General features: G+C 70.0%; 50 protein-coding genes and 1 tRNA gene (1 of these 51 only partly in view). 13 read left to right on the top strand and 38 right to left on the bottom strand.

The genetic code is table 11. From position 1 onward, the window contains the following. The 3 genes from O2L52_RS00365 to O2L52_RS00355 all read left to right on the top strand — a co-directional run. A protein-coding gene (locus O2L52_RS00365) for an RICIN domain-containing protein (protein ID WP_270113294.1) crosses the window boundary here: on the top strand, positions 1-703 show its 3' portion. The gene continues 539 nt to the left of window position 1, outside the view; only the last 703 of its 1242 coding nucleotides appear in the window; the start codon falls outside the window, past its left edge; the stop codon is at positions 701-703. An 80-nt stretch (positions 704-783) separates the two neighbouring features. Then, positions 784-2289 (top strand): RICIN domain-containing protein, encoded by a 1506-nt coding sequence (locus O2L52_RS00360; RefSeq protein ID WP_270113293.1) that lies wholly within the window; start codon positions 784-786, stop codon positions 2287-2289. 18 nt (positions 2290-2307) lie between these two features. Next, positions 2308-4680 (top strand): glycosyl hydrolase 53 family protein, encoded by a 2373-nt coding sequence (locus tag O2L52_RS00355; protein WP_270113292.1) that lies wholly within the window; start codon positions 2308-2310, stop codon positions 4678-4680. Between the two features lie 54 nt (positions 4681-4734). On the opposite strand, the gene O2L52_RS00350 is transcribed toward O2L52_RS00355, so the two are convergent. The 3 genes from O2L52_RS00350 to O2L52_RS00340 all read right to left on the bottom strand — a co-directional run bounded on the left by O2L52_RS00350 (position 4735) and on the right by O2L52_RS00340 (position 8926). Then, positions 4735-5745: a LacI family DNA-binding transcriptional regulator gene (locus O2L52_RS00350; RefSeq protein ID WP_270113291.1), complete on the bottom strand. Its 1011-nt coding sequence runs from the start codon at positions 5743-5745 to the stop codon at positions 4735-4737. A gap of 212 nt (positions 5746-5957) precedes the next feature. Beyond that, positions 5958-7436, bottom strand: a complete 1479-nt coding sequence (locus O2L52_RS00345; protein WP_270113290.1) for a family 43 glycosylhydrolase — start codon at positions 7434-7436, stop codon at positions 5958-5960. 2 nt (positions 7437-7438) lie between these two features. Continuing rightward, positions 7439-8926 (bottom strand): family 43 glycosylhydrolase, encoded by a 1488-nt coding sequence (locus O2L52_RS00340; RefSeq protein ID WP_270113289.1) that lies wholly within the window; start codon positions 8924-8926, stop codon positions 7439-7441. Between the two features lie 227 nt (positions 8927-9153). Here O2L52_RS00340 and O2L52_RS00335 point away from each other — a divergent pair, with 227 nt between their 5' ends. Further along, positions 9154-10428: a glycoside hydrolase family protein gene (locus O2L52_RS00335; RefSeq protein ID WP_270113288.1), complete on the top strand. Its 1275-nt coding sequence runs from the start codon at positions 9154-9156 to the stop codon at positions 10426-10428. 111 nt (positions 10429-10539) lie between these two features. On the opposite strand, the gene O2L52_RS00330 is transcribed toward O2L52_RS00335, so the two are convergent. The 12 genes from O2L52_RS00330 to O2L52_RS00275 form a co-directional block, all read right to left on the bottom strand. After that, positions 10540-11334 carry a thioesterase family protein gene (locus tag O2L52_RS00330; protein WP_270113287.1) on the bottom strand — a complete coding sequence of 265 codons (795 nt, stop codon included), beginning with the start codon at positions 11332-11334 and terminating at the stop codon, positions 10540-10542. Between the two features lie 396 nt (positions 11335-11730). Continuing rightward, positions 11731-11804: transfer RNA gene (locus tag O2L52_RS00325), tRNA-Pro, on the bottom strand. An 85-nt stretch (positions 11805-11889) separates the two neighbouring features. Continuing rightward, positions 11890-13281, bottom strand: coding sequence for a ribosome biogenesis GTPase Der (der, locus tag O2L52_RS00320; protein WP_270113286.1), 1392 nt, complete (start codon positions 13279-13281; stop codon positions 11890-11892). Beyond that, the gene (gene cmk / locus O2L52_RS00315) at positions 13274-13951 is read right to left on the bottom strand and encodes a (d)CMP kinase (protein WP_270113285.1); all 678 of its coding nucleotides are present in this window, start codon (positions 13949-13951) and stop codon (positions 13274-13276) included. The genes der and cmk overlap by 8 nt, the downstream gene beginning before the upstream one ends. 101 nt (positions 13952-14052) lie before the next feature. Beyond that, entirely contained in the window at positions 14053-14427 is a 375-nt protein-coding gene (locus O2L52_RS00310; protein WP_270113284.1) for a YccF domain-containing protein, read from the bottom strand. Between the two features lie 44 nt (positions 14428-14471). Beyond that, positions 14472-15209 carry a pseudouridine synthase gene (locus O2L52_RS00305; RefSeq protein ID WP_270113283.1) on the bottom strand — a complete coding sequence of 246 codons (738 nt, stop codon included), beginning with the start codon at positions 15207-15209 and terminating at the stop codon, positions 14472-14474. Then, positions 15196-15954 carry an SMC-Scp complex subunit ScpB gene (gene scpB, locus O2L52_RS00300; RefSeq protein ID WP_270113282.1) on the bottom strand — a complete coding sequence of 253 codons (759 nt, stop codon included), beginning with the start codon at positions 15952-15954 and terminating at the stop codon, positions 15196-15198. The genes O2L52_RS00305 and scpB overlap by 14 nt, the downstream gene beginning before the upstream one ends. Next, positions 15951-16826, bottom strand: a complete 876-nt coding sequence (locus O2L52_RS00295; protein ID WP_270113281.1) for a segregation and condensation protein A — start codon at positions 16824-16826, stop codon at positions 15951-15953. The genes scpB and O2L52_RS00295 overlap by 4 nt, the downstream gene beginning before the upstream one ends. A gap of 133 nt (positions 16827-16959) precedes the next feature. Beyond that, on the bottom strand, positions 16960-17832 hold the full coding sequence (locus O2L52_RS00290; RefSeq protein ID WP_344474488.1) for a ParA family protein: 873 nt from the start codon (positions 17830-17832) through the stop codon (positions 16960-16962). Positions 17833-18057: 225 nt separating this feature from the next. Continuing rightward, positions 18058-19179 carry an alanine dehydrogenase gene (ald, locus tag O2L52_RS00285; protein ID WP_270113280.1) on the bottom strand — a complete coding sequence of 374 codons (1122 nt, stop codon included), beginning with the start codon at positions 19177-19179 and terminating at the stop codon, positions 18058-18060. A gap of 199 nt (positions 19180-19378) precedes the next feature. Beyond that, positions 19379-19933: an NUDIX domain-containing protein gene (locus O2L52_RS00280; RefSeq protein ID WP_270113279.1), complete on the bottom strand. Its 555-nt coding sequence runs from the start codon at positions 19931-19933 to the stop codon at positions 19379-19381. 32 nt (positions 19934-19965) lie between these two features. Then, a complete protein-coding gene (locus tag O2L52_RS00275) occupies positions 19966-20505 on the bottom strand; it encodes a TetR/AcrR family transcriptional regulator (protein WP_270113278.1) in 540 nt (179 codons plus the stop codon). Between the two features lie 131 nt (positions 20506-20636). On the opposite strand from O2L52_RS00275, the gene O2L52_RS00270 reads away from it, so the two are divergent. Continuing rightward, positions 20637-22145, top strand: coding sequence for an MFS transporter (locus O2L52_RS00270; RefSeq protein ID WP_270113277.1), 1509 nt, complete (start codon positions 20637-20639; stop codon positions 22143-22145). Between the two features lie 105 nt (positions 22146-22250). Next, positions 22251-22637, top strand: a complete 387-nt coding sequence (locus tag O2L52_RS00265) for a DUF805 domain-containing protein (RefSeq protein WP_270113276.1) — start codon at positions 22251-22253, stop codon at positions 22635-22637. 51 nt (positions 22638-22688) lie between these two features. On the opposite strand, the gene O2L52_RS00260 is transcribed toward O2L52_RS00265, so the two are convergent. From O2L52_RS00260 to O2L52_RS00220, 9 genes are all read right to left on the bottom strand, one after another. After that, positions 22689-24383, bottom strand: a complete 1695-nt coding sequence (locus O2L52_RS00260; RefSeq protein ID WP_270113275.1) for a CTP synthase — start codon at positions 24381-24383, stop codon at positions 22689-22691. 94 nt (positions 24384-24477) lie between these two features. Next, a complete protein-coding gene (locus O2L52_RS00255) occupies positions 24478-26718 on the bottom strand; it encodes an alkaline phosphatase family protein (RefSeq protein WP_270113274.1) in 2241 nt (746 codons plus the stop codon). Positions 26719-26725: 7 nt separating this feature from the next. Next, complete coding sequence (locus tag O2L52_RS00250; protein ID WP_270113273.1) at positions 26726-27823, bottom strand: glycosyltransferase family 4 protein; 1098 nt, start codon at positions 27821-27823, stop codon at positions 26726-26728. Continuing rightward, the gene (gene murJ, locus O2L52_RS00245) at positions 27820-29529 is read right to left on the bottom strand and encodes a murein biosynthesis integral membrane protein MurJ (RefSeq protein WP_270113272.1); all 1710 of its coding nucleotides are present in this window, start codon (positions 29527-29529) and stop codon (positions 27820-27822) included. Before murJ ends, O2L52_RS00250 begins: the two co-directional genes overlap by 4 nt. Next, positions 29526-30422 (bottom strand): hypothetical protein, encoded by an 897-nt coding sequence (locus O2L52_RS00240; protein WP_270113270.1) that lies wholly within the window; start codon positions 30420-30422, stop codon positions 29526-29528. The genes murJ and O2L52_RS00240 overlap by 4 nt, the downstream gene beginning before the upstream one ends. A 10-nt stretch (positions 30423-30432) precedes the next feature. Beyond that, positions 30433-31362, bottom strand: a complete 930-nt coding sequence (locus O2L52_RS00235; protein WP_270113269.1) for a copper transporter — start codon at positions 31360-31362, stop codon at positions 30433-30435. Further along, on the bottom strand, positions 31359-32561 hold the full coding sequence (gene steA / locus O2L52_RS00230) for a putative cytokinetic ring protein SteA (RefSeq protein WP_270113268.1): 1203 nt from the start codon (positions 32559-32561) through the stop codon (positions 31359-31361). The genes O2L52_RS00235 and steA overlap by 4 nt, the downstream gene beginning before the upstream one ends. Before the next feature lie 76 nt (positions 32562-32637). Then, entirely contained in the window at positions 32638-34389 is a 1752-nt protein-coding gene (gene recN, locus O2L52_RS00225) for a DNA repair protein RecN (RefSeq protein WP_270113267.1), read from the bottom strand. A gap of 47 nt (positions 34390-34436) precedes the next feature. Then, the gene (locus O2L52_RS00220; RefSeq protein ID WP_270113266.1) at positions 34437-35336 is read right to left on the bottom strand and encodes an NAD kinase; all 900 of its coding nucleotides are present in this window, start codon (positions 35334-35336) and stop codon (positions 34437-34439) included. Between the two features lie 397 nt (positions 35337-35733). Between O2L52_RS00220 and O2L52_RS00215 the strand changes: the two genes are divergently transcribed. Then, the gene (locus O2L52_RS00215; RefSeq protein WP_270113265.1) at positions 35734-36891 is read left to right on the top strand and encodes an RNA-guided endonuclease InsQ/TnpB family protein; all 1158 of its coding nucleotides are present in this window, start codon (positions 35734-35736) and stop codon (positions 36889-36891) included. Between the two features lie 314 nt (positions 36892-37205). On the opposite strand, the gene O2L52_RS00210 is transcribed toward O2L52_RS00215, so the two are convergent. From O2L52_RS00210 to O2L52_RS00200, 3 genes are read right to left on the bottom strand one after another with little or no spacing between them, the layout of a single operon-like run. After that, positions 37206-37994, bottom strand: a complete 789-nt coding sequence (locus tag O2L52_RS00210) for a TlyA family RNA methyltransferase (RefSeq protein WP_270113264.1) — start codon at positions 37992-37994, stop codon at positions 37206-37208. Positions 37995-38027: 33 nt separating this feature from the next. Next, positions 38028-38228, bottom strand: a complete 201-nt coding sequence (locus O2L52_RS00205) for a hypothetical protein (protein ID WP_270113263.1) — start codon at positions 38226-38228, stop codon at positions 38028-38030. Then, positions 38225-38629 carry a phasin family protein gene (locus O2L52_RS00200; RefSeq protein WP_270113262.1) on the bottom strand — a complete coding sequence of 135 codons (405 nt, stop codon included), beginning with the start codon at positions 38627-38629 and terminating at the stop codon, positions 38225-38227. Before O2L52_RS00200 ends, O2L52_RS00205 begins: the two co-directional genes overlap by 4 nt. Before the next feature lie 202 nt (positions 38630-38831). On the opposite strand from O2L52_RS00200, the gene O2L52_RS00195 reads away from it, so the two are divergent. Continuing rightward, positions 38832-39170, top strand: a complete 339-nt coding sequence (locus O2L52_RS00195; RefSeq protein ID WP_270113261.1) for an SCP2 sterol-binding domain-containing protein — start codon at positions 38832-38834, stop codon at positions 39168-39170. 224 nt (positions 39171-39394) lie between these two features. Then, positions 39395-39742: an SCP2 sterol-binding domain-containing protein gene (locus tag O2L52_RS00190; RefSeq protein ID WP_270113260.1), complete on the top strand. Its 348-nt coding sequence runs from the start codon at positions 39395-39397 to the stop codon at positions 39740-39742. 99 nt (positions 39743-39841) lie between these two features. On the opposite strand, the gene O2L52_RS00185 is transcribed toward O2L52_RS00190, so the two are convergent. Together O2L52_RS00185 and O2L52_RS00180 are read right to left on the bottom strand one after the other, a co-directional pair. Further along, on the bottom strand, positions 39842-40876 hold the full coding sequence (locus O2L52_RS00185; protein ID WP_270113259.1) for an HAD-IIA family hydrolase: 1035 nt from the start codon (positions 40874-40876) through the stop codon (positions 39842-39844). Further along, on the bottom strand, positions 40851-41888 hold the full coding sequence (locus O2L52_RS00180; protein ID WP_270113258.1) for a hypothetical protein: 1038 nt from the start codon (positions 41886-41888) through the stop codon (positions 40851-40853). The genes O2L52_RS00185 and O2L52_RS00180 overlap by 26 nt, the downstream gene beginning before the upstream one ends. 15 nt (positions 41889-41903) lie before the next feature. On the opposite strand from O2L52_RS00180, the gene O2L52_RS00175 reads away from it, so the two are divergent. Then, on the top strand, positions 41904-43301 hold the full coding sequence (locus tag O2L52_RS00175) for a hypothetical protein (protein ID WP_270113257.1): 1398 nt from the start codon (positions 41904-41906) through the stop codon (positions 43299-43301). A 136-nt stretch (positions 43302-43437) separates the two neighbouring features. Here O2L52_RS00175 and tyrS read toward each other — a convergent pair whose 3' ends face one another. From tyrS to O2L52_RS00145, 6 genes are all read right to left on the bottom strand, one after another. Further along, positions 43438-44694: a tyrosine--tRNA ligase gene (tyrS, locus tag O2L52_RS00170; RefSeq protein ID WP_270113256.1), complete on the bottom strand. Its 1257-nt coding sequence runs from the start codon at positions 44692-44694 to the stop codon at positions 43438-43440. A gap of 65 nt (positions 44695-44759) precedes the next feature. After that, positions 44760-46607, bottom strand: coding sequence for an RNB domain-containing ribonuclease (locus tag O2L52_RS00165; protein WP_270113255.1), 1848 nt, complete (start codon positions 46605-46607; stop codon positions 44760-44762). Positions 46608-46765: 158 nt separating this feature from the next. Next, complete coding sequence (locus O2L52_RS00160) at positions 46766-47485, bottom strand: cupin domain-containing protein (protein ID WP_270113254.1); 720 nt, start codon at positions 47483-47485, stop codon at positions 46766-46768. 2 nt (positions 47486-47487) lie between these two features. Further along, positions 47488-48399, bottom strand: a complete 912-nt coding sequence (locus O2L52_RS00155; RefSeq protein ID WP_270113253.1) for a DUF6807 domain-containing protein — start codon at positions 48397-48399, stop codon at positions 47488-47490. A gap of 47 nt (positions 48400-48446) precedes the next feature. After that, on the bottom strand, positions 48447-49544 hold the full coding sequence (locus tag O2L52_RS00150) for a Gfo/Idh/MocA family protein (RefSeq protein ID WP_270113252.1): 1098 nt from the start codon (positions 49542-49544) through the stop codon (positions 48447-48449). A gap of 55 nt (positions 49545-49599) precedes the next feature. After that, on the bottom strand, positions 49600-51924 hold the full coding sequence (locus O2L52_RS00145; RefSeq protein ID WP_270113251.1) for a beta-glucosidase: 2325 nt from the start codon (positions 51922-51924) through the stop codon (positions 49600-49602). A gap of 267 nt (positions 51925-52191) precedes the next feature. Here O2L52_RS00145 and O2L52_RS00140 point away from each other — a divergent pair, with 267 nt between their 5' ends. Continuing rightward, positions 52192-53211 carry a LacI family DNA-binding transcriptional regulator gene (locus tag O2L52_RS00140; RefSeq protein ID WP_270113250.1) on the top strand — a complete coding sequence of 340 codons (1020 nt, stop codon included), beginning with the start codon at positions 52192-52194 and terminating at the stop codon, positions 53209-53211. 7 nt (positions 53212-53218) lie between these two features. Here O2L52_RS00140 and O2L52_RS00135 read toward each other — a convergent pair whose 3' ends face one another. Both O2L52_RS00135 and bioB read right to left on the bottom strand, forming a co-directional pair. Further along, positions 53219-53557, bottom strand: a complete 339-nt coding sequence (locus tag O2L52_RS00135; protein ID WP_270113249.1) for a YciI family protein — start codon at positions 53555-53557, stop codon at positions 53219-53221. A gap of 83 nt (positions 53558-53640) precedes the next feature. Further along, complete coding sequence (gene bioB / locus O2L52_RS00130) at positions 53641-54708, bottom strand: biotin synthase BioB (RefSeq protein ID WP_270113248.1); 1068 nt, start codon at positions 54706-54708, stop codon at positions 53641-53643. Between the two features lie 224 nt (positions 54709-54932). On the opposite strand from bioB, the gene O2L52_RS00125 reads away from it, so the two are divergent. Beyond that, entirely contained in the window at positions 54933-55862 is a 930-nt protein-coding gene (locus O2L52_RS00125; protein ID WP_270113247.1) for a C40 family peptidase, read from the top strand. A gap of 78 nt (positions 55863-55940) precedes the next feature. On the opposite strand, the gene O2L52_RS00120 is transcribed toward O2L52_RS00125, so the two are convergent. Next, complete coding sequence (locus O2L52_RS00120; protein ID WP_270113246.1) at positions 55941-57002, bottom strand: TerC/Alx family metal homeostasis membrane protein; 1062 nt, start codon at positions 57000-57002, stop codon at positions 55941-55943. A 268-nt stretch (positions 57003-57270) separates the two neighbouring features. Between O2L52_RS00120 and O2L52_RS00115 the strand changes: the two genes are divergently transcribed. Next, on the top strand, positions 57271-57561 hold the full coding sequence (locus O2L52_RS00115; RefSeq protein ID WP_270113245.1) for an antibiotic biosynthesis monooxygenase family protein: 291 nt from the start codon (positions 57271-57273) through the stop codon (positions 57559-57561). Positions 57562-57671 lie beyond the last annotated feature (110 nt).

Here is a 57671-nt window from a genome sequence, read left to right as displayed (position 1 = left end):
CCCAGTCGGGGCCCCGCCGGGCGACGGGACGCCGACGATCTTCATCGCCTCGGACTCGACCGCGCAGACCTACAACTCCGGCTACTACCCCCAGATGGGCTGGGGCCAGAAGCTCGCGGGCTACTTCGACGCGAACACGACGGTGGCCAACCACGCCATCGGCGGGCGCTCCTCGCGCTCGTTCATCAACGAAGGCCGCCTGACAACGATCCTCAACGCGATCCGGCCCGGCGACTACCTCTTCGTCCAGTTCGGACATAACGACGCCACGGTCTCGCGACCCGAGCGGTACACCTCCCCCGCGGACTACAAGATGTACCTGCGGGACCACTACATGGCCGGTGCGACCGCGCGCGGCGCCATCCCAGTCCTGCTCACCCCCGTCTCGCGGCGCGACTACGACTCCAGCGGCAACTTCCGGGTCTCGTTCCCCGATTACGTGAACAGGGTCTACGAACTCGCCAACGAGACCGGTGTGGCGATGATCGACCTCTCGGCCCGCTCGCGCGCCTACCTCAACGGCATCGGGCCCGAAGCGGCCAAACGCGTCTTCCTGCACTTGACCGCGGGCCAGTACCCGGCCTTCCCCAACGGCGTCGCCGACAACACCCACTTCCAGGAGCACGGCGCGAACCAGATGGCGCGCATCGTCTCCGAAGGCGCCAAGGCACTGCCACTCCCGATCGCAGCGCACGTCAAGTAGACCGCCGGGAGCGCCGGGCCTCCGGCTCGGCGCTCCCTAACTGCCACAACCCATTCGACTCTCCAGAGATTGGAGCGCTCATGCGCTTCTCCCCCGCGCGATGGCTGCGGCGGTCGGCGACCTTCCTGGCCGCCGCCGCAGTAGTCCTCGCCTTCCTCGTCATCGCCCCCACTGGGGCCTCGGCCGCGCCTGACGCCTCGGCCTGGTACGTCATCCAGTCGAGGTCCTCGGGACTCGTCTTCGAGATCCAGGGCGGCTCCACCGCGACCGGTGCCGGTCTAGTGCAGGCGAACCGGACCGACGCCCAGCACCAGCAGTTCCGCTTCATCGACGCCGGCGGCGGGTACTACCGGATCCAGGCCCGCCACTCGGGCCAGGTGCTCGACGTCTGGGGAAAGAGCCTGGCCGACGGCGCGACCATCGCCCAGTACACCGACCAGAACTCCACCAACCAGCAGTGGCAGGTCCAGGAGAGCGGCGGCTACGCCACGATCATCAACCGGCTCTCCGGGAAGGCCCTCGACGTCTGGGAACGCTCGACGACCCCGGGCACCCGCATCAGTCAGTACACCGCCAACGGCGGCACCAACCAGCAGTTCCAGCTCATCCCCGTCGACGACGAGGGCGGACCGGGCGGCAGCCTCGAAGGCTGCACCGGCACCGCGTCGATCACCTGCCGCTACAACGTCGCACCGGGCACCTACGACGTCACCGTGGTCCTCGGCGGCGCACAGGCCGGCTCGACCTCGGTCACCGCGGAAGCGCGCCGCACCATGCTCGGCACCACTACCACTGCGGCCGGCCAGCAGGTCACCAAGAGCTTCACCGTCAACGTACGCAACCCCGAAGGCCAACCCACCGGCTCCACCGGCAGCCAGGGCCTCGACCTGTACTTCAGCGGATCCGCGCCGCGCCTGAGCAGCGTCACCGTCACGCCCGCACGCCAACCGCAGCTGTTCCTCGCCGGGGACTCCACCGTCTGCGACCAATCCACCCGGCCGTACACCGGCTGGGGGCAGCAGCTCCCGCAGTACTTCAACCAGGGCCTCTCCGTAGCGAACTACGCCGACTCGGGCGACAGCTCCGGCTCGTTCCTCTCCGATTCTCGGCTCTTCCCGACGATGCGCCCGCTCATCCGACCCGGCGACGTGGTGCTCATCCAGTTCGGGCACAACGACAAGCAGACGAACGCCGCGACCTTCAGGAGCAACCTCACCCGCCTGATCGACGGTGTGGAAGCCCAAGGCGGCGTGCCGGTCCTCGTCACGCCGATCGTCCGCCGCTGGTTCAACAGCGACGGCACCCTCAACAACGGCACCGCCCTCCACGTCAACGGTGTCGGCGTCGACCTCCCCCGCGAGATGCGGACCCTCGCGCAGCAGCAGGGCGTGGACCTCATCGACCTGACCGCACTCACCAAGCAGCTGGTCGAGCAGCTCGGCCCGGAGCGCTCCAAGGCCCTGTTCCTCACCAACGAGGCGAGCGACAACACCCACACCTCGGAGTACGGCGCCGACCAGTTCGCGCAGCTCGTCCGCAACGAGATGCGCACCCAGGGGATCGTCCCCGCCGGCTTGTTCCGCTGACACCGAAAGGAACCATTCATGAGACCCCCGCAACGCAGTGCCGCCGGTGCATCGGCGGCACTGGTACTCGCCGGGGCGCTGGTAGGCGCCCTCGGACCGGCCGCGCCAGCCGCGGCCCTCTACGGAGAGGCGGACCTCCAGCCGATCGAGAGCAATCTCGCCGCGAAGCCCTGGGTGGTGGCGACCGCCGCCAGCGGCGCCGAGACCGCCGCGCTGGCCGTCGACCAGGACGCCGACACCGCTTGGCTGGCCACTGAATCCGGCCCGGGTCAGTGGCTGCAGCTCGATTTGGGCGGCGCCTACGACAACCTCCGGAAGGTCCACGTTGTCTTTCCTGATCCCGGCGCCGTCTACCAGTACGTCGTCGAGGCCTCTCCGGACGGCGAGTCGTGGGATCGCATTGCGGACCGGTCGGCCGGCGCCGCACCGGGCTCGGGCGGCGTGGATCTGTTCACGCAGCCCGGAACGCGGTTCGTGCGCGTCGCCCTCACCGCGGCATCTCCCGGTGCGGCGATCGGCATCAGCGAGCTGGAGGTCTTCAACTACCTGCGGGACGATGTCGTCCTCGGCGCGGACCTGTCCTGGATGGACGATCCCAGTGGCCGTCAGTACTGGGTGCACCCGCAGTCCGAGGACCGCGGCGCGGGCCCTCACCTGCTGGACGTCATGCAGGACCGCGGCATGGAGTACACGCGACTGCGCGTGTTCAACGAGCCCCGGAACGAGTCCACCGGCAGCCTGAACGCGGTGCCCTACCAAGGGCCCGAGCGGACCTTGACCTCGGCGCAGTGGGTCGAGGAGCGCGGTCTCGGACTCGGGATCGACTTCCACTACGCCGACTCGTGGGCCGACCCGGGCAAGCAGCCCAAACCGCGAGCCTGGGCCGAACTGGAATTCGACGAGCTCACCGACGCGGTCTACGACTACACCCACGACTACGTGTCGCAGCTCGTCGCGCAAGGGACCGTGCCGGACAAGGTCGCGGTCGGCAACGAGATCGCCAACGGGTTCATGTGGGGCAGCGAAGCCGTCGGGGCGCCCTCCACTGAGGCGGTGCACGCGGGCGCGAACCCGGCGTACTTCCGCAACCAGGCGTCGGTCTACCAGTCCCAGCCCGGCGGCGGCATCCTGTGGCAGTACCGGTACTCCGAGAACCCGGCCGAACGCCAGCTGTACCTCGACTCCTGGGACCGATTCACGACACTCCTGGCCGCCGGCATCGCGGCGGTCCGCGACGCCTCCCCCGAATCCGAAGTAGAACTCCACTCGGTGGTCGGTCGCATCAGCGGCATGGGCAAGGCCGGCGAGTACTGGCAGCAGCTGACCACCCGCCTGAATGCCAAGGGCCAGGACTTCGACGTGCTCGGCCTCTCGTACTACCCCGAGCACCACGGCAGCCTAGCCCAGATGGAGGCGAACCTCCACACGCTCGCGACCACGTACCCGCAGTACAAGCTGGAGATCGCCGAGACTTCGTACCCGGCCACGGGCGGTGGCACGCAGCCCAACTCGACGTTCCCGCGCACGGTCCAAGGCCAGGCCGACGCGATCCAGCACGTGTTCCAGATGGTCAACGACGTCGTCGACAACCAGGGCGCCGGGGCTCTCCTGTGGGAGCCGGCGAGCTGGCAGTCGATGTTCCGCTCGGTGCCCGGCATAGCGAACACCTCCGAGCCGAATGCCTCGATCGACGTCTACAACCGCAGCCGCGCAACGCATGTCGTCGAGGACACGGTCTACACGGCGGTCGAGGCTGGCGGCGCTCTCGCCCTGCCCGAGACGGTGCAGGTGCTGACCACCGCAGACGGCACCGAAGCGGCGGTCCCGGTGGCATGGGACGACCCGCCCTCAGGGGCGACCGGCACCGCCGGCCGGGTCGAGGTCGCCGGCACGACCGAGTACGGCGAAGTGACCGCGGTGATCGATGTCGTGGACGAGTTCGCCGCCGTCGCATGCGATGCAGAGGTGAGCGGCACGCATTACGGTCCGCTCGCGGTCGCCTCGGGCACCACCTGCCTAAGCGAAGGGTCGCGCGTGTATGGGCCGGTGAACGTCGCAGAAGGGGCCGCACTGGTCACGGACGGCGCCCGGATCACCGGCCCGCTCTCCGCGAACGGAGCGGCACTGATCATGCTGTGCGGCACGAACGTCAGCGGACCGGTGAGCCTCGCCGGAAGCGCCTCGGTCACCCTGGGCAATCCCGCCCACGGCTGCGATCCGAACCAGGTATCCGGTCCGGTGACCGTGGTCGGGACGAACGGGTGGAACGTGATCGCGGGCAACGAGATCAGCGGTCCGCTGTCGTGCACTGGCAGTGCACCGGCCCCCGTGAACAACGGTGCGGCCAACGAAGTGAAGGGACCCAGGACCGGGCAGTGCGCCGGCCTCTGACCCGACGGACCTGCGGCCGCCCGCGCCAGGGCGGCCGCAGCGCCATATCGGAGCTCAGGAAGTGGATTCCCGCCGGATGACGGTGAACGGGGCGGTGAACTCACGCGGAGGCGTATCGGGGTCGGCGATCCGCGCGACGACGAGTTCGACCGCCTTGGCGGCCTTCCACCGGTGATCGGGGCTGACCGTGGACAGCGAGGGAATGTAGACCGCGGATTCGGGGACGTCGTCGAACCCGATGACGCGCATGTCGCCCGGGACGCTGACACCCCGGTCCTGCAGGCCGCGCATGACCCCCATCGCAGTGGTGTCGTTGAAGGCCACCACGCCGTCGATGCCCAGATCCGCGTCGGCGATCCGGTGTCCGGTGGCCCGGGCGCCTTCCCGCGTGAGCGCATCGACCGTGAACCGCAGTTGCGGATCGGGCTTGATCCCGCGGTTCTCCAGCGCGGAGCGGTAGCCGTTGTAGCGGCGGGTGAACATGGTGAGGCGGTGCAGATCGCCCCCGGTCACGACCGCGATGCGCTGGCATCCCTGATCGATCAGGTGCTCGGTGGCCGCGGCGGTGCCGGCTTCGTTCGGCACTGTGACGTGGTCGAAGCGGCCTGCCAGGTCCTGCTGGCCGAGCAGCACGATCGGATTGCCGTTGTCGGGCACCAGCGACTCGATCTCCACTGCCGACAGGATGAGCCCGTCGAACTGAAGCCTGCGCGACTGGTCGATCGCCGCGGCCTCGCCGGTGGCGAGGGCCCCGGTCTGCTCGATCGCGACGTGGTAGCCGTGGCCCCGCGCCTCCTCGATGACCAGTTCGGCAAGCATCCCGAAGTAGGCGTTGCCGATCTGGGGGACGGCGAGCCCGATGACCCCGCTGCGCCCTGACCGGAGGTGCCGCGCCGCGGCGTTGACCTGGTAGCCGGATTCGCGAATCGCCGCCAGGACCCGTTCACGGGCTCTGTCGCTGACGGGGACCCGGTCGTTGACGACGTTGGAGACGGTCATCGGGGATACGCCCGCGAGCCGCGCGACGTCGCTCATGGTGACCTTGCCGCGATTCACCGCACCCACCGCCCGTTTCCTGCCCGAATGCTTTGGCACCTCCACCGCAGCGAACGCGAGGACTCGCATCGCGGCGGGCGCCATCGCATCGAATCCTATCGAACACCACTGGACGCATCGGCGGCCATCGATTGCCGCTGGCGTAACGGCGACATCAGGGGCAGAACGGCCGGCGCCCGGCCGGTGGATCCGGCCGGGCGCTGGTCATGCGGTCGTGGCGGTCACTCTCCTGAGGGTGCGGGGAACTGGACGCCGCTGGCGACCGGCGTACCGAAGTTCGGTGTGCCGTCCGCGTTCCAGGTGATCTTCTGGACGCGCGTCTGGCGGGTGTCGCCGCAGCCTTGGCTGGTCGAGGTATTGCCGTGGTAGACCAGCCACTGCTCGGTGCCGTCCGGCGAGGTGAAGAACCCGTTGTGGCCCGGCCCGTAGACGCCGTTGCCGCGCTGGAGCACCGGCGTCGACTTCTTGGTCCACGACGAGGCCGAAAGTGGGTTCGAGCCGGTGAGCTCGAGCAGCCCCAGCTTGTAGTCCGGCGTGTTGCACGAGGAGGCCGAGAACGTCACGAACGTCCTCCCGTCGTGCTGGAGCACGGCCGGGGCCTCGTTGACGCGCCCACCAATGGTCTCCCAGCTGTGGCTGGGCCGCGAGATCGTGGCGTGCGCGCCGGTGACGGTCCAGGGGTTCGACATGGCCGCGATGCGGATCGACTGGTCCGCGCCGACCCATTCGCTCCACATCAGGTAGAGGCTGCCGTTCAACTCCAGGTACGAGCCGTCGATGTTCCACTGGTTCGGCAGCGGCGTGCCCATGAACTCGTACGGCCCCATGGGGGTCGAGCTCGTCGAGCGCAGCACGTGGAGCTTCTGTCCGTCGAGGTTCGTCTGCGAGTTCCCGGAGGTGTACATCAGGTACCAGACGCCGTTGATGCGGTGGAACTCCGGCGCCCAGTGCGAGCAGCAGCGGCTCGGGGTGTTCGCGTCGTTCCAGACCACGGTGTCGCTCGCGGTCTTCAGACCGGCCAGGGTGGTGGCGCGGCGCATGATGACCGTTGAGCTCCAGGTGGTGGTGGACATGTAGTAGTAGCCGTCCCAGTACTCGATCCAGGGGTCGGCGCCGTTGCTGCGGATCGGGTTGGCGAGGGTGGTCTGGCTGCCGCCGCCGACCTGGTTCAGCCGCCACTTCTGGGCGTTCGAGCCCTCGTACGTGTACTGCGAGATGCGGCTGCCCGGAGTGGTCGACCATTCCCACAGGTCGAGGGCCTTGCCCGAGAGCCGGTTGATGAAGCTGTACGAGCCGTCCGAGTGCTCGCGCACGGACCACTGCTGGTTCGTGCCGCCGAGGTCGTTCCACTGCGCGATGGTCGCGCCGTCCGCGGTGTTCTTCTGGTAGAGGTCAAGCACCATATTCGTGTGCCTGACCTGGATCTTGTAGTAGCCGCCGCCGGCGTCCACGAACCGGAACTGCTGGTTCGTGCCGTCGGTGCGGTTCCATTGGGTGAGTTCGGCTCCGGCCGCAGTCGACGCGTTCTTGACGTCGAGGGCGAGACCGGAGTGGGCGCTGGTGATGACGTACCAGGTGCCGGGTGTGACGGCGGCCTGAGCCGGGGCGTTGGAGGCCGCGACGAGGCCGAGGGCCGTGAGTGCGGTGGTGAGCGCGAGCGCGAGGAAAGTGCGCCAGCGCCGGCGAGTGTGCAGTGGCATGGTCAGCTCCCGTTCAGGACGGGCCAGCCCGCCGAGTTCCATTCGATCTTCTCGATGTCGAGCGCGAAGCCGCCGCCCGAGCCGTACGCGTGGTACGCCATGAATCCTCTGTGGATCGATTGCCCGCCGGAGGCGACGTTGCCGCCGTACGCCCCGAGGACCACGGTGCCGCCGCCGTTGCGCATGTCGACGCCGGCGGCGTCGACGAACGGTCCGGTCGGCGAGGTCGAGCGGCCCACGGTGATCTTGTAGGTCGAGTTCGCCCCGGCGCAGCAGGTGCCGATCGAGGTGAACAGGTAGTAGTAGCCGTTGTGGTAGGTCATGGACGGGCCTTCGATGCCGCCGCTCTTGGTGGCGAGGCGGATCGGGGTGGCGCCGGCCTTGGGCTTGCCTGAGGGCCAGTCGAGCTCGATGGTGTGGATGCCCTGTTGCCAGGAGCCGAAGACCATCCAGTGCTTGCCCGCGGCGTCCACGACGATGTTCGCGTCGATCGCGTTGTAGGCGTTGCCGTTGTAGGACTGGAAGACCACGCCCTTGTCGGTCCAGCCGAAGTTGGACGCGGACGGGTCGAGGCTGGGGCTGGTGGCGAGGCCGATGGCCGAGCGCTGGGAGCCGAAGGTCGAGACCGAGTAGTAGAGGTAGTAGAGGCCTTGGGCGGCGTCGTAGTGGATCTCGGGCGCCCAGATGTTCTCGGAGCCGGGGATCTGCTGGGAGGTCCAGGCGGGCTTGGTGTTCCACATGTATCCGGCGTGCTGCCAGGTCTGGCCGCCGTTGGTGGAGCGGAAGATCGGGGGCGTGCCGCCGCCGAAGCGGCCGTCACCGGTGGCGTAGACGAACCAGGGCTGCCCGGTGCACCCGGCCCACAGGGCGGGGTCGTGGGCGCCGAGGGTGCCGCCGATACTCGGCGGCTGCGTCGGGCCGCTCGCGCAGTCGGTCTGGCCGGGGTTGCCGGTGCCGAGGGCGGTGAGGGACCACTGCTGGTTGGTGCCGCCGGTGGCGGTGTACTGGGAGATGCGCCCGCCCGCGGCGGTCGACCACTCCCACACGTCGAGCGCCTTGCCCGACAGGCGGTTCACGAAGGACGCGTAGCCGCCGGACTCGGTGACCGTCCACTGCTGGTCGGTGGCGTTCGCGTCAGTCTCTTGGACGACGTTCGCGCCGTCGGCGGTGGACTGGTTCTGCAGGCCGAGGACTTTGCCGCTGTGCCGGGATTGAATGCGGTAGTAGCCCCCTCCCGCGTCGACGAACTTGAACTGCTGGTTGGTCGCGTCGGTGCGGGTCCACTGGATGAGGCCGGCATTCTCGGCGGTGGAGCGGCCATCGATGTCGAAGACCAGGCCGGAGTGGCGGCTGGTGAGGACGTAGTCCGCGCTGGTGTCGATGGCCGCGTTCGCGGTCGTGGGCGCGAGGAAGGCCAGGCCTGCCGCCGCGATGATCGCGGCGGCGAGCCCGGCGTACCAGGATCTGCGCCGCCCGTGCTGCTTGCTCATGTGCGTACCGATCTCTTGTGAGGAATAGAGATTCGTCGATGTTATCGGACACATGGATCGTTACACAAGAGTTCGAGCAATGGCAATCGAACCGGTTGCCATCCCCGCGCCAAGAGGTTGGGGGCGGAGCTGTCCCTGAGGCCGTTGTCAAGATGCAGCTGAACACCATACAATCGGCAAGCGCATTCCGCGCTTCCCCGTCTCGATTCCGGAGGCACGGTCCCGCCATGACGGACAACTCGATCATCAACGGTGTTCCCTGGTTCGACGACCGGGGCGCCCCGGTCAACGCCCACGGCGGCTGCATCGTCGAAGAGGCCGGGCGCTATTACCTGTTCGGCGAGTACAAGACCGACGACGAGAACACGTTCATCGGCTTCTCCTGCTATTCCTCCCCCGATTTGGTGCACTGGACGTTCGAGCGGATCGTGCTGCCGCGCCAAGATGACGGGCTGCTCGGGCCGGGCCGGATCGGCGAGCGCGTCAAGGTGATGCGATGCCCCAGTACCGGCAAGTACATGATGTACATGCACTGCGACGACCTCGGATACGCCGATCCGCACATCGGGATGGCCGTCAGTGACGGGATCGCCGGCGAATACCAGTTCCAGGGCGCGCTGCACTACCGCGGCGAACCGATCCGGCGCTGGGACATGGGCACCTTCCAAGATCGCGACGGCACGGGGTACCTCCTCGTGCACGACGGCGACATCTACCGGCTCAGCGCGGACTACGCGACTGCAGACCACCTGGTCGCTTCCGGCCTGGCACCGGGAGGCGAGTCGCCGGCGATGCTCGAGAAGGAGGGCCGGTACTACCTGCTGTTCTCGAACAAGACGAGCTGGGAACGCAACGACAATTACTACCTGTCGGCGCCGTCAGTGGACGGCCCATGGACCCATCGGGGCCTCATCGCGCCCGAAGGCGCTCTGACTCACAACTCGCAATGCACCTTCGTACTTTCGCTGCGGCGGGACGGCGAAACAGTCCACATGTACATGGGCGACCGGTGGTCATTCCCGCACCAGGCCTCAGCGGCAACCTACGTGTGGCTGCCACTGCACATCGAATCGGACGCGATCACCTTGCCGCGCTTTCTCCCCAGCTGGAGTCCCGAGTCTGCGGCGGAGACGGATCTCCAGGGCGCGGAGCTGGAGATCGGCTTTTCGTCCCGGGAACGCGGTGCGTTCGTCGAAGTGCCATTCTCCGGAAATCAAGTCGCGGTGCACGGCTCAGCTGATCAGAGCAGCGGCTACGCCCTGGTCGAGATCTTCGACGCTGCAGGCGATGATCGCGTCCACGAGCTGCTGGTCGACTTCTACAGCCTGCAAGCAGAACATGGCCTGCGGTACGTGAGCCCCCGCCTGCCGACGAGCGAATATCGACTGCGCATCACCGTCACCGGTGAAGCACCAGTCTGGAAAGACAAGGCCGGCAACCGCTTCGGCGCGGTCGACCACCGAGTGACCGTTGACCGCCTGGTCGTGCCGCAGTCGCGTTGAAGACGCACCTGGTAATCATCCCCGCCCAAATACGGGCCGGCCCTCCAATCCCGCCCCACTGACCACGCTGTTAGAAACGGTTTTGGGAACGGCCAAGCGGGTTGACCACGGCTACTTGCCGCGGGCTCGGATGGTCAGGGACTGCTGTGCGTAGCCGAAGTGGCCAGCGTCGTCATGAAGAGCCGTGGTGGTGACACCGAGCCCGCTCGGTCCGAACACGACGGTCGTGTCGAGACCGAGCCGAACTCCGGTCGGTTGACGAAACAGTTGGATCGCCAAGTCGACGTTGGGGAACAACCAAGAGTCCATGGACTCACGCATGCAAAAGCCGTTGGCCGTGTCCGCCAAACCGACGAGTCGTGCAAGGTCGCTCGAGGGCTCGTCTGCGACGAGGGAAGTGCCCGTCGAGACCCAAGCTGTGCCGCGGCCCGGCTCCGGAGTCCCGACCGACCGCAATTTGATCGAGTCGATGTAGCCGCCGGGCCAGTCGTCGCTCAGCACTAGGAGTTCGCAATCGTTGGGGTCAGGGAGCCGGTCGGCTTCGCCGCCCGCGACCTGGGTGGTGTCGGTGCCGATGGTGCGCCAGATCCGGGCACGGACGGCTGGGCGTCCACCTGAGGTGACTACCGCCTCGAGCAGTTCAATGGTACGACCTGGCCGGATCACCTCGACAACGACGCTGAACGGTTCCATGGGAAGCGCGCCGAGAATGTCGATGCTGATCCGGCTGAGAGCCATCGGGTCGGGCCCACGCTCACTGCAGAATCGTTCCACGGCCTGGACGATCAACCCGTTCATGGGGCTGATGTGCTGCTCGGCGGTGTTCCAGGCGCCGCTGGTCGCATCCGTAGGCCGGTAGCGGTGCTGATCGAGACGGATGAAGTAGCTTTCAGCGGTTGCGGTCACGGCGGCTTCTCGTGAGCAGGACGATTTCACCGCTGCATCTGGCGGCGTTGAAGCTCATCGGGCGAATGTATGCGAACGTCCCTGCATCTCGATGCCCAGGAGGGGCGTACCGCTTCACCCTGACTACGCCCGATCTCCCCGACGCCGATCGGCGCTTGCTGGGCCGGACCAGGATAGCCGCTTCGTCCCGGCGCAAGTCTGGTTCTGCAGCAACGCATGCAGTCATGGGCCTTCAAGTTGGATCGCTCGCGAGTGACCCGGATCATAGAGCCAGGGAGTTCCGTGCCGAGGCGATCCGAGGCATCCTGGTTCATCGAGACAAGCGAATGACAAGCGAGAGCTGCATACGACAATGCCCCAGGCCTGGGACATTGTCCCCGGCCTGGGGCTTCACTGTCGGGCTGACAGGACTTGAACCTGCGACCCCTTGACCCCCAGTCAAGTGCGCTACCAAGCTGCGCCACAGCCCGTTTTCCGCCGCGTTGTCCGCGGCGGACCCAACTTTAGCCTATGGTCCTGGGGGCCTCTGCGGCGAGGTCCCCGGTGTGAGAATGGCTATTTCCGCTTGTCCTTCTTGCGGGATTCGCGGGGTTTGACCACCAGGTCGATGGGCGTCCCGACGAAACCGAAGTCCTCGCGGAGCTTGCGCTGGATGAACTTCAAGTACTGCTTGTCGAACGGCGCGTTCGTGAAGAGCAGGAAGCGCGGCGGCTCGGCGGCGGCCTGGGTCGCGTAGATGACCTTCGGGGCCTTGTTCGCGCGCACCGGGTGCGGCGTGGCGGCCTGGAGGTCGCTGATCCACTTGTTCAGCTCACCGGTGCTGACGCGCTGGCCCCAGCCTTCCAGGGCCTCACGCAGGGCGCGGGCGATCTTCTCCACGGCGCGGCCGGTCATGGCCGAGACGTTGACGCGCGGGGCCCAGGAGACCTGGCCGAGTTCGCGGTCGATCTCCTTCTCCAGGTAGTAGCGCCGGTCCTCGTCCACGAGGTCCCACTTGTTGAACGCCAGGACCATCGCGCGCCCGGACTCGGTCACCTGCGTCAGGACCCGCTGGTCCTGCTCGCTGATGGGCTCGGAGGCGTCCAGGAGGACCAGAGCGACCTCGGCGGCCTCCACGGCCGCCTCAGTGCGCAGCGAGGCGTAGTACTCGGTGCCCGAGGCGAACTTGACGCGCTTGCGCAGGCCGGCCGTGTCGACCAGGACCCAGTCCTCGCCGTCGATCGCCACGAGCGAGTCGACCGGGTCGACCGTGGTGCCCGCGACGTTGTCGACGACCGCGCGCTCCTCGCCGGCGATCCGGTTGAGCAGGCTCGACTTGCCGACGTTCGGGCGGCCGACGAGGGCCACCTTGCGGGGGCCGCGCTCCTTGAGCTGGCCCGTGGGCTCCTCGGGGAACGCCCAGATGATCTTGTCGAGCAGGTCGCCCGAGTTGCGGCCGTGCAGCGCCGAGATCGGGAACGGCTCGCCCAGGCCCAGGCTCCACAGCTCATGGACCTCGGCCTCCTGGCGCTCCGAGTCGGCCTTGTTGGCCACGAGGATCACCGGCTTGCGGGTCGAGCGCAGAATGCGCACGGCCGCCTCGTCGGCGTCCGTGGGGCCCACGCGGGAGTCGACCACGAACACGATCACGTCCGCGGTGCGCATCGCCAGCTCGGCCTGCAGGGCGATGGACTTCGCCATGCCCTCGGCGTCAGGGTCCCAGCCGCCGGTGTCGACCAGGCTGAATTCGCGCCCGGCCCATTCGGCGTCGTACGCCACGCGGTCGCGGGTCACGCCCGGCTCGTCCTGCACCACCGCGGCGCGGCGGCCCAGGATGCGGTTCACCAGTGTCGACTTGCCCACGTTGGGGCGGCCGACAACGGCCACCGTCGGGACCGGACCGCGTTCGTCGACGTCGTCGCTCTCGCTCCAACCGTCGTCGCCGGTCCAGGTCACTTCGTCAGTCATCAATTTCCCTGTTGCTCAGCAAGGCCAGAATCTTGGCCACTACCTCCACGATCGGCAGCGTCGTGGAGTCGATCACCACGGCCCCCTCCGGAGCCTCCAGGGGTTTGGTGGTCTTCGAGTCGGCGGTGTCCCGCCGTTCGATGTCCTTCGCGGTGGCGTTCGCGTCGGCGCCGTTCTCGGCGGCGCGCCGCTTGGCGCGCTCCACCGGGTCGGCGGTCAGGTAGACCTTCACGTCGGCGTCGGGAGCGACGACCGAGACGATGTCGCGGCCTTCGACCACGATGCCCGCCTTGGCATCGGCGATGATCCGCCGCTGCTCGTCGATGAGGAACTTCCGCACCGACTTGTTCCCGGCCACCGCCGAGACCGCCTTCGTCACGTCGTCGCCGCGGATCGCCAGGTCGGCGTCCTCGCCGTCGACGCGGGTGAACGGGTCCTCGGGGGTGGTCCCGAACTCGAGCTTCGCGTTCTTCACGGCCTTGGTGACCTGCGCGGTCTGCGAGGGGTCGACGCCGGCGTTGAGGACCGCCAGCGTCGCGGCGCGGTACATGGCGCCGGTGTCGAGGTACGCGGCGTCGATCGCCGTCGCCAAGGTCTTGGCCACGGTCGACTTCCCGGCCCCGGACGGGCCGTCGATCGCGACGACCGGTCCGCTCTTCTGCTCAGGCACTGTCGCGCTCCGTTCTTCAACTGCAAACCAAGCAAACCTACATCATGCCCGGTTATACCTGGTGAGGTGTGGAATGACCTCACTATTGGGGACTCGCCCGATCAGCGCTTCTCCACCACTCGCGCGCCCATCGGCCACAGCGCCATCGGGATCATCTTCCAGTTCGCCACCGCCAGCGGGATGCCGATGATCGTGATCGCCTGGAGGAACCCGGTGACGAGGTGCGCCAGCGCGAGCTCCCAGCCGAACAGGATCAGCCACAGCACGTTGCCCAGCAGCGAGAAGCAGCCGGCGTTCCGGTCGTAGACGACGGTCCGCCCGAACGGCCACAGGACGTACCCGGCCAGGCGCATGTTGGCGATGCCGAACGGGATGGTCACGATGAAGATGCAGAAGAGCAGACCCGTGAGGAAGTAGCCGATCGCGAGCCAGAGCCCGGCCAGCACGAACCAGATCACGTTCAGAATCGTTGACATGCCCGAACATTAACCGGGCCATGCCCTTCCGTCAGTACAGCCAGCTAGAGTCCGACCTCGCGGTACAGCTCCCCCACCTCGTTCGGAGTGAGCCTGCGGAGCGTCCCCGGCTTGAGGTTGCGCAGCTTGACCGGGCCCATCTCGGTGCGCACGAGGCGCGAGACGTGGTGGTCGACCTCGTCCATGAGCCGCCTCACAATGTGCTTGCGGCCCTCGTGGATGGTGATCTCGATCAACGACTGGCCGGCGTGCTCGTCGATGATCTTGAGCTTGTCGGCCTTCGCGATGCCGTCGTCGAGCTCGACGCCCTTGAGCAGCTTGTTCCAGGTGGCGCGGTCCATGATCCCGGCGACCTGCGCCCGGTAGACCTTCGGCAGCCCGTGCGAGGGGTGCATGATGCGGTTGGCCAGCTCCCCGTCGTTGGTGAGCAGCAGCAGGCCCTCGGAGTCGGTGTCGAGCCGGCCCACGTGGAAGACGCGCTGGTCGATGCCCTTGGCGAACTCGGCGAGGCAGCGGCGGCCCTCGTCGTCCTCCATGGTCGAGACGATGCCGCGCGGCTTGTTGATCGCGAAGTACACCTTGTCGACGTCGGTCATGACCCGCTTGCCGGAGACGTGGATGACGTCCTTCGACGTGTCCACGCGCTGGCCCAGGTGGGCGCGCTCGCCGTTGACCTTCACCTTGCCGCGGGTGATCAGGTCCTCTGCGGCACGGCGGGAGGCGATCCCGGCCTGCGACAGGACTTTCTGCAGGCGGATGCCCTCTTCGTCAGCGTTGTTCATCTTCCTCGATATCCGTCACGTCGTCCGGTAGGAACGGTGCCAGCTCTGGCAGCTGGGCGACCGTGTCCAGTCCGATCTTCTCCAAGAACAGGGTGGTGGTGCGGTAGAGCGTCGCCGTCGAGTCCGGGTCGGTCCCGCACTCCTCGACCAGGCCGCGCGCGACGAGCGTGCGCATGACGCCGTCGCAGTTCACGCCCCGGATGGCCGAGATGCGGCCGCGGGTGACCGGCTGCCTGTAGGCCACCACGGCGAGCGTCTCCAACGCCGCCTTGGTGAGGCGGGCGGAGGCGCCGTCGGTGACGAAACGCTCCACGTACGGGGCGTAGTCGGCCCGGGTGTAGAAGCGCCAGCCGCCGGCTTGGCGACGCAGATCGAATCCGCGTCCGTCACCAGTGTATTCGGCGCTGAGTCGGCCCAGTTGCTCGCGCACCTGTGAACGTGGCCGCTCCAATACCGAGGAGAGGAACTCCTCGCTCAGCGGCTCTTCGGCGATCATGAGGATCGCCTCCAGGACGGCGCCGAGGTCGACGTCGTCGGGGACGGGCCTCGTGCCCGTGACCTCGGGTTCCGCGTCCTCCGCGGCTTGGGCGGGGACGGCGGCCAGCGCGGCCGCGTACTCGTCGCCTTCGGCGAGCGGTTCGTCGGCGGGCGTGTCGGGGCGCAGCGGCGCGGCCTCCTGGCGCGCGCCGGGCATCTTCCACGTCGCCAGGTCCTGCTCGAGGGACTCCCCCAGGTGCTCGGTCATGTGCTCGGTTCCTCCCCCGGTGGTGCCTGCAGTTCCGCGGGTGCTCCCGCGTACTCGTCGACGTCGATCTCGGTGACGTTCCCGCCGAGCCAGCGGACGGTGAGCTCGCCGAGGGCCTGCATCTGCTCGAAGCCGACGAGGGCCTCGCGGTAGAGCTCCAGGAGGGCGAGGAACCGGGCGACGACTTCGAGGTGGGACTCGCAGTCGGAGGTGAGGGCCCGGAAGGTCGCGGTCTGGACGCGCTGGAGGCGGCGGGAGATGATGACGGCGTGCTCGCGCACGGAGACGCGCTGCATGTGGATGTGGCCGGTGCCGACGGTGGGCGGCGGTTTGGGTTTCATCGCCTTGCCCGCCAGCGCGGCGAACTCCTCGGGGGTGAGGTCGAGGATGAGTTCGGGGAGCAGGCCCTTGTAGCGGTCTTCGAGGCCGACGTTGCGGGGGATGCGGGTCGAGGCGGACTCGACGAAGGTCGCGATGGCGCCGGCGGCCTCTTTGTAGGCCTTGTACTGCAGGAGCCGGGCGAAGAGGAGGTCGCGGGCTTCGAGGAGGGCGAGGTCCTCTTCGTCGTCGACGACGGTGCCGGGCAGGAGCCGGGCGGTCTTGAGGTCGAGGAGGGTGGCGGCGATGAGGAGGAACTCGGAGGTCTCCTCGAGGTTCCAGGCGTCGTCGAGGCCGGTGACGTAGGTGATGAACTCGGAGGCGACCTGGTGGAGGGCGAGTTCGGTGACGTCGAGCTTGTGCTTGCCGATGAGCTGGAGCAGCAGGTCGAACGGGCCCTCGAAATTGGCGAGCCGGACGTGGAAGCCGCTCTCGGCCTCCTCCGGTTCGCCCTCCCGCTGGGTCGGGAGCTGGGGCGGCTGCTGGTCGGTCACGGACGCAAGCTTAGTCGGGCGCCCGGACCACTACGGGGTGAACTCCGGGTTTCATGGGGCGTAAGGACTTCGGGGCCCTATTTGTCGGTGCCCACTTCTCGGTGCTCACTTCTCGGTGCCCACCTGTCGGTGATCACTTGTCGGTCGCCGCGATGAGTTCGCGGGCGAGCTGGCGGTAGGCCCGCGCGCCGGAGGAGGCGGGGGCCCAGGTGGTGATGGGCTCGCCGGCGACGGTGGTCTCGGGGAAGCGCACGGTGCGGGTGATGACGGTGGAGAACACCTTGTCGCCGAAGGCTTCCACGACGCGCTGGAGGACCTGGCGCGAGTGCGTGGTGCGCGAGTCGTACATGGTCGCGAGGATGCCGTCGAGCTCGAGGTCGTAGTTGAGGCGCTCGCGGACCTTGTCGACGGTGTCGAGGAGGAGGGCGACGCCGCGCAGCGAGAAGAACTCGCACTCGAGCGGGACGAGCACGGAGTGCGCGGCGGTGAGCGCGTTGATCGTCAAGAGCCCCAGGGAGGGCTGGCAGTCGATGAGGATGTAGTCGAAGTCGGGGATGACCGGCCGCAGGACGCGGGCGAGGGTCTGCTCGCGGGCGACCTCGTTGACGAGCTGGATCTCCGCGGCCGAGAGGTCGATGTTGGCCGGGAGGAGGCGCAGGCCCGCGACGTTCGTCTTGACCATGACGTCGTCGATGTCGACGTCGTCCTGCATGAGGAGGTTGTAGACGGTGAGGTCGAGGGTGTGGGGGTTGGTGCCGAAGCCGACCGAGAGCGCGCCCTGCGGGTCGAAGTCGACCATGAGCACCTTGCGGCCGTATTCGGCAAGGGCCGCACCAAGGTTGATGGTCGTGGTGGTCTTGCCCACCCCGCCCTTCTGGTTGGCCATGGCGATGACGCGGGCCGGGCCGTGGCGTTCCAGCGGCTGGGGCTGCGGGATCTCGCGCTTGTTCGTGTAGGCCTCGGGATCGGGCGAGGAGAGATCACTGTCGGGGTCAGCGGGAGGCATCTGCGCGGCGCCCCGCAAGGCCGCCCATTTGTCGTTGCTGTCCACACTGCTCATTTCTTCGCGCCTCCGGGTGCGAGGTCGACACCGGGTGCCGGGCGTCTCACCATTGCCTGTCTTAGCGACTGTACGTCAGTGTATCGAGGCTGTCGACGGCTTGGGAGACTCCGAGGCACCCGGCGTGAGTTCGCCCGCTGTGCGGCGTGGGGCCCGAGTCCTGTTGGGACGTCAGTTCTCCGCGAGCACCTGCGCGATCGGCTTGAGCGGCAGGTGATGCGTGATCGCGACCGGTTCGTTGACGACCTGCCCGGCGTACGTGTTGAGGCCGCGCGCGAGGGCCGGGTCGGCCTTGAGCGCCGCGGCCCAGCCGAGGTTGGCGAGCTTCATGACGTACGGGAGGGTGGCGTTCGTCAGCGCGTACGTCGACGTGTTCGGCACGGCCCCGGGCATGTTCGCGACGCAGTAGAAGAGTTTGCCCGCGTGGGTGAACGTGGGGTCGTCGTGGGTGGTGGGCTTGGAGTACGCGAAGCAGCCGCCCTGGTCGATCGCGATGTCGACGAGGACCGCGCCGTCCTTCATCTCGGCGAGCACTTCGTCGTCGACCACGGTGGGGGCCTTGGCTCCCGGGACGAGGACGGCGCCGATGACGAGGTCGGCCTCGCTGCAGGCGCGCTTGACCTCGAAGCGGTTGGAGACGATGGTGCGCAGGCGGCCCTGGTACAGGTCGTCGGCGATGTGGAGCTTGTCGACGTTGAGGTCGAGGAGCTCGACGTCGGCGCGCATCCCGACGGCGATGGCGGCGGCGTTCATGCCGGAGACGCCCGCGCCGATGATGACCACGCGCGCGGGTGCGGTCCCGGGGACGCCGCCCATGAGGGTGCCGCGGCCGCCTTCGGGGCGCTGCAGGTGGTAGGCGCCGGCCTGGACGGCGAGGCGTCCGGCCACCTCGCTCATGGGCGCCAGGAGCGGCAGGCGGCCGTCGGCGGTCTGCACGGTCTCGTAGGCGATGCCGGTGACGTGGTGCTCGAGGAGCGCTTCGGTGCAGTCGGCGCCCGCGGCGAGGTGGAGGTAGGTGAAGAGGGTCTGACCGGGCTGCATCCGGTGGAACTCGGCCTGGATCGGCTCCTTGACCTTGAGGACGAGATCGCCTGCGGCCCAAGTGGAGTCGGCGTCGGGGTAGATGAGCGCCCCGGCCTCGCGGTAGTCGTTGTCGCTGATCGCGGAGCCGGTGCCGGCGCCGGTCTCGATCGCGACGTCGTGGCCGGCGGCGACGAGCTCGTGGACCCCGGCGGGGGTGAGGGCGACGCGGTACTCGTTGTTCTTGATCTCGCGGGGGACGGCGACTTTCACGTGCGGGTTCCTTCCGAAGCGTTGTGCCAGTTCGGGGCCGGTCGGCATCCCGCACGGGCAGTCTAGGACGCCGGATGTCCTGGAGCCCGCATTCCTTGTGGGTTCAGCGGTTCGGACGGCGTCGTCGCCGTGATCGTAAAGCGGCCCGCCGCACCATGATGCGACGGGCCATGTGAGCGTGCGCCTTCGTTGTTAAGGGCTAGTTGCGGTCCAGGTGCAGTTTCGTAAGGGTCAGCGCCAGCGCGCAGACGCCGTTGCGGATCTCCCCGTCGGCGACGGCGGCGAGCGCCTTGTCGAGGTCCCACCACGCGAGTTCGATGTGGGTCTCCTCGTCCGTGCGCTCGTGCAGCTCGGCCTCGGGCACCGGGCTCAGGCCGGTGGCGAGGTAGTAGTGGATCATCTCGCTCGAGATCCCCGGGGTGGAGTAGAACTCCCCGAGTTTCACGAGGTCGGCGGCGCGGAGGTCGGCCTCCTCGGCGAGCTCACGGCGGGCGGCCAGGGCCGGGTCCTCCCCTTCGACGTCGCGCAGGCCCGCCGGGAGCTCCCATAGGAGCTCCTTCGCCGGGACCCGGAACTGGCGGATCAGGCCGACCCGGCCCTGCTCGTCGAGCGGGACGGTGACGACCGCGCCGACGTGCTGGAGGTACTCGCGCTTGGCGGTGCCGCCTCCGGGCATCGCGATGGTCTCGGCGGTCAGGTCGTAGGCCCAGCCGCGGTGGATGATTTCGCTGTCGAGGACTCGGTACTCATGCACGAGGGCCACACTAGTCGGCTCAGGTTTCGGGATCAGGACTCCGCGGCCTCACCGCTCAGGCGCCGGATGATCCGCTCGACGACGTCGCGCTCCGGCAGCGGGGCGCCGGAGAGCGCCGAGAGGAACAGGCCGTCGCCGACCAGGCGCACGATCTCGGCGGTCACCGGGTCGGCGACCTGCTCGTGGATGAGGTCGCGCCAGCCGTTGAAGATGAACAGCACGTCGGCGCGGGCCTGGTCGGAGAGCTCGCCCTTGCCGCGCAGCGCGGTGAGCAGCGCCCAGAGCCCTGCCGCCGACTCCTCGGACTCAACCCAGGAGACCTCCAGGAACTTCTCGACGACGCCGCGCTCGCGGGCCTGCGCGATGTTGGCCTCCTCCACGGCGCGGTGGCGGCGGGCCAGGCCGTCGTACAGCTCGGACTTGCTCTTGAAGTGGTACAGCAGTCCGCCCTTGGAGACGCCGGCCTCGGCGGCGACCTTCTCCAAGGTCACGCCCGAGGAGCCCTCGTCCATGAGGATGCGCTGCAGCGCGTTGAGGATGCGGTCCCGGGTGGTGATCTCCGGCTCTTTCATGTTTCCTCCAGGTGCCAACTGTACCGTCCGGACGGTACAGTCGAGGGGCGTGTCGGCCTCCGGCACGCCCGGCGTCCGGGATGCCGCCTCGCGAGCCGTGCCGCGGCTCACGTCAAGAAAGAGTGAAACCCATGGCCGCCACGCTTCACGCACCGCAGGAGCCCCGCGCCCGCATCAGTGCCAAGCAGGGCTGGGCACTGGCCACGCTGGTGCTGCCGGTGCTGCTCATCTCCATCGACATGACCGTGCTCGGCTTCGCCGTGCCGTTCCTGTCCGAGGACCTCGCCCCGACCAGCTCGCAGCTGCTGTGGATCGTCGACGTCTACGGCTTCGTGCTCGCCGGGCTCCTCGTCACCATGGGCACCCTCGGCGACCGCGTGGGCCGCCGCAAACTGCTCGTCATCGGCTCTGCCGCGTTCGCCGTCGCGAGCGTGCTCGCCGCCTACGCGCCGAGCGCCGAAGCGCTCATCGCCGCGCGGGCGCTGCTCGGCCTCGCCGGAGCGACCCTCATGCCGACCACGTTGGCGCTCATGCGGAACCTGTTCCACGACGACCGCCAGCGCAAGTTCGCGATCGCGATCTGGGCCTCGGGATTCTCCGCGGGGGCGGCCCTCGGGCCGATCCTCGGCGGCTGGCTGCTCGAGCACTTCTGGTGGGGCTCGGTGTTCCTCATGGCCGCGCCCGTCTCCATCGCGGTCGTGCTGGCCGCGCCGTTCCTGCTGCCCGAGTCGAAGGACCCGAACCCCGGCCGGATCGACGTGCCGAGCGTCGCGCTGTCGTTCCTGGCGATGTTCCCGTTCGTCTACGGGGTCAAGACCATCGCCGAGCACGGCGTGACCGTGGCGACGGTCGCCGCCATCGCCGCGGGCGCCGTCGCGGGCATGTGGTTCGTGCGGCGCCAGAAGCGCCTGGAGCACCCGCTGATCGACGTGGGCCTGTTCCGGCTGCGGCGCTTCAGCGCCTCGCTGGCCACGAACTTCACCATCGTGTTCGCGATGATCTCGGCGCTGTTCCTGCTCACGCAGTACCTCCAGCTGGTGCTGGGCTTCTCACCCATGCAGGCGGGGCTGCTGCTCCTGCCGGGCATGGTCGTCTCGGTGGTGTCCGGGCTGTTCGCGGTCCGCATGTCCGAGCGGACCGGGATGGTGCGCACCATCATCGCCGGACTGGTGCTCGTGATCGCCGGCTTCGCCGCGATGACGTTCATCGGCATCGACTCCGGTGCGGCCGTGGTCGCTTCGGCGTTCGCGCTCATCGGCGCCGGTTCCGGTCTGGCCCAGACGGTCACGAACGACGCGATCCTCGCGGCGGCCCCGGCCGACCGGGCGGGCGCGGCGTCGGCGATCTCCGAGACCGCGTACGAGCTCGGCGGCGCCATGGGCGTCGCGCTCCTGGGCTCGCTCGCGACCGGGATCTACCGCACCGAGATGGCGGACGCGCCGGTCGAGGCCGAGACCCTCGGCGAGGCCGCCCACGTGGCCGCGACACTGCCCGCCGAAACGGGCGACGCGCTCATGGAGGCCGCCAGGACCGCGTTCACCGACGGGCTGCGGACCGTGGCGCTCGTCGCCGCGGCACTGGTCCTCATCGCCACGGTCGCGGTCGGCCGGGCCCTGCGCACGCGGTCCTCGGAACGCTGAAGTCCGCTCTACTGTCGACGGTTCCGTCCTACGATGGCCTGATCCGGCGCGTCCTGCGCCGGCCAGGCATCGCTCCGCCGCGCGGAGCAGGGAAGGGGCACGGCAATGAGCTGGTACATGACCGCCCTCAAGAAGTACGCGGTCTTCAGCGGCCGCTCTCGACGCCGCGAGTTCTGGTGGTTCGTGCTGATCAACTTCATCATCAGCTCGATCATCGGGTGCCTGAGCAACCGGCCCGACGACGCGAACTACTGGGATTACCTCGGGGACGACCCGAACTTCTGGAACTACCTCGGACTGGTCTACGGCCTCGCCGTCCTCATCCCGACCATCGCCGTGCAGGTGCGGCGCCTCCACGACACCGGCCGCACCGGCTGGTGGTGGTTCATCGGCCTGGTCCCGTGCGTCGGCTGGATCGTCCTGCTCGTCTTCAACCTCTTCGACAGCGAGCCGGGCCCTAACAAGTACGGGCCCAATCCCAAGGGCGCGTAAGCGGACACGACGAAGGCGGGGCTCATCGAGCCCCGCCTTTCGCGTGTTCGCTTACGCCGCTTCGATGTCGAGGCGCTCGGCGGCCTGGCGCTTCATGGCCGCCTCGACCAGCCCCGCGAAGAGCGGGTGCGGGCGGGTCGGACGCGACTTCAGCTCCGGGTGGGCCTGAGTCGCGATGTAGTACGGGTGCACGTCCCGGTCGAGCTCGATGAACTCGACGAGGCGCCCGTCGGGCGAGAGGCCCGAGATCACGAAGCCGGACTTCAGCAACTGGTCCCGGTAGGCGTTGTTGACCTCGTAGCGGTGGCGGTGGCGCTCGTTGACCTCCGTCGCGCCGTAGACCTCGGCGGCGATGGAGCCCTCGGCGAGCTGCGCCGGGTAGGTGCCCAGGCGCATCGTGCCGCCCATGTCGCCGCGCCCGGCGACGATGTCGGTCTGGTCGGCCATCGTGGAGATGACCAGGTGCTCGGCCTCGCGGTCGAACTCCTCGGAGTTCGCGCCCACGAGCCCCCCGACCTCGCGCAGCCCCTCGATCGCCATGCACTGCATGCCAAGGCACAGGCCCAGGGTCGGCACGAGCCGGGTCCGCGACCACGTGAGGGCCTGCAGCTTCCCGGGCACGCCCCGGTCGCCGAAGCCGCCCGGGATCACCACGGCGTCGACCCCGGCGAGGGCCTTCGCGGTCCCCTCGGCGGTCGCGCACTCGTCCGAGACGACCCAGCGGACCTTAACCTTCGCGCGGTTGGCAAAGCCCGCCGCGCTCAGCGCCTCGACCACGGACTTGTAGGCGTCCGGCAGTTCGACGTACTTGCCGACGATCGCGACCTCGACGGTGGCGACCGGGTTGTGGACGCGGTCGAGCAGGTCGTCCCAGCGGGTCCAGTCGACGTCGCGGAACGGCAGGTCGAGCTTGCGCACCACGTACGCGTCCAGGCCCTCCGAGTGGAGGGTCTTCGGGATCTCGTAGATCGACTTCGAGTCGGGCGCGGAGACGACGGCCGCGTCGTCCACGTCGCAGAACCCGGCGATCTTGCCCTTCAGCCCGTCCGGCAGCGGCCGGTCCGAGCGGCACACGATCGCGTCGGGCTGGATGCCGATGCTGCGCAGCTGCGCCACCGAGTGCTGCGTGGGCTTGGTCTTCATCTCCGAGGACGCGGCCAGGTACGGCACGAGCGAGACGTGGAGGAAGAAGCAGTTGTCGCGGCCGATGTCGTGCCGGTACTGGCGGATCGCCTCGAGGAACGGCAGCGACTCGATGTCGCCGACGGTGCCGCCGACCTCGGTGATCACCACGTCCGGCACGCGGCCGGTCTCGGGATCCGGGTCGGCCATCGCGGCCAGGCGGGACTTGATCTCGTTGGTGATGTGCGGGATGACCTGCACGGTCGCACCGAGGTAGTCGCCGCGGCGCTCCTTGGCGATGACGTCGGAGTACACCTGGCCGGTGGTCACGTTGGCGTGCTTCGACAGGTTCCGGTCGAGGAACCGCTCGTAGTTGCCGATGTCGAGGTCGGTCTCGCCGCCGTCGTCGGTGACGAAGACCTCGCCGTGCTCGTACGGGTTCATCGTGCCGGGATCGACGTTGAGGTACGGGTCGATCTTCTGCATCACGACGTACAGGCCGCGCGCGGTCAGCAGATTGCCGAGACTGGCGGCGGTCATGCCCTTGCCCAGGGCGGAGGTGACCCCACCGGTGACGAAGAGGTGCTTCGTGGATCGGATCTGACCATTAGCGGCGCTGGCCAAGGCGGACTCCCGTGATGTTCGTGGCGAACGAGCTGCTAAGGCTGTGCCCATTGTTCGACTTGCAAGCTTCGTCGAACGCAGCCGGTGGATCGCATCATCCACGGGATTCCACACTAACACTTTCGCCGTCGTTTTCCTCATCGACCCACGACGGTGCGTCGACGATCATGTCCGAGTACTGGCCGTCCTTGACGTGCGCGCGGGCCAGCACGCGGTGACTCATGATGACCGCCAAGGGAACCATGACGGCCAGGGCCGCGCCGAGGCTCATGAGGCCCTTGCCGAGGAGGAGGCCCGCGACGGCCGACCCGGCCACGGCGGCCGAGAACGCGGCCCGCAGCGGCGGGTACAGGCCCCAGGCGCGGCGCAGGCCGCCGCCCGGACGCAGGAGGATCAGCCAGCAGTAAGCGCCGGCCATGACCGTGAGCACGCTCAGCGGCGACGTGAAGACCGCCACGATGTTCGAGCCGACGCCGGAGGCGATGACGCCGTTGGTGTCGCCCATCATGTCGCCGAGGAACGAGCCGAGCTCGCCGCGCTCGGCCTCGGGCCGCTGGTAGTCGATCCAGGAGAGGCCGAACAGCACCGCGACGCCGGCGAGCCCCGACCACACGAAGCGCGGGAACGTGACCCAGCCGCCGGTGGCCAGCGCCGCCGCGAGGCAGGTGCCGACGATGATGGCGACGGCCGCCGGGACCGAGTCGCCGAGCGCCCCGGCCGAGACGATGAGCACGCCCACGCAGCCGATCCCGGCCATCGCCGGGGACTGGAAGCGGCGCGGGAGCCGCCAGGAGACGGTGGCGGCGAGCAGCCACAGCGAGGCGATGAACATGCCGGTGGCGACCGGTCCGAGCTCGTTCGAGGCGGAGTCGGCCACCGTGTAGTCGCCGAGGAGCGTCCCCAGCGGGTCCTCGGTGTGGAGGAGCATCGCGAGGACGGTGACGATGATGCCGAAGGCGGAGACCGAGACCATGAGGCTCGCGGGCCCGTGGCGGCCGGGCAGGACGATCGCGAGGAACGCGCACACGACGGCGATGCCGAGGGCGGTGAGCGGCCCGACGATACCGGGGTGCGCGGCCGACCACCAGCCGAAGAAGTCGGCGAGGATCGCGGCGGCCACGAACAGTGCGCACACGAGCGCCGAGACGATGTTGAGCCGCATGAGCCACAGCGGCGGCGGCTTCACCCCGGGCTGCCCGGCGCGGCGCAGCAGCTGCAGCAGCGGCCACGCCACGAACGTAAGAGCGAGGAATAGGATCACCTGGAGCCACTGGGTGGCCGGGGCGGCGACCGCGGCGGCCATGAGCCGTGCGTCGGTGTCGTCGAACACCGCCTGCCGGTCCGCATAGGTCTTCGAGTCGGCGGCGGCGCCCGCGGCCGTGCCGGTCACGTTCTCCGGCGGGGGCGAGTCCAGGAGCGTCAGGATGGTCGCGGTCAGGTCGGTGAGCCGGAGGTAACCAGGCCTCTCGGCGGGCAGGTCGAGGAGGTTGTGGCCGTCCTCGGTGCCGAAGTTCGCGATCGTGGCGAGCAGCCGGTCCGGTTCGGTCACCTGGCTCAGGCCCGAGATGATGAGCGCCGAGTCTTCGCCGCGGGCGGCCCGCAGCTCCCCGACCGTGGCGTCGAGCCGCGCGAGCGCCGCGGTCCGCGAGATGGTCTCGGCCGGCAGGACGCCGCCGTCCACGACGGTGAGCGGGCACTCGGTCAGCGCGTCAGCGAGGTCGTCGCCGCTGGGGAGGCTCGGCCGGTAGTCGCCGACGCGCCCGATCGAGTTCGCCGTCGCGTACGCCGCGCCGGGGCCGATCGCGGTCGCGCAGGTGGTGCCGGCGGCGAGCGTCCCGAGCTGGGTGCCCTGGTCGAGGTCGTGGTTGAGGGTGACGAGGTCGATCATGTCCCCCACGGTCGCCGTGCCGTCGTCGACGCTGATCTGCTCGTCCGTGACCGGGTCGCACTCCGCGCCCTGCCCGTACGGGTCGCTCACGGCGGGGGCGCCGGCCGAGAGGGTGAGCCAGCCGTCGAGGGCGCAGGTGAAGTTGCGGCCCGAGTTCGTGTTGAGCTCGGCGAGCGAGCCGTCCTCGGCCAGTTCGGCGAGGTTCGGGGTCGTCTCGGTGTCGATGTCGGTCCAGGTGAGGCCGCTGACACCGAGGAGCACGACCGAGTCGACGGTGGTGGGCAGCGCTTCGTCGCCGTCCTCGGGGAGCAGCTGGAAGATCGCCACGCAGGCGAGGACCGCGACGGCGAACCAGGCGCCGATCGGGCCCAGGTTCTCGGCGATGCCGCGGACGACCGTCTTGCGGGCTTTGCGGGTCAGGCGCCCGGCATCGAGTTTTCGCGACACGGCGGCGCTATCTTCCCGTCAGTTCCAGGTACAGCGCGTCGAGCGAGTCGAGCATCTGGGCCTCGTCGGGCCACGTGGCCGCGCGGGCGAGGCTCTTCTCGCCGTGGGCGGCGAGGCGGGCGGGGTCGTCGAGGAGGGCGCGCACGGTCCGGTCGAGGCCGTCCACGTCGCCGACCTCGAAGTACAGGGCGGCGTCGCCCACGAGCTCGGGGATGCCGCCGGTGCGGGTGGTCACGAGCGGGACGCCGGCCTGCATGACCTCCTGCGCGAAGAGCTGGCGGGCCTCCCACTGGCTGGAGATGACGGCGAGGTCGGCGTCGGCGAGGAGCTCGGCGACATCGGTGCGGTGGCCGAGCAGGCGCACATCGGCCCCGGCGGCGTCGATGAGTCCTTGCAGGCGCGGCCGTTCGGGGCCGTCACCGGCGACCACGACGACCGGCTGGCGGTCGAGCGCGGTCCAGCGCTTGGCGGCGCTGATGAGGGTGTCGTAGTCCTTCTGCGGGTGCAGGCGGCCGACGGAGAGCAGCAGCGGGCGGTCGCCGATGCCGAGCTCGGCGCGGACCGCTCCGGCGTCGCTCACGGCGACGCGCGGCGGGGCGGCGACGGGCGCGAGGCGGGCGTCGCGGGCGCCGAGGTCGACCAGGTGCTCGTGGAGGTCCGAGGAGGCCGCGAGGGCCACGTCGACGCCGCGGGCGAGGCGCTTCTCGATCTGGTCGGAGACACGCCGCTTGACTCCGGTGGTGATGAGCTGGTTGTGCCAGGTGGTGACGAGAGCGGCGCCGTGGGGGCGGGCCGCGAGCGCGGTGAGCCCGGCGGTGAGGCCGTGGGCGTGCACGAGGTCGACGCCGCGGCCGGTGATGCCGCGCAGGGCGTTCCGGGCCGCCCACCAGGCGAGCGGGAGTTCGGGCGAGGGCTTGGCGGTGATCGGCGCGGACGCGAAGCGGGCGCCCTTGGCGCGGAAGCCGAAGCGCTCCTCGGTCTCGGGCGGGCCGACGACGAGGACGGCGTCGCCGCGTTCGACGAGGCCCGCCGCGAGCGACGCGACGTGCGTCCCGATGCCGCCCGTCGAGGGGCCCAGCACCAAGGCGATTCGGCGATGGCTCACTTGTCTGCTCCACTGGTCTCGTCGGGCACTTGGTCATCGGGTGTGTTGTCGTCGAGTGCGCTGTCGTCGGGTTCTTCAGACGCTCGGATTATGCCAGCGCGTCGCAAGACCGGGCGCACCACACCGGAACCGCCGATGAGCGCGGCCACCCCGAGGTAGACGACGGCCACGGCACCGCCGACGACGACGCCTTGGAGGAGGGCCGAGTAGAAGGTTTCGGCGTGGCCCCACAGCGCGATGACCTCGCGGGCGGCGAGGACGGCCGCGACCGCGGCGACGACGGTGGCCAGCGCGGCCCGTGGAATGCCCCTGAGGCTCGCGGCGCCGGTGTGTCGGGCGATCGCGGCGGTGAGGGCGAGACCGATGACGGTCATGCCGATCGACCAGGCGATCGCGAGGGCGAGGGTGCGGTCGGCGAGGGGCATGTTCTCGGAGAGGACGACGGCGGCCACGGCGGCCGCGGCCCAGCCGATCGAGGTGGCTCCGGCGGCGTACTTGTTGCGGCCGATGGCATACAGGCCGCGGGAGTAGATCGCGAAGACCGAGTAGCCGAAGAGACCGAAGGCCAGGCCGGTGAGGGTGACCTGGATCTGCATCTGGGTGTTGTCGCTCTTGTCGGCCGACAGCGAGGAGAGCACGGTCGCGATGGGCTCGGCGAGTCCGGCGAGTGCGGCGACGCCGAGGCCGGAGAGGAGGAGGATCGCGCGGCCGGTCTGGGAGAGGCGGCGCTGGTAGCGGTCGTGCTCGCCGAGTGAGAACGCTTCGGCCAGTACGGGGTAGGCGGCTGTGGCGAGCGGGACGGCGAGGATCGCCCACGGCAGGAGGAAGAAGGTCTGCGAGACGGTGAAGACCGCTACGGCGCCGGGGTCGGAGCCGCCGTTGGCGAGGCGGATGAGCAGGGCCTGGCACAGCTGCTGGGCGCCGACGGTGATGGCCCCGGCGATGGCGAGGGATTTCAGGCCGGCGGCGACGTGGGTGTCGAGGCGCCAGGCGGGCCGCAGGCGCAGGCCGAGTCCGCGCAGCGGGAAGATGAGGCTGCCCGCGAGGACGGCGACGCCGCAGGTGGTGCCGAGGGCGAGGAACACGATCCCTTGCTGGCCGACGTCCTCGACCTGGAACTCGCGTCCGGACATGGCGCCGTAGATCACGTAGACCAGGGCCATCACGATGCTGGAGAGGAGCGGCGCGAGGGCGGGCCAGGCGAAGCGGCGGTGCGATTGCAGGATGCCGGTGAGGACGACCGCGACCCCGTAGAGCGGGATCTGGGGGGCGAAGAGCACCAGCATCTCGGTGGCGGCGTCGATCGTCGCTTCTCTGGCGGTCGGGTCGTCGAGTGTGTTGTTGTCCGGCATGAGCAGGACGATGATCGGGCGCGCGAACGCCGCCACCAGTAGGCCGGCGGGGATGAGGATGGTCAGCGCCCAGGTCATCAGCGCCGAGGCGATGTGGCCGACCTGCTTGGGATCATGCCGGGCGAGAGGGGCGGCCAGCAGCGGGATCACCAGGGCGGCGAGGGCGCCGCCGGCGACGAGCTCGAAGATGATGTTCGGGATGGAGTTGGCGGTCTGGTAGGCCGTGCCGAGGGTGCCGAGGCCGATGGCCCACGTGAACACCATCGTCCGACCGAATCCGGCCAGGCGGGAGGCGACGGTGATCGCACCGATGACCGAGGCGGCACGACCGACTTCGCGTCGGGTCTCGGTCAAGACTTCGTCCGACCCAGCTCGTCCAACTCCCGCAGCACGGGCGTCTCGGCTATCACTTTCGTGAAGCTCACTTTTTCGGAGGCGGCGATGAGGGCGGCGACGCCCGCGAGGGCGACGTGGCGGCCGATCATGCCGGTGCGGGCGATGTAGGCGAGGCCGAGAAGCGCGCCCAGGGCGTTCGCGCCGCCGTCGCCGAGCATGGTCTTGCCGTCGAGGTCGTCGGCCATCGCGGCCCCCGCGGCCGCGGAGACCGCGAGCGCGGTGTTGGCGCCGCCCGCGGCGGTGCGTCGGCGGGACTTGTCCCCGGCCGGGCGCGACAGCGGCGCGGAGACGAGGGTGACGACCTTGAGGGCGCGGCCGGGCCGCAGGTCGAAGAGGTTGACGACGTTGGCGGCACCGGCGATGACGCCGCCGCCGACGCCGACGTTCCACAGGCGGCGCACCAGCGGGCGGCGCTCGTCGGTGAGTTCGCCGTTCTGCAGGTCGATCAGGGCCGCGGAGGCGATACCGGCGGTGGAGATGCCGAGGATCTTGATGAACCCGGCGCTCAAGCGGCCCTTGAGGAGTGCGCCGACGTGGCCTTTGAAGCCCTTGGCCTTCTCGCCTTTGGCGTCGGCGATGTCGTCGTAGAGGCCCACCGCTCCGGCGGTGAGCCCGGCGGCGGCCGCGGCGGCGGCGTACGCCGGGGAGTTCGCCCCGAGCACCGCGCCTGCGGTGGCGCCCACGGTGATCCCCGGGCCTTCGGCCAGGGACACGGTGTCGCCCTTGTGGTTGACGCGTTCCAGTTCGGCCGCCCACTTGGAGCGGCGTACGGCGCTGATCGCGGCGATCGTGCCGCCCGCGGCGAGGCCTCCGATGAACGCCCGCCCTACCGTGCGCGTTAGCTGGCTCATGGGCGCGATACTAGGCCGCGCCGGGAAGCAGGTCTGAAGCGCCCTCCCCGGTGCCGAGGTGGTTGACCGTGCCGGTGTTGATGAAATCGGCGAGCGCGGCGACCGCGGCGATCTGACCCTGGGTGATGGCGACGTTGTCGACGGTGGCGACCGTGTCGGCGTTCTCGGCGAGGAGCGTCTTGATCGGGTTGCCGTCGCCGGTGTCGGTCGTGGCCGCGTAGACCGTGGGGTCGTCGGCGGCGAACTCGTTGGTGAGGGCGACCATGCCGGCGTTGCGCTCGGCGGCGTCGGAGTCGGTGGAACCGGGCCCGGCGAGGATGATGACGCCGTCGGCGACGCCCGTGGGCGGGGTCTCGACGGTGAGCATCTCCATGTCGGTCAGGCCGGTGATGACCGTGGTGATGTCGGCGGGGGTGATCGTCGCGGTCGCACCGGCGGCCTCGCCGGTGGTGACGGCGGCGAGCACGTAGCTCATCGCGGTCACGCCGTCGTAGGTGACGGGCGTGGTCATCGTCTCGGGGGTGGTGCGCTCGGCGAGGTCGCCGAGGGCGCCGGTGTTGGCCGGGTCGAAGAAGTCGTCGAGGATCGAGATCCGGCCGGAGACGGTGGCCCCGGCGTAGCCGAGCATCTCGACGGCGCCGTCGACCTGGGCGGTGTCCGCGCCGGGGAGGGCGACGACGAGGACGTTCTTCGCGGTCAGCTGGCCGGCGAGGTAGGACGGGGCGACCGCGTTCGCGAACGCCTGGTCGTCCTCGAGGTCCTTCTCCATCTGCTCGGCCTGGTCCCGCAGCTGCTCGTTGCTGTCGCGCAGGCTCTGGATGTTGCTCTCGAAGGCCTCGATGGCGGGGCCGTTGAGGGCGGCCGTGCCGAGGATGAGGCCCACGGTGAGGGCGAGGAAGACCGCGGTGAGGCTCACCAGGTGGTAGCGGAAGTTGATCACGAGAACAGCCTTTGGATTTGGAAGAGCAGTCCGTCCCACCAGTCGGCGATGACGTCGACGAAGGAGCGCCCGACGGTGGAGATGGCCACGGCGGTGGCCATCGCGGCGAGCCCGGAGACGATGAGGAGGAGCAGGGCGGAGATCGACATGTCCTGGCGGTAGAGGCGCGAGACGCCCTTGGCGTCGACGAGCTTGCCGCCCACCCGCAGGCGGGTGAGGAACGTGGAGGCCATGCCGCCGCGTCCCTTGTCGAGGAACTCGACCATGGTGACGTGGGTGCCGACGGCGCAGATGAGCTCGGCGCCCTTCTCGTCGGCCATGAGCATCGCGATGTCCTCGGAGGTGGCCGCGGCCGGGAACGGGATCGCGGGGACCCCGAGCTTGTCCATCCGCTCCATGCCGGGGGCGCGCCCGTCGGCGTAGGCGTGGACGACGATCTCGGCGCCGCAGCGCAGGGCGTCGTCCGAGACCGAGTCCATGTCGCCGACGATCATGTCGGGCGTGTAGCCGGCCTCGAGGAGCGCGTCCGCGCCGCCGTCGACACCTACGAGCACGGGCTTGAACTCGCGGATGTACGGGCGCAGGACGTCGATGTCCTCTTTGTAGTTGTAGCCGCGGATCACGATGAGCGCGTGGCGGCCGTTGAAGGAAGTCTTCACGTCCGGAACGCCCACGCCGTCGAGCAGGAGGTCCCGCTCGCGCTTGAGGTACTCCATGGTGTTCGCCGCGAAGGCCTCGAGCTGGATCGAGAGCCCTTCCTTGGCGGCCTCCATGTCGGCGCCGACCGTGGCCTCGGTCTGGACCGCGCCTTCGGCGATGAGGTCGCCGCCGGAGAAGATCTGGCCGGCCTCGACGTCCACCGAGACCGACCGGCCCTCGCGGACGCGGTCGAAGATCTCGTCGCCGACGCCGTCGATGAGGACGATCCCGGCTTTGACGAGCACTTCGGGGCCGAGGTTCGGGTAGCGGCCGGAGATCGACTTCGAGGCGTTGACGACCACCGGGACGCCGGTGCCGACGAGAGTGTCGGCGGCGACCCGGTCGAGGTCGACGTGGTCGATGATGGCGATGTCGCCGGCTTCGAGCCGGCCGCACAGCCGCTTCGTACGGCGGTCGAGGCGGGCGGTGCCGACCAGCCGATCATCGGAGGGGTCGCCCTCCGGGCTCCGCCCGGGCAAACGCAAGCTAGGTACACGCATCGTGCATCATCATGCCATCCGATCGCACGCGCCGCGGCGACGGCTCGCCGGGGCGGCCGCCGCGAATCGGGCGCAGCTAGGACTTCATCTTCGCCGCTTCTGCCAGCAGTTCCTCGGCGTGGGCCACGCCGAGGTGCGAATCGGGCATCCCGGCGAGCATGCGAGCAAGCTCACGTGCCCGCGCGGCGTCGTCGACCACGCGCACGCCCGAGACCGTGACGGCCCCGGACGTGTCCTTCGAGACCACCAAGTGGCGGTCCGCGAAGGCCGCGACCTGCGGCAGGTGGGTGACGACGAGCACTTGGTGGCGGCGGGCGAGCTTGGCGAGGCAGCGGCCGATCTCGATGGCCGCGCCGCCGCCGACGCCGGCGTCGACCTCGTCGAACACGAGGACGGGCGGGCCGCCGATCTCGGCGAACACCACTTCGATCGCAAGCATGACGCGGGAGAGCTCGCCGCCCGAGGCGCCCTTGTGCAGGGCGGCGGGGACTGAGCCCGGGTGCGGGCGCAGCAGGAGCTCGACCTCGTCGGCGCCGTCCTCGGTGGCGCCGGAGACCGCCGGCTCGCCGGTGCCTCCCAGAACCGTGAGGTCGATGCCGCCCCGTCCGGCCGGGCGCGGCTCTACCGCGGCCGTGACCTCGGCGTGCGGCATCGCGAGGCCCTTGAGCTCAGCCGAGACCGAGGCGGAGAAGCGCTCTGCGGCGGCGCGGCGGGAGGCGCGCAGCTGCCCGGCGAGCTCGGCGGCCCGCGCGGTGAGCTCCGCGTGCTGGGACTCGAGTTCGGCGACGCGCTCGTCGGAGACGTCGAGCTCCCCGAGTCGCTTGCGGGCGTTCTCGGCCCAGGCCAGCACACCGGGGAGGTCCTCGGCGTACTTGCGGTAGAGGGTCTTCATGGCGGCCTGGCGCTGGTAGATCTCCTCCAGCCGCTGCGGGTCGGCCGAGAGGTCGTCGAGGTACGCGGAGAGGTCCACCGCGGCCTCGGCGAGGAGCGCGCCGGCCTCGGCCAGGCGCTCGGCGAACTCGGCCAGTTTGGGGTCGGAGTGGGCGTCGTGCTCCAGGGCGCGCGCGGCCGCGCCGACGGTGTCGGTCGCACCGCCTTCGCCGGTGGCCGGGTCGCCGCTGATCGCGCCGTGCGCGGTGGCGGCGGCGAGGCGCAGGGCCTCGGCGTTCTCGAGGCGGCGGGCCTCTTCGGCGAGTTCGGCGTCCTCGCCTTCCTGCGGGTCGACGGCGGTGATCTCTTCGAGGCCCAGGCGCAGCATGTCGGCCTCGCGGGCCATCTCGCGCGCGCTGGTGCGCAGGCGGGAGAGCTCGGCGGCGCAGGTGCCGAGTTCGTGGAACACGGCGCGGTAGGCGTCGAGGACCTTGCCGTGGTCGGCCCCGGCGAAGCGGTCGAGCGCGGCCCGCTGCTCCGCGGGCTGCAGCAGCCGCATCTGGTCCGACTGGCCGTGCACCGAGATCGCGAGCTCGCCGAGTTCGGCCAGCACGCCGACGGGCGCGGAGCGGCCGCCGACCCAGGCCTTCGAGCGGCCCTCAGAGGACACCGAGCGGGCCAGCAGCAGCTCGCCGTCCTCGAGATCGGCTCCGGCCTCGATGGCGCGCTCCCGCAGTTCGAGGGCGTTCTCGCCTACGGCGAAGCGACCCTCCACAAGGGCTCGGTCTGCGCCTAGGGGGGCACGGGAGGCACGACCGCCGAACAGCAGACCAAGACCGGCGACGACCATGGTCTTACCGGCGCCGGTTTCACCGGTGATGCAGGTCAGGCCGGAATCGAGCGGCAAGGTGGCGTCAGCGATCACGCCCAGATTCTGGATGCGAAGCTCCTCCAACACGCTTCGAAGCCTAGCCGGTCCGTCTGACAATCGGCGGCCGAGCGGCGTCAGACGCGACCGTGACGCCAACCGTCAACGGGCAGAGAGAGTTTCGACACCAGGCGGGAGGCGAAGGGCTGGCCGGACATGCGCACCAGGCGCACCGGGCGGGCCGAGCGGCGGATCGTGACGGTGGAGCCGCTCGTGAGACGGGTGAGCTCCTTGCCGTCCGCGATGAGCGAGCCCTCGGTGCCGACCGACTCCACGCCGATGCGGATCACCGAGGAGGAGTGCACCACCATCGGCTTGGCGAACAGGGCGTGCGCGTTCATGGGGACCACGACGAGGGCGTCCACATCGGGCCAGACCACCGGGCCGCCCGCGGACATCGCGTGCGCGGTCGAGCCGGTCGGGGAGGCGACCACGACGCCGTCGGAGCCGTAGCGGGAGATGCGGGTGCCGTCGATCTCGATGTACAGCTCGAGCATCCGCGCGGGCTCGGCCTTCTCCACCGCGATGTCGTTGAACGCCCAGGAGCGGTGCTCCTCGCCGTCCGTGCCCATGGCCTCGACCGCCAGCGCGGTCCGCTCCTCGACGGTGTACTCGCCGTCGAGCAGGCGCGAGACGACGGTCTCGAGTTCGCCGGTCTCGGCCTCGGCGAGGAAGCCGACCTTGCCGAAGTTGACGCCGAGCAGGGGCACGTCGGCCTCGGCCGCGACTTTCGCGGCGCGCAGCACGGTGCCGTCGCCGCCGAGGGCGAGCACGAGGTCGGCGTTCTCGCCGGTGACGTCGTCGCCGACCACGAGCGCGTCGGGGCGCAGGAGGGAGTTGGTCGCGCCGGAGCAGATCTTCACCGCGACGCCTTCGGCCTCCAGCGCGGCCGCGAGCTTCCCGGCGAGCTCGGCCACGTCCTGGCGGAGCGGGTGCGTGACCACGAGGACACGACTCGGCTTCTGCTGCGGCTCCACTCGCGCTCCTACTCAGACGGTTACAGGGCCTCGAACTGTACTCCAGGCGGGTTCACCAGGAGTACCGGAGAGCATACCCATGATAACGCTTGCACCGGCTGGTTCGGAGCGAAAGCCCGGCACCCGGCTTCCCTTGGGAGGCAACCCGCTCTGCACCCTGGCCAAGCGTGATCCCTTGCGGTACAACCTGTCCCCAACACCACCCGAAACCAAGGGAGACCCGCTGGCGACACGCAGACAACTCTTCGGCTCCGGTGTCCGGGAGAGCGCGGTTCGGCCTTCGGCCCGGAGGAGAACCCGGGTCATCGGAGCACTATGTGCCTGTACCCAGGATCACTGCCACGATTGGGTGATAAGGCAGGACGGATTGTCGTACCTGGTCGATAGGGTTTTCGGTGTGCACCTTCGCTACCGGTTCCGGCTCTACCCGACACGCCCCCAGCGGGGCGCGCTCGCTCGGGTGTTCGGGTCGTGCCGGGTGGTGTTCAACGACGCGGTTGCCGCTCGCAAGCTCGCACACTCCGAGGGATTGCCGTACCCGACCAAGGCCCTGTTGTCGAGGGCGTTGATCACCGAGGCAAAGCGCAGCCCTAAGCGGGCGTGGCTGGCTGAGGTATCCGCGGTCCCGCTCCAGCAGGCCCTCGCCGACGCAGACCGAGCGCATCGAAACTTCTTCGACTCCTTGGCAGGGAAGCGGGCGGGTGGTCGAGTCGGGCCACCGCGATTCAAACGCCGGTCGAACACGCAGACAGCGCGGTTCACCAGGAACGCTCGATTTGCATTGCTCCCCTGCGGGCGACTGCGGCTGCCAAAGATCGGCGACCTCAAGGTCGCTTGGTCTAGGGAGCTGCCGGCCGAGCCATCATCGGTGACGATCATCAAGACGACAACCGGCAAGTACTACGCAAGCTTCGTCGTGGCGGTCGAAGACGATTCCGACATGATGGAGCCGCTGGCCGACTCAGACACCGAGACCGGGATCGACCTGGGCCTCGCCGACTTCGCGGTGCTGCGGGGTGGGAAGGTGATCCAAAACCCGCGATTCTTCAAGCGACTGGAGCGCAGGCTGAAGAAGGCGCAGCGGGCCCTGTCGCGAAGGGTGATGGGCTCAGCGAACCGGGCGAAGTCTCGGATCAAGGTCGCACTTGTCTACGAGAAGATCAAAAACAGCCGATCGGACTGGATCAACAAGCAGGTTGCGACGATCGTTGCCGAAAACCAAGGCATCTACGTCGAAGACCTTCATGTCAAGGCCCTGATCCGCGGACACGCCGCGAAGTCGTGGCACGACGCGGCCGCCGGCATGTTCCTGACCCGGCTCGAATCAAAGGCCGCACGAGCCGGGCGAACATTCGCGCGGGTGGACCGGTTCTTCCCGTCTACGCGACTGTGCTCGGCCTGCGGGGACCTGACTGGCCCGAAAGGCGTCGCCGAGCTCGGCGTCCGGAAATGGACCTGCGGATGCGGCGCAGTCCACGACCGTGACCAGAACGCTGAAATCAACATTAGGCGCGAAGGCAAGCGTCTCGTGGCCGCCGGACAGGCGGATACGTAAAACGCCTGTGGAGCTTGTGTCAGACCTGGGAGACCGGGCAGCGGGCGCCGAAGCAGGAACCCGACCGTAGACGGACCGCCTCGGCGGACCGCAAGCCGGAGATCCTTTTCCACTGGGAAGGGAGGATGTCAACACCCGCTCGGCGGTTCTGCATCTGCGCGGCCGCCGATGAGTATGGTCGTGTCAACGGCTACGAGCGGCTGTACTCCACCGACTCGACGTTGGTTCCCCGGTTCGATCGGCGTGAACCCGCTCGTGACGATCACGGCGCTGGCGGAGCGGAACCTGGAGGCGATCCTCGCCGCCGACTTCGCTTAAGCCGGAACGCCGCAGGCCGCGTCGACGCCGGCGCGGTCGATCGGTTCGCCGCTCTGGACCATGCGGCAGAAGAACTCCACGTTCCCCTTCGGGCCGGGCAGCGGGCTGGCGGCCACCGCGGTGGTGGTCCAGCCGAGCTGTCCGGCCTTCTCGATGACGCCCCAGACGGCGGCCGCGCGCTGCGCGGGGTCGCCGACGACCCCGCCCGCGCCGACCTGGCCCTTGCCGACCTCGAACTGCGGCTTGACCATCGGCAGCATCATGCCGTCGGGCCTGGTGCACGCGGCGAGCGCGGGCAGGACGAGTTCGAGCGAGATGAAGGACAGGTCCCCCACCGTCAGGTCGACCGGCCCGCCGAGCTGGTCGGGGGTGAGGTGGCGGACGTTGGTGCGGTCGTGGACGACCACGCGCTCGTCGGTCTGGAGCTTCCAGGCGAGCTGGCCGTAGCCGACGTCAACGGCGAGCACCTCGGCCGCGCCGCGGCGCAGCAGGACGTCGGTGAAGCCGCCGGTGGAGGCCCCGGCGTCGAGGACGCGCAGGCCCTTCGGGTCCGCCCCGAACGCGTCGAGGGCGCCGATGAGCTTGTGGGCGCCGCGGGAGACGTAGTCGTCCACGTCGCCGACGAGTCGGATGGAATCGTCGCCGGTGACGCTCGTGGCGGGTTTCGTGGCGGGGATGCCGCGCAGGTGGATGCGGCCGGCCGCGATGAGTTCGCGGGCGTGCTCGCGGGAGCGGGCGATCTTGCGGCGCACGAGTTCGGCGTCGAGTCGGTAGCGCGTCGGCATGGCGCGGGATCGGTGCTTTCTAGTGGGTGGACGCTAGGCGTCGTCGACGTTGCTGAGGATCTCGGAGAGGCGCTGCTGGACGCCTTCGAAGACCTGGACGTGCTCGGTGACGGGCAGGTCCGGCAGGGCCTCGAGGCGGCCCAGGGCCTCCTCGACCTCCATCTCGACATCGTCGGAGTCGGCGGAGGGCTTCAGGCGGCCGGCCAGGGCCCCCGGGCTCGGCGTGTCGGTCATGCGTCCTCTTCCTCGTCGTCGATCGGCTCCATGGTCGCGGCGGCGGGGGTCTCGGCGGGATCCGCGCGGTCGGCGCCCTTCTCGGCGGCATTCGCGCGGGCCTCGGCTTCGGCGAGGCGGATGCGGAGGTCGCGGATCTGCTCTTCGGAGTGCTCGAGGCGCAGGTTGAGGTCGTCGAGGTCGGCCTGGGTGGCGACGCCGAGCCGGGTGAGGCCCGCGTCGACCTCGGTGCGGAGGAGGCGGCCGAAATCGGAGGCGGTGCGGGTGCCGTGCTCGCGCACCTGCTCGGAACCCGAGCGCAGGTCCTCGCGCATCTTGCCGGCGAATTCGCGGGCGCGGCGGGCGGGTTCGCCGGCCATGCCGAGGAATGAGTCGAAGTAGGCGCGGGCGGAGTCCGTCATGGCGGTCCCACTCCCTTCAGGGTCTGCCGAGTCCGCGGGTTGGCGTCCCCGCCTCGGTGAGGCTCGCGAGCCGTAGTCTGGCTCTGGCGTCAACGGTACTGCCAAGCTACCGGGACACGGCCGTGCCCGCACGGCCGTACTGGCCGGTAACATTCTGACGGGGCGCACCGCCGCGCCCGCGCCGATCGAAACAGGAGGGCCCATGGCCACCATCGACGAATGCCGGACCGCACTCGAGCAGTTCGCGGAGAACCTCTCCTCGAACCCGAAGTCGGTGCGCAAGCTCCAGGGCTTCCAGCGCTCGCTCGCCGCCGACATCACCGACCTCTCGGTGTCGTTCAACGGCAAGTTCGACCAGGGCAAGCTGACCGGCATCACCGACGGCGACAACCCCGACGCGGAGATCCGCATGATCGTCGCCTCGGACAACCTGCTCAAGCTCGTCGCCGGCGAACTCGACTTCATGAAGGCCTTCACCGGGGGCCAGGTCAAGATCAAGGCGAACATGATGGACCTCATGAAGCTTCGCGGCGTGCTGTAGGCGAACGATTCCGGTTCACTCTGGGCCGCTTGCGCGTAGCGTGCGCGGGCGCGGGCCGTGAGGCCCGCCCCGCGCGGTCATGCGCAGGGCTGCGAGCCGTAAGGGAGCGCGGCGGAGTCCGGATGGTCCAATGCGTCCCGGTCGGACGCAACGGCATTCGAGCCACGTTGTAATCTCTCGGCAGTCGAGCGCTTCGAGCTCAAGAACTATTCCGGGAGGACCGTATGGCCACTGTTGACGAATGCCGCAATGTGCTGGAGAAGATGGCGGGCAAGGTCGCCAGGAAGTCCGACGAGCTCGAGCTCGAAGAGGGCTTCGAGCGCACGCTGGCCGTTGAGATCACCGACCTGGGCCAGACCTTCAGCGCCAAGCTCGCCGGCAACAAGCTCACCGACCTGCTCGACGGCGACGCCGCCGACGCCGAGGTGCGCATCCTGATCGGCTCCGACGACCTGATCGCCCTGTCGAAGAAGGAACTCAAGCCCGCCAAGGCGATCCTGACCGGCAAGATCAAGATCAAGGCCTCCGTGAAGGACCTCGCCAAGCTGCGCAAGGCCCTCAAGGTCGACTAAGCACCCGTCACCGTCGCAAAGCGCTGCGCCCCACCGGCACAGCGCTGAAGAGAAAACGAAGCCCGGACTGCGGCAGTCCGGGCTTCATGCTTGTCTCCGTTACAGCGACAGGAGCTTCTCCGCCGCCGCGCCCTCCGGGACCGGCGCCGTGGCGGGGTCGTAGCCGGCCATATCGGCTGCGGCCCAGCTCAACTCGCAGAGCGCCCGCCACGCGTCGAGGTCGGCGCCCTCGCCGCGGAGACGGATCTCCTTGCCCTCCAAGGTCGCCGACCAACCGCCGCACTCGATGCGGTCCACCGCATCGTTCCAGTCGGGCTCCGGGTGCGGCTCGGTCAGCGCCGCGAGGCTCCAGCCGAGGTACGTCGGCCGCTGCTCGGGCGGCAGCGCCAGCGCCAGTCGCGGCGTGGCGACACCGGTGAACACCAGCAGCGAGTCGATCCCCGCCCGGTTGGCGCCCTCGATGTCCGAGTCCGGCCGGTCGCCGACCATGACCGCGCGGGCGCCGGGCTTGCGCGCCAGCGCGGACCGGTAGATCCCCGGCTCGGGCTTCCCGGCCACGACGTCGGGGCCGCGGCCCAGCGCCGTGGAGATCGCGCCCGCCAGAGCGCCCGTGCCGGGCAGCGGACCGTCCGGTGTGGGCAGGGTGGCGTCGAGGTTCGTCGCGACCCAGAGGGCCCCGTTGCGGGCGGCGATGGTCAGGTCCGCGAGGTCCCGCCACGTCATCGACGGGATCATGCCGTAGCCGATGCCTTGGGCCGCTTTGGGATCGGTCGTCGCGACCAGGCCCTGGGACTCCACGGCGGCGCGCAGCGCCTCCGAACCGGCCACGAGGACCAGGCCGCCCTCGCCGAGGCGCTCGCGCAGGATCTCGGCCACCACCTGGGCCGAGGTGAGCACCTGGGACTCCTCGGCCGGGATGTCCATGACGCGCAGGGCCTCGGCTACGACTTCCGGGCTCCGGGAGGCGTTGTTGGTGACGAACACCGGGTCGCAGTCGAGCCCCGGAAGGGCCGCGAGGGTCGCGGCCGCTTCCGGGATCGGCTGACTGAGCAGGTAGACGACACCGTCGAGGTCGAGCAGCGCTTGGTCGTAAGCGCCGGCGAGAGCCTCAGGCGCGCCTTTCAGTCGGGTCATTTGACTCCTCAGCGTCAGGGGCCGACCCGGCGCTCGGGGACGCCGGCGTCGCGAACGGAGTGGTCGAAGGCGGCGCGGGCGTCGTCTCGGTCCTCACGTCGTCCTCGACGTCGGACTCGGACTCCTCGTCGTCCTCGAAGTCTTCATCTTCGTCGTCGTCGAAGTCGTCGTCTTCGTCGTCGTAGTCGTCGCCCTCGTCCTCGAGGTCGTCGTCCTCGTCGTCTTCGAGGTCATCGTCTTCGTCGTCCTCGTCGAGGTCGTCTTCGTCGTCGAATTCCTCGTCGTCTTCGAACTCGTCGTCCTCGTCGTACTCCTCGACGACGATGCCCTCGAGCTCGAGCAGGCGCTCGGCGGCGCCGGTCTCGCCGGTCTCGTCGGCGGCGACCGCCTTCGAGAGCCATTCGCGGGCTTCGTCTTCGCGGCCGTCGGCCAGCAGGCCCTCGGCGTAGGCGTAGCGGAGGCGGGCGACCCACGGCTCGGTCTTCGGCGAGTTGAGCCCGCCGACCTTCAGCATCGCGGTCGCGGCCTCGCCCATGCCCATGTCGCGGCGGGCGCCGGAGGCGACGATGAGCAGCTCGACCCGGACTTCGGGGTCGACGCTCTCGTCACTGCCGAACTCGCGGTAGAGGTCGATCGCACGCTCCGGGTGCCCAAGGGCGCGTTCGCAGTCGGCGATGAGCGCCACGTGGTCGTGCGTGCCGCCCAGGCGCTGCGCGGCGCGCAGCTCGTTGACGGCCAGCTGCCACTCCTCGGCGCCGTACGCGGCCACACCGGTGACCTCGCGGACCACGGCCACGCGGGACGCCTTGCGGCGGGCGTAGCGGGCCTGCTCGAGCGCGCCTTCGATGTCGTCCTCGGCGAGGAGCGCGGCAGCGGCGAGGAGCCGGTTGCCGACGGCCTCGGCGAGCTGCTTGTTCAAGCTGCGCAGCCCGGCCTTGGTCTCCTTGTCGAGCTGGTCGAAGCCGTACTCGACGCCTTCGGGGAGGTCGGGCGCCTCGTCGGACTCGCCCATGCGGATCGGGCCCTCGTGGCCGGCCTCGCGCTCCTCGAGCGGACGCAGGTTGTCCTTGCCGCGGCGCTCCTTGCCGTCGCGGCCGAAGCGGTCGTCGCCCCGGTCGTCACGGCGCGGACGGTCGTCGCGGTCGAACCGGCGCTGGCCTTGGCCTTCGCGGTTCTCGAACTTGCGCGGACGGTCGTCGTCCCGGCGGGGACGGTCGTCCCGGTTGCCTTCGAAACGGCGGGGACCGTCGTCGCCGTCGCGGCGCGGCCGGTCGTCGCGGTTGCCCTCGAACCGGCGCGGCCCCTGGCCCTCGCGGTTCTCGAAACTGCGCGGGCGGTCGTCATCGCGGCGGGGACGGTCGTCCCGGTCCTCGAAGCGGCGCGGGCGGTCGTCGTCCCGGCGGGGACGGTCGTCGCGGTTGCCCTCGAAACGACGGGGACCGCGGTCGTCGCGGTTGAAGCCGCCACTGCGGTTGTCGCCGTCGCGGCGCGGGCGGTCGTCGCGGTTGCCTTCGAAGCGACGCGGTCCGCGGTCGTCGCCGTCACGGCGCGGGCCGCGGTCATCGCGGTTGTAGCCACCACTGCGCGGACGGTCGTCACGGTTGTAGCCGCCACTGCGCCCACCGCGGTCGTCACGGTTGTAACCGCCACTGCGGCCGCCCCGGTCGTCACGGTTGTAGCCACCACTGCGGCTGTCTCGGTTGAAGCCGCCGCCACGGCTGTCGCCATCGCGGCGCGGGCCGCGGTCATCGCGGTTGTACCCGCCACTGCGCGGACGGTCGTCACGGCTGTAGCCGCCACTACGCCCACCGCGGTCGTCACGGCTGTAGCCGCCACTACGCCCACCGCGGTCGTCACGGCTGTAGCCGCCACTGCGGCCGCCGTCGCCGTCACGGCGGGGACGGTCGTCGCGGTTGCCTTCGAAGCGGCGCGGGCCGCCCCGGTCATCGCGGTTGTAGCCGCCACTGCGGCCACCACGGTCGTCACGGTTGTAACCGCCACTGCGCGGCCGGTCGTCGCGGTTATAGCCACCGCTGCGGCCACCACGGTCGTCACGGTTGTAACCGCCGCTGCGGCCACCGTCGCCGTCACGGCGCGGGCCGCGGTCATCGCGGTTGTAACCGCCACTGCGGTTGTCGCGGTTAAAGCCGCCACCCCGGCTGTCGCCATCGCGGCGCGGCCGGTCGTCACGGTTGCCCTCGAAGCGGCGCGGGCCGCCCCGGTCATCGCGGTTGTAGCCGCCACTGCGGCCACCGCGGTCGTCACGGTTGTAACCGCCACTGCGGCCACCGTCGCCTTCGCGGCGCGGACGGTCGTCCCGGTCCTCATAGCGCCGCGGGCGGTCGTCGCGGCCTTCACTGCGGCCGTAGCCGCCCCGGCTGTCTCCGCGGCCATCCTGGCGGTTGTACCCGCCGCTGCGGCCTGAACGGTCGCCGTAGCCGCCGCCCTCGCGACGGCCGTAGCCGCCTCGTCGGTCATCTTCACCCTTGCGGGCGCGGCCGTCTTCAGCCACTCGATTCTCCCCCTCTATTCACCGCGACAAAACCAGCCAAGTGTATGCCTCAGCCGACTACCTCGAACCCGGCGACGGTCTTCTTGCCGCGCCGGATCACTCCGTACCGTCCGTGAAGCAGGTCAGAGGGGTCGATAACGGCCGCAGGATCACTCACACGGACGTTGTTCAGGTAGGCCCCGCCCTCCTTCGCGGCGCGGCGGGCCTCGCCCAGGCTCGCGACCACGCCGGACTCCTTCATGGCTTCCGCCACCGTGACGTCCGGCTTGGTGAACTCGGCCAGGCCGGCCTCGACGAGCGCGGCGCGCAGCGTCGACTCGGGCAGCTCGGCGAGCTCGCCGCGGCCGAACAGCGCCTGCGAGGCGGCCACGACGTGCGCGGTCTCCTCGGCGCCGTGCAGCAGCGTGGTCAGCTCCTCCGCGAGCGCCTTCTGCGCGAGGCGCGCGGCGGGCTTCTCGGCGGTCGCCCGCTCCAGTTCCTCGATCTCCTCGTGGGACTTGAGCGAGAAGCACTTCAGGTAGCGCACCACGTCGGCGTCGCCGGAGTTGACCCAGAACTGGTAGAACGCGTACGGGCTGGTCAGCTCGGCGTCGAGCCAGACCGCGCCGCCTTCGCTCTTGCCGAACTTCGTGCCGTCGGCCTTGGTCACGAGCGGGCTCACGAACGCGTGGACGTGCGCGCCCGAGCGGCGGCGGATGAAGTCGACGCCGGCGGTGATGTTGCCCCACTGGTCCGACCCTCCGAACTGGAGGGTGCAGCCGTGGCGGCGGTTGAGCTCGTAGAAGTCGTTCGACTGCAGCAGCTGGTAGGAGAACTCCGTGAAGGAGATGCCCGACTCGAGGCGGCTCTTCACCACGTCGCGGGCGAGCATCTTCGAGACCGGGAAGTGCTTGCCCACGTCGCGCAGGAACTCCACGACGCCCATCTCGCTGGTCCAGTCGAGGTTGTTGACCGGCACCGCGCCGTTCTCGCCGTCGTAGGTGACAAACGGCGCCACCTGCGCGCGGAGCTTCTCGACCCAGCCGGCGACGACCTCGGGCGGGTTCATGATGCGCTCGCCGACCTCGCGCGGGTCGCCGATCTGGCCCGTCGCGCCGCCGACGAGCAGCAGGGGCCGCAGCCCGGCCTGCTGGAGGCGGCGGGCGGTGATCAGCTGCATGAGGTGGCCGACGTGCAGGCTCGGGGCCGTCGGGTCGAAACCGATATAGAACGTCACCTGGCCCGCGTCGATGTGCTCGCGGAGAGCGTCGATGCCGGTGGAGTCCTGGATGAGGCCGCGCCAAGCGAGATCGTCGAGAATATGCACGCCCCCATTGTGCCCTAGCGGGAGAAGCGCTTTTCGCGCTCCGAGGCCGGTGGTGACCCGTGCCGTCAGGCCTCCGCGCGCCGCCCCGCGACGCCGAGCGCGAGGGCGACCTCGATGTGGACGCGCAGTTCAAGGGCCGCATTGGTCTTCGCGACCTGCTTGGTCGGGCCCTTCCCCTCGGCCGCGACGCGCTCGCCGGAGGCGGGAAGCCAGCCCTCGGCGCGGCACGTGAAGGTCCGCTCGTGCGAGGGACCGTCGACCGAGAACTCCCAGTTGAGCGGCTTGACGAGGCCGCGCGCGGCGTAGATCTGGACCGCTTCGGCCGGGTTGACCGCGGCGTCCACGAGGAGCTTCTTCGGGCCCTCGATGCGGGGCTTGGCGACCGCGTCCGAGGACGGGTCGGGCAGGCCCGCCAGCGCGGCGACGAGCGCCAGAGCGGCCTGGTTGCGGGCTTCCTTCTTGTTGCGCTGCAAGCGTTTCGGTGAGTCGACCTGCTTGTCGCCGTAGCGGATGGAGACCTGCGCGGAGAACAGCGGGCCTTCGAAGCCGGGGGCGTCCTCGACGGTCCAGAGGACGTTCGTCTCGTTGCTGACGGGGCCGCCGAGGCGGTCCTGGAGGTAGACGTTGACGATCGACTGGGCCTGCTGGGGCTCGTCGGCGAGCATCCGGTTCATGCGCTCGCGCAGCGGCTCGAAATCGCCGCGGCCGTACAGGTAGACGGAGGCGAACTCGCGGAGCTGGAGTTCGCGGGCGTCGAGGCGGCGGGCGGTGTCCGCGGCGAGCCCGGCGGGGGTCTCGCCGCGTTCGACGGCGAACTGGAGGACGCGGGCGTACTGCTTGTAGGGCAGGGCGGTGAAGTCGGCGGCCTCGGCGTGCCTCGCGGTCTGCGCGTGGGCCTTCTGCTTGAAGTACTCGGCCTTGGCGCGGCGCTCCTCCTCGACGCGTTCGTTCACGTGCGCGGCGACGTCGTTGAGCGCTTCGAGGGGGTAGGGGCTCGGGCGGCCGAGGGCGGCGGCGAGCAGGATGCGCTGGACGACGAGGTCGGGGTAGCGGCGGATCGGGCTGGTCGCGTGCGTGTAGGCGGGCAGTTGGAGGCCGTGGTGGCCGTGCACGGTGGGGCCGTAGGTGGCGGCGCGGGCGACCATGCGCATGCGGGTGCGGAGCATCTCGAAGGCGGCGCCGTCGCCGCTGGCGGCGATGGAGTCGAGTTCGGCGCGCAGTTCGGCGGGGTCGCCGGCGACGGCGGCGAGGCGGTGGTTGCGGAAGAGGATCGGGAGGTCCTCGCGCACGGCCCAGGCCGCGATCTGCGCGTTCGCGGCGATCATGAACTCCTGCACGATGATGTAGCCGGAGTTGCGCTCGGCGCTGTCGAGGCGGACGAGCTGGCCCTCCTCGTTGGTGGCGAAGCCGGAGAGGAGGTCGTAGAACGCGAGGGCGCCGGCGTTGCGGCGGGCGGCGAGCATGGTCTGGGCGAAGCGCAGGGCGAGCGCGAGCGTGGCGTGGAGCGGGTGGGCGGGGTCGTTCGCGGCGGTCGCGGCCTCGCCGTGGGTCATGATCCACGACTGCACGAGGCGGCCGGGGCCGAGTTCGGTGGAGAGCACGTGGCCGGCGGCGTCGAGTCTGAGGTGGACGGCGAAGGTGTCGTTCTCGCGGCCCGGTTCGAGGGAGGCGGCTTCGACGACGGGCGCGGGGAGCATGTGCCTGGTGTGCTCGGGGCGGTAGCGGGTGTGGACGCGGCGGTGGGCCTCGGTGTCGGCGCTGCCGCCGTTCGCGACGTGGTCGGCGACCCGGGCGATGTGGATCCAGACGTCGAAGCCGTCGCCGTCGGGCTCGATCCAGATGGCGTCGTCGCGGTCGACCGTGGTCGCGGCGTCGATCATGATCCCGGTCTCGGCTGGGTTGTGCTCGACCAACTGCGCTCCTTCGAAGTCCAGCCGCAATGGTAACCGCAGCCACACCCTCAGGCATCGGTCGGCGCGGGGCGCCCGGGGACTTCTGCGGCGCCGACGGACCTGGGACGCGAGCGGGCCGGGCGCTCCTGTCGGAATGCCCGGCCCTGGTCGCAGTGGCGTCAGGGGCGCAGGTCCCAGGTCTCCAGGCGTCCGCACATGCCCCACTTGGCAACGGCGTCACCGGCACTGCCGGCGTGGGCGTCGCACAGGTGGGTCGCGTCGGCCCGCTCGAGGGCGTCCAGGTGGGCGCCCGTCGCGTCGGCCTGGGCCCTGGGCCCGGCGGCCCAGATCCGCCGCCAGGTCTCCGCGCGGGACGAGACGAGCTGGGCCGCCTTGTCCCACAAGGGCTTCATGGCCGCGGGGCCTTCGGCCCCGACGCGTTCGCGCAGGGCGAGGTAGCCCTCGATCGCGAGGTCCCGGCGGGCCCGGGTGGCCTCGCCGCGCTCGCTCTCGGTGAGCCCTTCGGCGGCCGGTGCCGTCGCGGCGGCCCGGTAGGCCTCCGGGTCGGCAAGGGTCGCTTCGGGAAAGGTGAACACGGCGTCCCCGGCCTCGGGGATGCCGGCGTTCTGCATGACCACGACGATCTGGAGGTCGCCGGAGCCGTTGACCGCGCGGTGGACCGTCCCGGGGGTGAACCACAGGACGGTCCCGCGCTTGAGCTCGTGGCGCTCGTAGCCGTTCCCCGAGAGGGTCTCGACCGCCCCGGTGCCGCCGACGACGACGTAGCCCTCGGTGGACGCGGTGTGCAGGTGGGGGCTGCCGCCCGCCTGGCCGTCGACCGTCGGCCAGTCGTAGACCGAGACGAGGGAGACGGCCGTGCCGCCCGGGAAGCCGCTCATCGCTACCCCAGCCGGTCCAGTTCGGCGGCGGCGAGCGCGGCGGTCTTGGCGGCGCCGTCGATCCCGGTGTCGCCGTTGCAGACGGCGACGGCGTGGCGCAGGGTCACGGTGTCGCCGGGCTCCATCGGCAGCTCGGTGTCGAAGAACGGCGCCGGGCAGACCGCGGCGAACGGGGTCGTGCGGACGAACCACTTGACCGGCGCGGTCGGGTTCTCGGGGTGGTCGGTGAAGACCAGCGTCGAGACGGCGTCGGTGGAGTCGTGCTTGCCGCGGTAGGCGAGCCAGTCGCCGCGCTCGCCCATCTTCTCGTCGCCGCCTTCGCCTTCGGCGGTGTAGACGGTGCCTTCGGTGAAGGAGCGGGGGCCGCGCCAGAAGAAGCCGCCGTAGCCGGCGTTCTCGCGGCCCTCGGTGGTGGGGCTGCCCATGACGACCGTGTTCTCGGTGTCGTTGGTGAACGCGGTCGAGAACGACAGCACCCAGGTGTCCGCGCTGAGGACGGTCACGGCGAAGGTGCGCGTCTCGGAGAAGAAGTGGCGGCCGTCCTCGGTGATCCAGTCGAGGCGCTCGACGGCCTTGACGCCGTTCTCGTCAGCGGTGAGCTCGGTGAACTCCTGGTGGACCATGGAGCCGTCGTTCTTCTCGTCCACGTAGCCCTGGCCGCGGCGGAAGGTGCGCCCGCCCCAGAAGTTCTCGGGGCCCGCGTTCGGCAGGGAGAGCGCGATGCCCTTGTGCCAGACGTGGTCGTGCGGGCGGTAGAGGCTCACCTGGTTGCCGGCGAGGTCGTAGAGCGGCTCGAAGTAGGGCCGCGGGGATTCGAACTGGTCGTTGTCGGGGCGGTAGACGTACCGCAGGATCGTCAGGCCGCCCTTGTTGACGGTGACGGCGGTGCCGTTGTCGTCGAGTTGCAGCGTCATCGGTGTGCTCTCCAGTCGTGGTTCGGTTCAGCAGCGCTGTCGGGCGGTCACTTGCGGTCGGGCCAGGGGGCGCCTGAGCCGTCCATGCGCTGGTAGAACGGCGAGGTCGGGTCGATCTCGCCGGCGCGGACGCGCTTGCCGGTGAAGGCGGAGGCGTAGATCGCGGCGAGCAGCTCCAGGGTGCGGCGTGCCTCGCCGACGGTGACCGGCGGGGCGGACTTGCCATCGAGGGCGTCGGCGATGCGCAGGAACTGCGCGTAGTGGCCCGAGGACTTGCCGCGGGGCTCGCCCGCCCAGGCGAGGTTCACTTCCTCGGCGGCCGCGTCGACCGGGTGGATGCTCCAGTTGTCGTCGCCGTAGCCGTAGAGGTGGTCGAGCTCGACGGTGGCGTTGTCGTAGTCGAGCCGGATCTGCGAGACCTCGCGCGGGCTGAGCAGCGAATTCGTGATGACCACGGACGCGCCGGACTCGAGGGTGACGATCGCGTGGGAGACGTCCTCGGTGTTGGTGATGCGGCGGTGGCGGTGCGCGGTGGCGACCACTTCGGACCAGGGGCCGACCAGGGAGAGCAGCGTGTCGATCTGGTGGATGCCGTGGCCCATGGTGGGGCCGCCGCCCTCGGTCTCCCAGCGCCCGCGCCATTCGACCGCGAAGTACTCCTCGGGGCGGTACCAGAGGGTGTCGCACTTGGCGACGGCGAGGCGTCCGAGGACGCCCGAGGCGGTCATGTCGCGCACGCGTTCGGCGGCGGAGCCGAAGCGGTGCTGGGAGATGAGCGCGAAGTCGCCCTTCGAGGCGGACGCGGCGGCCGCGATCCGGTCGAACTCGGCGAGGCTCAGCGCCGGGGGCTTCTCGCAGATGACGCCGACGCCGGCCTCGAGGGCGGCGATGGCGCCGGGCGCGTGGGCCACGGGCGGGGTGCAGAGGTCGACCAGGTCGAGGGTCTCGGCGGCGAGCAGCTCCTCGATGGAGGCGTAGCCGTGCTCGACGCCGAACTTCTCCTTGAACGCGCTGAGGCGGTCGGCGTCGGGGTCGACGGCCGCGACCAGCTCGATCCGGCCTTGACAGTGGTCGCGCAGCTGCTCGGCGTGCAGGTGGGCGATGCCGCCGGTGCCGACTACGGCGAGGCGGTAAGGGGAGGACACAGTGGACTCCTTTGTCACGAGGGCCTGTAAACGCTTTCCAGCGTTCTGGTAGATATTAGCCGACAACGGTCGCGGCAGTGACTTGGGTCGCCAGCGCCCGGGTGCCCGGTTCCAGGCGGCGGGTGCCGGTCACCTCGACGTTCAGCGCGGCCACGGTGTCCGCCGCCGAGCGAGCGAGGCGAAGTTCGAGCGCCCCGGCCTCGACGGTCCACTCGCCGTCGACGCCCACGAACGCGGCCAGTTCGACGGGCATGGCGAAGCGGGCCTCGCGTGCCTCCCCGGGGGCCAGGTCGAGCCGTGCGAAGCCGACCAGGCGCTGCACCGGGCGGACCGCGGAGGCGACCGGGTCGTGGAGGTAGAGCTGCACGACCTCGGTGCCGTGGCGCTCGCCGGTGTTGCGCACGCGCACTGCGAGCTCGACGGTCCCGTCGGGCTCGACCTGCGCGCCGGAGACGAGCGCCGCCTCGTCCCAGGTGAACTCGGTGTAGGAGAGGCCGTGGCCGAAGAGGTAGCGGGCAGTCGGATCCACTGTGGATACCGAGGAGCGGCGGGCCAGCTCGGGGGCCAGGTAGGTGGCGGGCGGCGAGTCGGGGCGCGCCGGGACGCCCGCGGGCAGGCGGCCTTCGGGCTCGGCCGCGCCGGTGAGCACCGCGCTGATCGCGCTCGCGCCCTCCTGGCCGGGCAGGAACGCCTGCACGATGGCGGCGGCCCGGTCGGGGGCCGTGCCGAGCGCGTACGGGCGGCCGGAGATCACGACGACCACCGTGGGCGTGCCCGAGTCGAGCACCGCTTCGAGCAGTTCGGGCTGGCGGCCCGGCAGCGCGTGGGTCGGAGCGTCGCAGCCCTCGCCGGAGGTGCCCCGGCCGAAGAGCCCGGAGCGGTCGCCGACGGCGATGATCGCGAGGTCGGCGGCGGCGGCCGCGTTCGCCGCGGCGGCGATCTCGGCGTCGGAGGCGTCGAGCACGGAGCCCGCCGCGAGGTGCTCGATCGCCGCGGCCGGGAGGTCCGCGGTGAGCCGCTCGACGAGCGTCGCGATCGAGACGCCCATGTCCACGTGCGGGTACGGGTCGTCCGAGTCGATGGACGCGGCGTCGTTGCGGCCGTGGTGGTTCGGGAACGCGTAGCAGCCGAGCATGACGGCCTTGTCGTCCGCGACGGGGCCGACGAGGGCGATCCGCCCGGGCTCGGCCGCGAGCGGCAGCGTGCCGTCGTTGGCGAGCAGCACGATCGACTTGCGGGCCACCTCGGCGGCCAGCGCGCGGGCGTGGGGCGGGTCGAGGTCGATCTCCGCGGCGGGCTCGGGGAGCTCGTCGAGCAGGCCGAGCTCGATCTTCTGGGTGAGCACGCGCTCGACGGCGCGGTCGATCACGCCTTCGTCGATGCGGCCGGCGGCGACGGCGGACTGCAGGGGCTCGCCGTAGCAGTCGACGCTGGGGAGCTCGACGTCCACGCCGCCCGCGAGGCTGAGGACGGCCGCTTCGGCGCGGTCGGCGGCGACGCCGTGGAGGGAGTTGAGGAAGTTGACGCCGAAGTAGTCGGAGACGACGGTGCCCTCGAAGCCCCATTCGTCGCGAAGGACGGTCTGCAGCAGTTGGGGGTTGGCGTGGGAGGCGACGCCGTCGTTGGCGGCGTAGGAGGGCATCACGGAGCCGGCGCGGCCGATGCGCACGGCCATCTCGAAGGGGGTCAGGTAGGTCTCGGCGAACTGCCGGGGGCCCATGTAGACCGGGCCGAAGTTGCGGGCCGCGTGCGAGGCGGAGTAGCCGGCGAAGTGCTTCAGGGTGGCGATGATTCCGGAGTCCTGCAGGCCCGAGACGTACGCGGTCGCGAGTGTGCCCGTCAGGTACGGGTCCTCGCCCATCGTCTCCTCGGTCCTCCCCCAGCGCGAGTCGGCGACGACGTCCAGGACGGGGGCGAGGCCCTGGTGGACGCCGACGCTGCGCATGGTGACGCCGATCTGCTGGGCCATCGCGCCGACGAGCTCGGGGTCGAAGGTCGCGCCCCAGGCGAGGGCGGTCGGGAAGATGGTCGCGCCGTGGGCCATGAAGCCGGTGAGGCACTCCTCGTGGGCCAGGGCGGCGATGCCGAAGCGGCTGGAGGCCCGGATGCGCTGCTGCAGGGCGGCGAGGTTGGCCGCGCCTTCGGCGGCCGGGACGGGCGCCGAGCCGAAGGGGCGGGTCAGCTGGCCCAGCCCGTGCGCGATGGCCTCGTCCTCGGAGACCCCGCTGTTCTGCTCGCTCTGGTGCGGGGCCATGTCGCCGGCGTCAGCGTCGACGCCGCGCCACAGGCCGTACAGCTGCGCGCATTTCTCTTCGAGCGTCATCCGCTTGACAAGACCGGCGGCGCGTTCGGCCGCGTCCGCGGGGGTGTCGGTGTCCATGCTGCTCCACTCAAGCGGCCCGGAGCATTGGAACTGCTGGTTCCGGGCCGATAGTTTCTGAAACTTTTCTGATCGTTTTCGATACAGGTTTGCACACCATAACATTGATGACGGGGTACTTCTAGGCTCAATCTGAGCTTGGGATGCGTTTGCCCACGACGATTTATCGAGCAAACTTCTCGAAAGTTTCGGGTGGAATCCGGGAGCCCAGAGGCGCCACTATAAGATGTCGGCACTACGGTTGGGCAGGAACGACCAGGAGGACCCTTGAGCGAAGACGAACATGGGCGCATCACGATCCGCGCCATCGCCGACGAGGCCGGCGTCAGCGTGCCGACGGTCTCGCGCGTCATCAACGGCCGCTCGGACGTCGCCCCCGAGACGCGCAAACGCGTCGAGGAACTGCTGAACGAGCGCGGCTACCAGCGCCGCCGCTCCACCCGCGCACCCAGCCGCGCGCGCCTGGTCGACCTCGTCTTCAACGAGCTGGACAGCCCCTGGGCCGTGGAGATCATCCGCGGCGTCGAGGACGCGGCCCACGCCTCCGGCGTCGGCACCGTGGTCTCGGCGGTCCACCGCCGCCGCGCCTCGACCGAACAGTGGCTGGACAACCTCCGCACCCGCGCCTCCGACGGCGTGATCCTGGTGGTCTCCCAGCTCGCGTCCCCGATCCTGGAGCAGCTGCGCCACCTCGGCGTCCCGATGGTCGTGCTCGACCCCTCCGGCGGCCCCACGATGGACGCGCCGGCGATCGGCGCCACCAACTGGGCCGGCGGCCTGGCCGCGACCGAGCACCTGATCTCCTTGGGCCACACCCGTATCGGCTTCATCCATGGCCCGAAGCAGGTGCTCTGCTCCCGGGCGCGCTTCGACGGCTACCGCGCCGCCCTCGACGCGGCCGGCCTCACCTACGACCCGACGCTGATCTACGACGGCGACTTCTACCACCAGTCCGGTTTCGACGCCGCTTCCTCGCTCCTGCGCCTCCCCGAGCCGCCCACCGCGATCTTCGCCTCCTCGGACCAGATGGCCTTCGGCGCCTACGAGGCCATCCGCCAAGCGGGCCTGCGCATCCCCGAGCACGTGAGCGTCATCGGCTTCGACGACCTGCCCGAGTCGCGCTGGACCAGCCCGCCGCTGACCACCGTCCGCCAACCCCTCGCCGAGATGGGCGCCCTCGCCGCCCGCACGGTCCTGGAGATGGCCGCCGGCAACGACATCGACTCGCCCCGCCTCGAGCTCGCCACCGAGCTCGTCGTCCGCGAGTCCACCGCGCCGCTCGTCTGAGGGCGGTTCAGGAGTCCGGGTCGTACAGCAGGACCCGGACCTCCTGCGCGCACCGGCAGGACGCGGCGAGCTTCGCGGCCCATGCCAGGGCCTCCTCGTGCGAGTCCACTTCGAGGATCGAGAACCCGCCGAGGACCGCTTTGGTCTCGGGGAACGGTCCATCGGTGACCGTGCCGTCGGTGCCCACGATCTGGGCGCGCTGGCGTTCCATCCCCGCGCCGAAGATCCAGACGCCGGCGGCCTTCGCCGCCTCGACCACCGCGCGGGTCTCCCGGCCGACCTCGGCGAGGTCCTCCTCGGGGAAGGTCATCGCGCCGTCGTCGAACGAGATCAGGTATCGGGCCATGTCGGTGCCTCCTGTCCGGCGCCGGCCACGGTGCGCGGCGCCCCGTCCCGATCGTACGGACGGGGTCCGACACCGTCCCCGGTTCAGGCGTTGGGGGCCACGTCGGTGCCCGCGCCGCGCTTGCGGGGCTTCACCGCTTCGCGAACCGCCTCCGGGGCGGTCTCCAGGCCGAGGGGCACCAGCCCGGCGTCGGCGATGAGGGCGAGGTCGTCCTTCGCCGCCTGGCCTTCGCTGGTGAGGTAGTCCCCCAGGAAGATCGAGTTGACGATCTGGAGCGCCACGCCCTGCATGTGCCGCAAGTGGACCTCGCGGCCCGCCGCGAGGCGCACCTCCGCGGCCGGGTTCGCCAAGCGCACCATCGCGAGGATGCGCAGGCACCGGCGCGGGTCGAGCTCCCACGTGGCCTCGAGGGGCGTGCCGTCGAAGGGCAGCAGGAAGTTCACCGGGATCGAGTCCACGTCGAGCCCCCTGAGCCCCAGGGCGACCGAGACGAGGTCGGCGTCCGACTCCCCCATGCCCGCGATCAGGCCCGAGCACGGGGACAGGCCCGCGCCGTGCGCCGCGTTGACGGTGTCCACGCGGTCGCTGAAGGTGTGGGTCGAGCAGATCTCGGCGTACGTGTCCTCCGACGTGTTGAGGTTGTGGTTGTAGGCGTCCGCGCCGAGGTCGGCGAGGCGCTCGGCCTGGCCGTCCTTGAGCAGGCCCAGGCAGGCGCACACCTCGACGCCGGGGGCGGCGTTCTTCACCGCGGCGATGGTCTTGCCCACGCGCTCGACGTCCATATCGGTCGGACCGCGCCCGCTCGCGACCAGGCACACCCGCGAGGCGCCGCCCGAGACGCCGGCCGCGGCCTGCTCGGCGGCCTGCTCCGGGCTCAGCCACGTGTACTTGAGGACGTCGGCCTTCGAGCCGAGCCGCTGCGAGCAGTAGTTGCAGTCCTCCGGGCACAGCCCGCTCTTCAGGTTCACCAGGTAGTTGAGCTTGACCGTGTTCCCGAAGTGGCGGAATCGGAGCCGCGCCGCCGCGGCCACCACGTCCATGAGCTCGGCGTCCGCGCTCGCCAGCACCGCTTCGAGGTCGGCGGCGGCCGGGGCCTCCCCCGCGTCTGCGGCGGCGGACAGGCGGCTGAGGGCTTCGTGCACTGCGGTCATGGCAAAAATCTTGCCACAGCGCGGAGGCGCGGGACCTTTCGCATGGTTCACGGCCATTGCGTGCAATACGCCTCCCGCATCACCCTCAGACCGCAGCGTCGCGATCCGGATACACTTGCTACAGTGGGTGGTCGGTGCTGCGAAGAACGCGGCGGGCTGGTGGAGGTCCCCCCTGCTCGCGTTTCACACGACGAACCGCTCGAGCCATCCGGAGAGAACCAACCGTGCCGATCGCACCTGGACAACCGGCGTTGATCGCCGTCGCAGTCGCGACCCTCTGGGCCCAGCCCTCGGCCCCAGGACCGGAGGACCGCCTCGCGCTCGGCGTGCCGTCCGCCATCCGCGAATGGGTCGCCCGGCTCACCAACGACATCCGCGCCAACGGCCTCAAGGGACGCGTGCGCACCCAGTGCCTCCTCGGCACCCGCGTCGACGTCCGCCAAGTGGCCGACGGCTGGGCCGAGGTCGCCTGCCCGCAGCAGGACACCTCAGGCTGGGTCCCGCTCGACCAGCTCGTGTACCCCGCAGAGGGCGACACCGAGGGCGTCGAGCACTTCGTGAGCGCCACTGCGACCGCCGTGCGGGACGAGCCCGGCGGCGACGTGGCCATCCCGGGCGTCACCCTCGGCACCCGCCTGCGGGTCGTCGGCGCCGCCTACCGCGGCTGGGTCCCCGTGGGCCTGCCCGGGCCGCGGCAGCCCGGCTGGGTGCCCCAGCGCGACCTCGCCAACGAGCCCGTCACCGCAGCGCCCTCGACCGCGCTAATCGCGGCCGGGCTCGACGCGGTGAAACTCGCCCAGCAGCTCCTGGAGATCCCGTACCTCCACGGCGGCGTCAGCGCCTACGGCATCGACGCCCCCGGCCTGGTCTGGATCGTCTACCGCCAGCTCGGCATCGACGTGCCGCGCTTCAACGACGCGCTCATCGAGTCCGGCGAAGCGGTCCAGTTCGAGGACCTCCACCCCGGCGACCTGGTGTTCATCGAGCACGGCGGCGACCCCCGGACCCCGGCCATCATGGCCGAGCGCAGCCAGACCGACCTGCCCGAGGTCATCTTCTCGTCCTCGGTCTACGGCAAGGTCGTCGTCGAATCCCTCAAAGACTCCGAACTGGCCGGCATCACCGCCTGCCGCCGCCTGCCCGTGCAGGCCTGAGACGCCGGAAACGAGACGGCAGCGACGAAACGGCCCGCCTTCCCTTTTTCGGGGAGGCGGGCCGTTCGCTCGCTGTGCTTACTTCTCGACGCCTGCGACCGCGGGGGAGGTCGCCGCCATCTCGGCCTCGGACTCCGCGAAGAGCTCATTGAAGGACTTGCCCTGGCGGCGCAGCAGGATCCAGTTCGCCAGCACGACCGCGGCCAGCACGCCGGCGATGATGCCGAGCGAGATCGTGGTCGGGATGTGCGGCATCCACTCGATGTGGTGGCCGCCGTTGATGAACGGCAGCTGGTTCTCGGCCAGGCCGTTCATGACGAGCTTGACGCCGATCCAGCCGAGGATCGCGGCCAGGCCCAGGTGCAGGTACTTCAGCGACTTGAGCATCGCGGCCAGCAGGAAGTACAGCTGGCGCAGGCCCATGAGCGCGAAGATCGTGGCGGTGAAGACCAGGTACGGCTCCTGGGTGAGGCCGAAGATGGCCGGGATCGAGTCGAGCGCGAACAGGATGTCCGTCGAGCCGATCGCGATCATCGCCAGCAGCAGCGGCGTCACGAACTTGACGCCGTCGATGCGGGTGAAGAGCTTGCTGCCGTGGTAGTCGGCGCTGACGCGCATCTTCGACTCGGCGAACTTCATGAAGCGCGACTTCTCGTAGTGCTCCTCGCCCTCCTCGCCTTCGTGGGCGTTCTCGCGGAGCTGCCCGATCGCGGTCCAGATGAGGATCGCGCCGAAGATGAGGAAGACCCAGCTGAACTTAGCGATGAGCACGGAGCCCACCGCGATGAACCCGCCGCGGAGGATGATCGAGAGGACGATGCCGACGAGCAGCACGCGCGACTGGAGGACCGCGGGGACGCGGAAGCCCTGGATGATGAGCAGGAAGACGAAGAGGTTGTCGACCGAGAGCGCCAGCTCGGTCAGGTAGCCGGCGTAGAACTGCCCGCCGTAAGTCGCGCCTTGGGTGACGAACATGATGACGCCGAAGACCAGCGCCGCGCCGATGTAGACGCCGGCCCAGGAGGCCGCTTCCTTCGTCGAGAGCTTGTGGGGGTTGCGGATGGCCATCGCGAGGTCGAGTACGACCACGGAGGCCAGCACCACCATCGTGAGAGCCCAGGCCCACGGGGGGAGGTCCAATGTGTTGCCTTCCTTGCCTTTGGAGGGTCACATGGTCTCTCCCGGTCCTTGCGGACCAGCGCCACCGGGGACCGATCGCGGTCCCGTGCATTGACGACGACGCTAACAGCGGCGAGCGCTGCGGGATACTCCCCACATACCTGATTCTGAACAGACGGGACTATTCTGCCTGCCGGAAGCCGACTTGTCATCAGTCGGATATGTGACTTCACTCTCGACAGTACGCCAGGTGGTGCCGCTTCGGCGGCAGCTGTGGAAGGCTCCGCTCATGGTTCTCGAAGTCGCTGAAATCAAGGTCACCCCCGGGCAGGAAGACGCTTTCAAGGAGGCGTACCGCTCCGCCCGCGAGCTCGTGAAGGCCTCCCCCGGCCTGCGCACCATGCGCATGACGCAGGGCGTCGAATCGCCGGGCCGCTTCGTGCTCCTCATCGAGTGGGACTCGGTCGAGGCCCATGAGCAGGGCTTCCGCGAGACCGACCGGTACGTGAAATGGCGCGAGGCCATCGGCCCGTTCTTCGCCCAGCCCCCGCTTGTCGAACACTTCAACGACATCGACTAGGCACACCGGCTAGACGGCATTGCAGCGAGCGGCCCGCGCCTGAAGGCGCGGGGCGCGGGGGTGGGGGTGAGCGACGGGGGGGTCGGTTTGGGGGGGGTTGCGGGTGTGAT

The organism is Glycomyces algeriensis, assembly GCF_027622855.1.
Classification (GTDB): domain Bacteria; phylum Actinomycetota; class Actinomycetes; order Mycobacteriales; family Micromonosporaceae; genus Glycomyces; species Glycomyces algeriensis.
The sequence above is the reverse complement of the archived record's forward strand: the minus strand, read 5'-3'. Positions and strand labels throughout refer to the sequence as shown.

Bases quoted from the DNA above. Each gene is read 5' to 3' on its own strand.
- O2L52_RS00360 (WP_270113293.1), top strand. From the start codon at position 784: ATGCGCTTCTCCCCCGCGCGATGGCTGCGGCGGTCGGCGACCTTCCTG.
- O2L52_RS00355 (WP_270113292.1), top strand. From the start codon at position 2,308: ATGAGACCCCCGCAACGCAGTGCCGCCGGTGCATCGGCGGCACTGGTA.
- O2L52_RS00345 (WP_270113290.1), bottom strand. From the start codon at position 7,436: ATGCCACTGCACACTCGCCGGCGCTGGCGCACTTTCCTCGCGCTCGCG.
- O2L52_RS00340 (WP_270113289.1), bottom strand. From the start codon at position 8,926: ATGAGCAAGCAGCACGGGCGGCGCAGATCCTGGTACGCCGGGCTCGCC.
- O2L52_RS00335 (WP_270113288.1), top strand. From the start codon at position 9,154: ATGACGGACAACTCGATCATCAACGGTGTTCCCTGGTTCGACGACCGG.
- der (WP_270113286.1), bottom strand. From the start codon at position 13,281: ATGACTGACGAAGTGACCTGGACCGGCGACGACGGTTGGAGCGAGAGC.
- O2L52_RS00310 (WP_270113284.1), bottom strand. From the start codon at position 14,427: ATGTCAACGATTCTGAACGTGATCTGGTTCGTGCTGGCCGGGCTCTGG.
- O2L52_RS00305 (WP_270113283.1), bottom strand. From the start codon at position 15,209: ATGAACAACGCTGACGAAGAGGGCATCCGCCTGCAGAAAGTCCTGTCG.
- scpB (WP_270113282.1), bottom strand. From the start codon at position 15,954: ATGACCGAGCACCTGGGGGAGTCCCTCGAGCAGGACCTGGCGACGTGG.
- O2L52_RS00290 (WP_344474488.1), bottom strand. From the start codon at position 17,832: ATGCCTCCCGCTGACCCCGACAGTGATCTCTCCTCGCCCGATCCCGAG.
- O2L52_RS00275 (WP_270113278.1), bottom strand. From the start codon at position 20,505: ATGAAAGAGCCGGAGATCACCACCCGGGACCGCATCCTCAACGCGCTG.
- O2L52_RS00270 (WP_270113277.1), top strand. From the start codon at position 20,637: ATGGCCGCCACGCTTCACGCACCGCAGGAGCCCCGCGCCCGCATCAGT.
- O2L52_RS00265 (WP_270113276.1), top strand. From the start codon at position 22,251: ATGAGCTGGTACATGACCGCCCTCAAGAAGTACGCGGTCTTCAGCGGC.
- O2L52_RS00240 (WP_270113270.1), bottom strand. From the start codon at position 30,422: ATGAGCCAGCTAACGCGCACGGTAGGGCGGGCGTTCATCGGAGGCCTC.
- steA (WP_270113268.1), bottom strand. From the start codon at position 32,561: ATGCGTGTACCTAGCTTGCGTTTGCCCGGGCGGAGCCCGGAGGGCGAC.
- O2L52_RS00210 (WP_270113264.1), bottom strand. From the start codon at position 37,994: ATGCCGACGCGCTACCGACTCGACGCCGAACTCGTGCGCCGCAAGATC.
- O2L52_RS00205 (WP_270113263.1), bottom strand. From the start codon at position 38,228: ATGACCGACACGCCGAGCCCGGGGGCCCTGGCCGGCCGCCTGAAGCCC.
- O2L52_RS00200 (WP_270113262.1), bottom strand. From the start codon at position 38,629: ATGACGGACTCCGCCCGCGCCTACTTCGACTCATTCCTCGGCATGGCC.
- O2L52_RS00195 (WP_270113261.1), top strand. From the start codon at position 38,832: ATGGCCACCATCGACGAATGCCGGACCGCACTCGAGCAGTTCGCGGAG.
- O2L52_RS00190 (WP_270113260.1), top strand. From the start codon at position 39,395: ATGGCCACTGTTGACGAATGCCGCAATGTGCTGGAGAAGATGGCGGGC.
- O2L52_RS00185 (WP_270113259.1), bottom strand. From the start codon at position 40,876: ATGACCCGACTGAAAGGCGCGCCTGAGGCTCTCGCCGGCGCTTACGAC.
- O2L52_RS00180 (WP_270113258.1), bottom strand. From the start codon at position 41,888: ATGGGCGAGTCCGACGAGGCGCCCGACCTCCCCGAAGGCGTCGAGTAC.
- O2L52_RS00160 (WP_270113254.1), bottom strand. From the start codon at position 47,485: ATGAGCGGCTTCCCGGGCGGCACGGCCGTCTCCCTCGTCTCGGTCTAC.
- O2L52_RS00155 (WP_270113253.1), bottom strand. From the start codon at position 48,399: ATGACGCTGCAACTCGACGACAACGGCACCGCCGTCACCGTCAACAAG.
- O2L52_RS00145 (WP_270113251.1), bottom strand. From the start codon at position 51,924: ATGGACACCGACACCCCCGCGGACGCGGCCGAACGCGCCGCCGGTCTT.
- O2L52_RS00135 (WP_270113249.1), bottom strand. From the start codon at position 53,557: ATGGCCCGATACCTGATCTCGTTCGACGACGGCGCGATGACCTTCCCC.
- bioB (WP_270113248.1), bottom strand. From the start codon at position 54,708: ATGACCGCAGTGCACGAAGCCCTCAGCCGCCTGTCCGCCGCCGCAGAC.
- O2L52_RS00115 (WP_270113245.1), top strand. From the start codon at position 57,271: ATGGTTCTCGAAGTCGCTGAAATCAAGGTCACCCCCGGGCAGGAAGAC.